This window comes from Mycoplana ramosa (assembly GCF_041930185.1).
Taxonomy (GTDB): domain Bacteria; phylum Pseudomonadota; class Alphaproteobacteria; order Rhizobiales; family Rhizobiaceae; genus Mycoplana; species Mycoplana ramosa.
The window spans coordinates 107,740-163,348 of the sequence record NZ_JBHEEW010000007.1; the positions used below are offsets into that span (position 1 = coordinate 107,740).

Annotated in this window: 60 protein-coding genes and 2 tRNA genes (2 of these 62 running past the window's edge); 36 read left to right on the forward strand and 26 right to left on the reverse strand. The window is 63.1% G+C overall.

All coding sequences use genetic code 11. The features are described 5' to 3' along the window. The 4 genes from JNC62_RS10855 to JNC62_RS10870 form a co-directional block, all read left to right on the forward strand. Window positions 1–71 carry the 3' end of an amino acid ABC transporter permease gene (locus tag JNC62_RS10855; RefSeq protein ID WP_374838628.1) on the forward strand. The gene continues 1,039 nt to the left of window position 1, outside the view, so 71 of the gene's 1,110 nt are visible here — the last part of the coding sequence; its start codon lies beyond the left edge, outside the window; it ends in the stop codon at window positions 69–71. Window positions 72–82: 11 nt separating this feature from the next. Further along, on the forward strand, window positions 83–826 hold the full coding sequence (locus JNC62_RS10860) for an amino acid ABC transporter ATP-binding protein (RefSeq protein ID WP_374838630.1): 744 nt from the start codon (window positions 83–85) through the stop codon (window positions 824–826). Between the two features lie 162 nt (window positions 827–988). Next, window positions 989–2,020, forward strand: coding sequence for a DmpA family aminopeptidase (locus JNC62_RS10865; RefSeq protein ID WP_374838632.1), 1,032 nt, complete (start codon window positions 989–991; stop codon window positions 2,018–2,020). Window positions 2,021–2,477: 457 nt separating this feature from the next. Continuing rightward, the gene (locus tag JNC62_RS10870) at window positions 2,478–4,685 is read left to right on the forward strand and encodes a hypothetical protein (RefSeq protein ID WP_374838634.1); all 2,208 of its coding nucleotides are present in this window, start codon (window positions 2,478–2,480) and stop codon (window positions 4,683–4,685) included. A gap of 82 nt (window positions 4,686–4,767) precedes the next feature. On the opposite strand, the gene JNC62_RS10875 is transcribed toward JNC62_RS10870, so the two are convergent. The 15 genes from JNC62_RS10875 to JNC62_RS10945 all read right to left on the reverse strand — a co-directional run bounded on the left by JNC62_RS10875 (window position 4,768) and on the right by JNC62_RS10945 (window position 14,592). Then, entirely contained in the window at window positions 4,768–5,574 is an 807-nt protein-coding gene (locus JNC62_RS10875; RefSeq protein ID WP_374838636.1) for a nickel-binding protein, read from the reverse strand. 164 nt (window positions 5,575–5,738) lie between these two features. Further along, entirely contained in the window at window positions 5,739–5,891 is a 153-nt protein-coding gene (locus JNC62_RS10880; protein WP_374838638.1) for a hypothetical protein, read from the reverse strand. 54 nt (window positions 5,892–5,945) lie between these two features. Then, a complete protein-coding gene (locus JNC62_RS10885) occupies window positions 5,946–6,596 on the reverse strand; it encodes a VIT family protein (RefSeq protein ID WP_374838639.1) in 651 nt (216 codons plus the stop codon). Between the two features lie 53 nt (window positions 6,597–6,649). Beyond that, window positions 6,650–7,735 carry a calcium/proton exchanger gene (gene cax / locus JNC62_RS10890; RefSeq protein ID WP_374838641.1) on the reverse strand — a complete coding sequence of 362 codons (1,086 nt, stop codon included), beginning with the start codon at window positions 7,733–7,735 and terminating at the stop codon, window positions 6,650–6,652. A 366-nt stretch (window positions 7,736–8,101) separates the two neighbouring features. Beyond that, a complete protein-coding gene (locus JNC62_RS10895; RefSeq protein ID WP_374838642.1) occupies window positions 8,102–8,263 on the reverse strand; it encodes a hypothetical protein in 162 nt (53 codons plus the stop codon). Window positions 8,264–8,315: 52 nt separating this feature from the next. Further along, window positions 8,316–8,391: transfer RNA gene (locus tag JNC62_RS10900), tRNA-Phe, on the reverse strand. Between the two features lie 173 nt (window positions 8,392–8,564). Then, window positions 8,565–8,771 carry a DNA gyrase inhibitor YacG gene (gene yacG / locus JNC62_RS10905; RefSeq protein ID WP_374838644.1) on the reverse strand — a complete coding sequence of 69 codons (207 nt, stop codon included), beginning with the start codon at window positions 8,769–8,771 and terminating at the stop codon, window positions 8,565–8,567. Window positions 8,772–8,775: 4 nt separating this feature from the next. Then, window positions 8,776–9,396: a Maf-like protein gene (locus tag JNC62_RS10910; protein WP_374838645.1), complete on the reverse strand. Its 621-nt coding sequence runs from the start codon at window positions 9,394–9,396 to the stop codon at window positions 8,776–8,778. Window positions 9,397–9,446: 50 nt separating this feature from the next. Continuing rightward, window positions 9,447–9,665, reverse strand: coding sequence for a translation initiation factor IF-1 (infA, locus tag JNC62_RS10915; protein WP_004435948.1), 219 nt, complete (start codon window positions 9,663–9,665; stop codon window positions 9,447–9,449). 139 nt (window positions 9,666–9,804) lie between these two features. Further along, window positions 9,805–10,278 carry an arsenate-mycothiol transferase ArsC gene (locus tag JNC62_RS10920; protein ID WP_374838647.1) on the reverse strand — a complete coding sequence of 158 codons (474 nt, stop codon included), beginning with the start codon at window positions 10,276–10,278 and terminating at the stop codon, window positions 9,805–9,807. Window positions 10,279–10,282: 4 nt separating this feature from the next. Further along, window positions 10,283–10,750, reverse strand: coding sequence for a UPF0262 family protein (locus tag JNC62_RS10925; protein ID WP_374838649.1), 468 nt, complete (start codon window positions 10,748–10,750; stop codon window positions 10,283–10,285). Window positions 10,751–10,767: 17 nt separating this feature from the next. Then, entirely contained in the window at window positions 10,768–12,066 is a 1,299-nt protein-coding gene (gene hisD / locus JNC62_RS10930; RefSeq protein ID WP_374838650.1) for a histidinol dehydrogenase, read from the reverse strand. Between the two features lie 94 nt (window positions 12,067–12,160). Then, window positions 12,161–12,598: a DUF2948 family protein gene (locus tag JNC62_RS10935; RefSeq protein ID WP_374838652.1), complete on the reverse strand. Its 438-nt coding sequence runs from the start codon at window positions 12,596–12,598 to the stop codon at window positions 12,161–12,163. A 212-nt stretch (window positions 12,599–12,810) separates the two neighbouring features. Beyond that, on the reverse strand, window positions 12,811–14,103 hold the full coding sequence (gene murA / locus JNC62_RS10940; RefSeq protein ID WP_374838654.1) for a UDP-N-acetylglucosamine 1-carboxyvinyltransferase: 1,293 nt from the start codon (window positions 14,101–14,103) through the stop codon (window positions 12,811–12,813). Window positions 14,104–14,355: 252 nt separating this feature from the next. Continuing rightward, entirely contained in the window at window positions 14,356–14,592 is a 237-nt protein-coding gene (locus tag JNC62_RS10945) for a hypothetical protein (protein WP_374838656.1), read from the reverse strand. A 156-nt stretch (window positions 14,593–14,748) separates the two neighbouring features. Between JNC62_RS10945 and JNC62_RS10950 the strand changes: the two genes are divergently transcribed. Then, window positions 14,749–14,823: transfer RNA gene (locus JNC62_RS10950), tRNA-Thr, on the forward strand. A gap of 278 nt (window positions 14,824–15,101) precedes the next feature. Here the strand turns inward: JNC62_RS10950 and JNC62_RS10955 are convergent. After that, entirely contained in the window at window positions 15,102–15,356 is a 255-nt protein-coding gene (locus JNC62_RS10955) for a GlsB/YeaQ/YmgE family stress response membrane protein (RefSeq protein WP_374838658.1), read from the reverse strand. A 252-nt stretch (window positions 15,357–15,608) separates the two neighbouring features. Between JNC62_RS10955 and pncB the strand changes: the two genes are divergently transcribed. From pncB to visR, 14 genes are all read left to right on the forward strand, one after another. Continuing rightward, a complete protein-coding gene (pncB, locus tag JNC62_RS10960) occupies window positions 15,609–16,913 on the forward strand; it encodes a nicotinate phosphoribosyltransferase (protein ID WP_374838660.1) in 1,305 nt (434 codons plus the stop codon). 775 nt (window positions 16,914–17,688) lie between these two features. Beyond that, window positions 17,689–19,269, forward strand: a complete 1,581-nt coding sequence (locus JNC62_RS10965) for a globin-coupled sensor protein (RefSeq protein WP_374838662.1) — start codon at window positions 17,689–17,691, stop codon at window positions 19,267–19,269. Window positions 19,270–19,384: 115 nt separating this feature from the next. After that, entirely contained in the window at window positions 19,385–19,684 is a 300-nt protein-coding gene (locus JNC62_RS10970) for an STAS domain-containing protein (RefSeq protein WP_374838664.1), read from the forward strand. After that, entirely contained in the window at window positions 19,681–20,046 is a 366-nt protein-coding gene (gene cheY1, locus JNC62_RS10975; RefSeq protein ID WP_310411144.1) for a chemotaxis response regulator CheY1, read from the forward strand. The genes JNC62_RS10970 and cheY1 overlap by 4 nt, the downstream gene beginning before the upstream one ends. A 16-nt stretch (window positions 20,047–20,062) precedes the next feature. Further along, complete coding sequence (locus JNC62_RS10980) at window positions 20,063–22,345, forward strand: chemotaxis protein CheA (RefSeq protein WP_374838666.1); 2,283 nt, start codon at window positions 20,063–20,065, stop codon at window positions 22,343–22,345. A gap of 4 nt (window positions 22,346–22,349) precedes the next feature. Continuing rightward, window positions 22,350–22,814 carry a chemotaxis protein CheW gene (locus JNC62_RS10985; RefSeq protein ID WP_374838668.1) on the forward strand — a complete coding sequence of 155 codons (465 nt, stop codon included), beginning with the start codon at window positions 22,350–22,352 and terminating at the stop codon, window positions 22,812–22,814. Then, window positions 22,811–23,713 (forward strand): protein-glutamate O-methyltransferase CheR, encoded by a 903-nt coding sequence (gene cheR, locus JNC62_RS10990; RefSeq protein WP_374838670.1) that lies wholly within the window; start codon window positions 22,811–22,813, stop codon window positions 23,711–23,713. Before JNC62_RS10985 ends, cheR begins: the two co-directional genes overlap by 4 nt. Next, window positions 23,710–24,762, forward strand: a complete 1,053-nt coding sequence (gene cheB / locus JNC62_RS10995; RefSeq protein WP_374838672.1) for a protein-glutamate O-methylesterase CheB — start codon at window positions 23,710–23,712, stop codon at window positions 24,760–24,762. The genes cheR and cheB overlap by 4 nt, the downstream gene beginning before the upstream one ends. Beyond that, window positions 24,762–25,151 (forward strand): response regulator, encoded by a 390-nt coding sequence (locus JNC62_RS11000; RefSeq protein ID WP_310411129.1) that lies wholly within the window; start codon window positions 24,762–24,764, stop codon window positions 25,149–25,151. The genes cheB and JNC62_RS11000 overlap by 1 nt, the downstream gene beginning before the upstream one ends. Next, window positions 25,148–25,702: a chemoreceptor glutamine deamidase CheD gene (cheD, locus tag JNC62_RS11005; RefSeq protein ID WP_374838674.1), complete on the forward strand. Its 555-nt coding sequence runs from the start codon at window positions 25,148–25,150 to the stop codon at window positions 25,700–25,702. Before JNC62_RS11000 ends, cheD begins: the two co-directional genes overlap by 4 nt. An 86-nt stretch (window positions 25,703–25,788) precedes the next feature. After that, window positions 25,789–26,184, forward strand: coding sequence for a DUF8776 family protein (locus JNC62_RS11010; RefSeq protein WP_374838676.1), 396 nt, complete (start codon window positions 25,789–25,791; stop codon window positions 26,182–26,184). A gap of 340 nt (window positions 26,185–26,524) precedes the next feature. Further along, window positions 26,525–28,210 (forward strand): flagellar basal-body MS-ring/collar protein FliF, encoded by a 1,686-nt coding sequence (gene fliF, locus JNC62_RS11015; RefSeq protein WP_374838677.1) that lies wholly within the window; start codon window positions 26,525–26,527, stop codon window positions 28,208–28,210. A 629-nt stretch (window positions 28,211–28,839) separates the two neighbouring features. Continuing rightward, a complete protein-coding gene (visN, locus tag JNC62_RS11020; protein WP_374838679.1) occupies window positions 28,840–29,580 on the forward strand; it encodes a transcriptional regulator VisN in 741 nt (246 codons plus the stop codon). 10 nt (window positions 29,581–29,590) lie between these two features. Then, window positions 29,591–30,325 carry a transcriptional regulator VisR gene (visR, locus tag JNC62_RS11025; RefSeq protein WP_374838681.1) on the forward strand — a complete coding sequence of 245 codons (735 nt, stop codon included), beginning with the start codon at window positions 29,591–29,593 and terminating at the stop codon, window positions 30,323–30,325. A gap of 15 nt (window positions 30,326–30,340) precedes the next feature. Here the strand turns inward: visR and JNC62_RS11030 are convergent, their stop codons facing one another. From JNC62_RS11030 to motA, 6 genes are all read right to left on the reverse strand, one after another. After that, window positions 30,341–30,793, reverse strand: coding sequence for a BspJ family T4SS effector nucleomodulin (locus tag JNC62_RS11030; RefSeq protein ID WP_374838683.1), 453 nt, complete (start codon window positions 30,791–30,793; stop codon window positions 30,341–30,343). An 18-nt stretch (window positions 30,794–30,811) separates the two neighbouring features. Continuing rightward, window positions 30,812–31,879 carry a flagellar biosynthesis protein FlhB gene (gene flhB, locus JNC62_RS11035; protein WP_374838685.1) on the reverse strand — a complete coding sequence of 356 codons (1,068 nt, stop codon included), beginning with the start codon at window positions 31,877–31,879 and terminating at the stop codon, window positions 30,812–30,814. Window positions 31,880–32,023: 144 nt separating this feature from the next. Continuing rightward, window positions 32,024–33,061 carry a flagellar motor switch protein FliG gene (fliG, locus tag JNC62_RS11040; RefSeq protein WP_374838687.1) on the reverse strand — a complete coding sequence of 346 codons (1,038 nt, stop codon included), beginning with the start codon at window positions 33,059–33,061 and terminating at the stop codon, window positions 32,024–32,026. A gap of 27 nt (window positions 33,062–33,088) precedes the next feature. Further along, window positions 33,089–33,685, reverse strand: a complete 597-nt coding sequence (gene fliN / locus JNC62_RS11045) for a flagellar motor switch protein FliN (protein ID WP_374838689.1) — start codon at window positions 33,683–33,685, stop codon at window positions 33,089–33,091. A gap of 52 nt (window positions 33,686–33,737) precedes the next feature. After that, window positions 33,738–34,688, reverse strand: a complete 951-nt coding sequence (locus tag JNC62_RS11050) for a FliM/FliN family flagellar motor switch protein (protein ID WP_374838691.1) — start codon at window positions 34,686–34,688, stop codon at window positions 33,738–33,740. Further along, entirely contained in the window at window positions 34,689–35,561 is an 873-nt protein-coding gene (motA, locus tag JNC62_RS11055; protein ID WP_374838693.1) for a flagellar motor stator protein MotA, read from the reverse strand. Window positions 35,562–35,749: 188 nt separating this feature from the next. On the opposite strand from motA, the gene JNC62_RS11060 reads away from it, so the two are divergent. From JNC62_RS11060 to JNC62_RS11140, 17 genes are all read left to right on the forward strand, one after another. Continuing rightward, window positions 35,750–36,529 (forward strand): DUF1217 domain-containing protein, encoded by a 780-nt coding sequence (locus JNC62_RS11060; RefSeq protein ID WP_374838695.1) that lies wholly within the window; start codon window positions 35,750–35,752, stop codon window positions 36,527–36,529. A 1-nt stretch (window position 36,530) separates the two neighbouring features. Then, window positions 36,531–37,256 carry a flagellar basal-body rod protein FlgF gene (gene flgF / locus JNC62_RS11065; RefSeq protein WP_374838697.1) on the forward strand — a complete coding sequence of 242 codons (726 nt, stop codon included), beginning with the start codon at window positions 36,531–36,533 and terminating at the stop codon, window positions 37,254–37,256. A 9-nt stretch (window positions 37,257–37,265) separates the two neighbouring features. Then, window positions 37,266–38,678: a flagellar protein export ATPase FliI gene (gene fliI, locus JNC62_RS11070; protein WP_374838699.1), complete on the forward strand. Its 1,413-nt coding sequence runs from the start codon at window positions 37,266–37,268 to the stop codon at window positions 38,676–38,678. Continuing rightward, the gene (locus JNC62_RS11075) at window positions 38,675–39,238 is read left to right on the forward strand and encodes a flagellar protein (RefSeq protein ID WP_374838700.1); all 564 of its coding nucleotides are present in this window, start codon (window positions 38,675–38,677) and stop codon (window positions 39,236–39,238) included. The genes fliI and JNC62_RS11075 overlap by 4 nt, the downstream gene beginning before the upstream one ends. 153 nt (window positions 39,239–39,391) lie before the next feature. Next, window positions 39,392–39,772, forward strand: a complete 381-nt coding sequence (flgB, locus tag JNC62_RS11080) for a flagellar basal body rod protein FlgB (protein ID WP_374838702.1) — start codon at window positions 39,392–39,394, stop codon at window positions 39,770–39,772. Between the two features lie 2 nt (window positions 39,773–39,774). Next, window positions 39,775–40,194, forward strand: coding sequence for a flagellar basal body rod protein FlgC (gene flgC, locus JNC62_RS11085; protein ID WP_374838704.1), 420 nt, complete (start codon window positions 39,775–39,777; stop codon window positions 40,192–40,194). Then, on the forward strand, window positions 40,191–40,529 hold the full coding sequence (gene fliE, locus JNC62_RS11090; protein ID WP_374838706.1) for a flagellar hook-basal body complex protein FliE: 339 nt from the start codon (window positions 40,191–40,193) through the stop codon (window positions 40,527–40,529). Before flgC ends, fliE begins: the two co-directional genes overlap by 4 nt. A gap of 11 nt (window positions 40,530–40,540) precedes the next feature. After that, complete coding sequence (gene flgG / locus JNC62_RS11095) at window positions 40,541–41,323, forward strand: flagellar basal-body rod protein FlgG (RefSeq protein WP_374838708.1); 783 nt, start codon at window positions 40,541–40,543, stop codon at window positions 41,321–41,323. Window positions 41,324–41,343: 20 nt separating this feature from the next. After that, complete coding sequence (flgA, locus tag JNC62_RS11100) at window positions 41,344–41,862, forward strand: flagellar basal body P-ring formation chaperone FlgA (protein ID WP_374838710.1); 519 nt, start codon at window positions 41,344–41,346, stop codon at window positions 41,860–41,862. Next, window positions 41,859–42,974: a flagellar basal body P-ring protein FlgI gene (locus JNC62_RS11105; protein WP_374838712.1), complete on the forward strand. Its 1,116-nt coding sequence runs from the start codon at window positions 41,859–41,861 to the stop codon at window positions 42,972–42,974. Before flgA ends, JNC62_RS11105 begins: the two co-directional genes overlap by 4 nt. Then, entirely contained in the window at window positions 42,971–43,513 is a 543-nt protein-coding gene (locus JNC62_RS11110) for a MotE family protein (protein WP_374838714.1), read from the forward strand. The genes JNC62_RS11105 and JNC62_RS11110 overlap by 4 nt, the downstream gene beginning before the upstream one ends. After that, entirely contained in the window at window positions 43,510–44,220 is a 711-nt protein-coding gene (gene flgH, locus JNC62_RS11115; protein ID WP_374838716.1) for a flagellar basal body L-ring protein FlgH, read from the forward strand. Before JNC62_RS11110 ends, flgH begins: the two co-directional genes overlap by 4 nt. Window positions 44,221–44,249: 29 nt before the next feature. Next, window positions 44,250–44,771 (forward strand): flagellar basal body-associated FliL family protein, encoded by a 522-nt coding sequence (locus JNC62_RS11120; RefSeq protein ID WP_374838925.1) that lies wholly within the window; start codon window positions 44,250–44,252, stop codon window positions 44,769–44,771. Next, window positions 44,768–45,508 (forward strand): flagellar type III secretion system pore protein FliP, encoded by a 741-nt coding sequence (gene fliP, locus JNC62_RS11125; protein WP_374838718.1) that lies wholly within the window; start codon window positions 44,768–44,770, stop codon window positions 45,506–45,508. Before JNC62_RS11120 ends, fliP begins: the two co-directional genes overlap by 4 nt. A 352-nt stretch (window positions 45,509–45,860) precedes the next feature. Further along, window positions 45,861–46,751, forward strand: coding sequence for a flagellin N-terminal helical domain-containing protein (locus JNC62_RS11130; RefSeq protein WP_374838720.1), 891 nt, complete (start codon window positions 45,861–45,863; stop codon window positions 46,749–46,751). Between the two features lie 555 nt (window positions 46,752–47,306). Next, the gene (locus JNC62_RS11135) at window positions 47,307–48,245 is read left to right on the forward strand and encodes a flagellin N-terminal helical domain-containing protein (RefSeq protein WP_374838721.1); all 939 of its coding nucleotides are present in this window, start codon (window positions 47,307–47,309) and stop codon (window positions 48,243–48,245) included. Between the two features lie 237 nt (window positions 48,246–48,482). Continuing rightward, window positions 48,483–49,487, forward strand: a complete 1,005-nt coding sequence (locus JNC62_RS11140; RefSeq protein ID WP_374838723.1) for a flagellin N-terminal helical domain-containing protein — start codon at window positions 48,483–48,485, stop codon at window positions 49,485–49,487. Window positions 49,488–49,771: 284 nt separating this feature from the next. On the opposite strand, the gene glf is transcribed toward JNC62_RS11140, so the two are convergent. The 4 genes from glf to JNC62_RS11160 form a co-directional block, all read right to left on the reverse strand. After that, window positions 49,772–50,929: a UDP-galactopyranose mutase gene (glf, locus tag JNC62_RS11145; protein ID WP_374838724.1), complete on the reverse strand. Its 1,158-nt coding sequence runs from the start codon at window positions 50,927–50,929 to the stop codon at window positions 49,772–49,774. 38 nt (window positions 50,930–50,967) lie between these two features. Then, window positions 50,968–52,254: a DUF6250 domain-containing protein gene (locus JNC62_RS11150; RefSeq protein ID WP_374838726.1), complete on the reverse strand. Its 1,287-nt coding sequence runs from the start codon at window positions 52,252–52,254 to the stop codon at window positions 50,968–50,970. A 55-nt stretch (window positions 52,255–52,309) separates the two neighbouring features. Continuing rightward, window positions 52,310–54,355, reverse strand: coding sequence for an O-linked N-acetylglucosamine transferase, SPINDLY family protein (locus JNC62_RS11155; RefSeq protein WP_374838728.1), 2,046 nt, complete (start codon window positions 54,353–54,355; stop codon window positions 52,310–52,312). Window positions 54,356–54,547: 192 nt separating this feature from the next. After that, window positions 54,548–55,609, reverse strand: the end of a protein-coding gene (locus JNC62_RS11160; protein WP_374838730.1) for an ice nucleation-like protein. Its footprint extends 2,307 nt past the window's final position; the window shows 1,062 of its 3,369 coding nt (coding positions 2,308–3,369); its start codon lies beyond the right edge, outside the window — the gene reads right to left on this strand; the stop codon is at window positions 54,548–54,550.

The window sequence follows — 55,609 nt, forward strand, 5'->3', positions numbered from 1 at the left end:
CCATTCCGCAGGCCCGCTTCGTCGACAAGCTGATCGAACGCGACCGCCGCAAGATGCGCTCGGGCATGTGAGGAAATCAGACATGGCACTCGTCGAAATCGACAAGGCATTCAAGCGCTACGGACCGGTCGAGGTCCTGGCCGGCATCTCGCTGGACATCGAGGAGCATCAGGTCGTCTGCCTGATCGGCCCGTCCGGGTGCGGCAAGTCCACGCTGCTTCGCTGCATCAACCGCCTGGAAACGATCCAGGAAGGGGAGATCCGCCTGCACGGCGACCGGGTCACCGGCCCGGGCGTCGACCTCGACATGCTCCGGCGCGAGATCGGAATAGTCTTCCAGGGCTACAACCTTTTCCCGCACATGACGGTGATGGAAAATGTCACCTTGGCACCGCTGAAGGTGCTAGGCATGGGCAGGAAGGAGGCGGTGGAGAAAGGGAAGGGGCTGCTTGCCCGCATCGGCCTCGATCACAAGGCGGACGAATACCCGGATCGCCTGTCCGGCGGCCAGCAGCAGCGCGTGGCGATCGTCCGCGCGTTGATGATGGACCCGACCTTGCTCCTGCTCGACGAGATTACCTCGGCGCTCGATCCGGAACTCGTTTCCGAGGTGCTGGACATCGTGCGCGATCTCGCCAAGAAAGGCATGACGATGGTGCTCGCCACCCACGAGATGGGCTTTGCCCGCGAGGTGGCCGACAAGGTCTGCTTCCTGCAGGGCGGCGTCGTCTACGAGGAAGGGCCGCCATCGCAGATCTTCGGCAAGCCGCAAGGCGAACGCACGCAGGCTTTCCTGAAGCGGATCATCGAAGCGGGCCGGCTTTGATCCGTTGCGCGGCGACCGACCGGCCGGGCCGATAAGGTTCCTCTGGCCTCTGGGTCTTCCTGATCCGGGGGCCTGTTGACGATGGCCGGCGGGCACAGCGGTCGCTTCACGCGATCCGTGAGCCGGCGCCAGCGCCATACTGGAGAGCAGAAGGGAGATGCCATGTCGATGGCAGCACGCAATTTCGGAATCGTCTGCGGGATCTTGCCGACCGGCGAGATGAACGCCATTACCGACGTGCCGGGGGTTCGCGTCGGCCACCACACGATCCGTGACGGCGACGTCAACACCGGCGTGACGGCGATCCTGCCGCATGGTGGCAATCTGTTCCGCAAGAAGGTGCTGGCGGCCAGCGAGGTGGTCAATGGCTTCGGCAAGTCCGCGGGCCTGGTCCAACTTGACGAAATCGGTACGATCGAGACGCCGATCCTGCTGACCAACACGCTCTCGGTCGGTACCTGCGTCACGGCGCTGGTGCGCGAGGCGATCGCCGCCAACCCGGATATCGGCCGCACCACCTCGACTGTCAACGCGGTGGTCGGCGAATGCAATGACGGGCCCCTGAACGACATCCAGGCGCTGGCCGTGACCGAGGAGCATGTTCGTCTCGCACTCGCGGATGCGCATGAGGGGGATGTTGCGGAAGGCAATGTCGGCGCGGGCACGGGCATGACCTGCTTCGGCTTCAAGGGCGGCATCGGCACGTCCTCGCGCCGGCTTGCCCTCGACGGCCAGGACTTTCACCTCGGTGTGCTCGTGCTTTCGAATTTCGGCCGTGTCGGCGACCTCGTGCTGCCGGACGGCCGCCGTCCCGATCCGCGCGCCAGGAATGAGGCCGAGAAGGGCTCGATCATGGTCGTGCTTGCCACCGACGTGCCGATGGAGCACCGGCAGTTGAAGCGCGTGACGCGCCGGTGTGGCGCCGGCATCGCCAGGCTTGGCGCCTTCTGGGGCCACGGCAGCGGTGACATCGCCATCGGTTTCACGACCGGGGTGACCATTGACCACGACGACTCCAAGGACTTTTTCCCGATGACCGCGCTGAACGAGGATCGGATCGACATGCTCTTCCGCGCCGCCACCGAGGCGACGCAGGAGGCCATCCTGAACTCGCTGTGTGCCGCCGAAGCCTTTCGCGGGAGGGGCGGGACCAAGCGGGCATCGTTGGCGGACTGGCTGCGCCAGCAGGGCTGATTGTCAAAAAAAGCCGGCGGGCGAACCCGCCGGAATTTTGCTCGGTCTCCAATCCGAGCAGGTGCAGTGACAAGCACCGTTAAAATGACGGTTGAAAGGCGCCATTTGTTCCCGGCATCATCCAAAATGATGAAGCTGGTCGGCGTCCGGCCGATGCCGATGTGCCTGGATAGGTCGCATGCATGACTTTACTCGCGTGATTCGTCAGAGGTGTTGCCGCAAGCAACCGTCGATGCGTTGAAAACCTGCGCTTTGCCGGTACCCTTCAATTACATTCTGCGCGCGTGGCGGAGCGCTAAGGCGCTGCGCTCATGGACTTGCCCAACACGGGACGCGTGGCCGGTCGCTTTGGCGTCCACGGCACGATCAGATGGAAACTTCAGCGTGATTCCGAACGCCAATCTTCTGGGCCATCTGCCCAAAGATTGACGGCAAACACGGAAGGAGCGTCGGCGCGATGCCCAAGAACGCGAGGTCTGGTGTGAGCGGCCTCGACGTGGGTGCGTTCCTCATCTGTGCAGCGTGTGCCGTCGGGCTTGTCTTCCTGATCGCGGCGCGCTCCTCGTCCGAACTCGTCTTCGTTCTGCCGATTGACAGGACCATCGATGTACACTCGGCGCAGGCGTTGAGGGTACGGTTTGCCGACTTCACGACGGGCGAGGATATTGGCGCGTCGTTGCGCAAGAGGGGCGGAGAAGATTTGCCGCTGTCGATTGACATCGACAAGACCCGGAAACTGGTCACGGTCAAGCCTATGTCGCCTCTGGAAGGGGCCGCCGAATACACACTCTGCCTGTCGCGTGCGACCAAGAGGTCCGTCTTCCGCCAGATGATCGAGGACTGGTTGCCGAGCGCCAGTTGCACCTCGTTTACAACGCGCGCCGTTGCAGCGGGAATCCATCAGGACGGTGCAGCCGGCCTGATCGTCGTTGGAACGGACAACACCTACGCCGCCTACTATGAGGAGATTCTGAAGGCTGAGGGGCTCAACCTCTTTGATTCGGTAGCGCTGGACCGTTTCGATGCCGAAATGCTCAAGCGTTATTCGACGGTCGTTTTGGCCAGTTCCTCTCTCCCGTCGGCGCAGGTTCCGTCACTGGTCGAATGGGTGCGGGCAGGGGGCAGCCTGGTCATGATGCGGCCGGACAATGACCTGCTTGCCCTGATGTGCCTCGAAAAAGACGGGACATCGCTTCATCAGGCCTACCTGCGGGCAACCCCGGGGGTCGAGGCAGTCAAGGCATTCGCGAGCCACCCGTTACAGATCCACGGCGAGATTGACCGGTTGCGACCGCGGACGGCTTGTGAGGCAAGACCGGTTGGCGGCGGCGGTGTATCGGAGCAAGCACCGCTCACCGTTGCCGCCCTTTCCGAGGGGGCTGCTTCGCCGCTTCTGGCGCCGGCCATCGCCATGCTGCATGTGGGCCAGGGCACCCTAACGGCGTTCGCATATGACCTCGCCCGTTCGATTGCCTATACCCGCCAGGGAAATCCCGACTGGGCGGGCCAGGACAGGGACGGCCAGGCGCCGCGCCGTCCGAATGACCTGTTCTACCCCGATCATCTCGATCGGGAGCTCATCGGCGTGCCGCAGGCGGATGAGCATCAGCGATTGTTCGCCAACATCACCCTTTCGGCGACGGCGATGCCGCTTCCCCGCTTCTGGTATCTGCCCGGAGACCGCCGCGCTGCAATCGTCATGGTTGGCGACGATCACGCGACCCGCAATGCCACGGCGACCCTTTTTGCAAAACTTGTCGAACTGAGCCCCCCGAACTGCAGCCTGAAGCGCTGGGCGTGCTTGCGTGCGACGGCACTGTTGACGCCGAGGACCGAGATCGCGCCTGCGCTCGTCAAGGCCTATCACGATCAGGGCTTCGAATTCGGGGTGCATGTGGATACCAGATGTAAAAACCTCGAAACCAAGGCGCTTGAAGGACTGCTCCGCCGACAGATGAGTGAATTCAGGGCCAGGTACCCTTTCCTCGGACGGCAGCAAGTCCAGCGCTTTCACTGCATCGTCTGGAACGGCTGGACGGAGTCGGCCGAGGTGGAGGTCGAAGCCGGAATCCGCTTCGACATGAACTATTACAACTGGCCGCCCGCATGGCTCGACGGACGCCCCGGGTTCATGACCGGGTCAGCCTTGCCAATGCCGTTCGTGACGGAGGACGGAACCGTTCTCGACATCTATCAGGCGGCCACCCAACTGGTAAATGAAGACCAGGTTCCCCATGTGTTCGGCGTCAGGACCATGCTTGACCGGGCAACCGGAGCCGATCAGTTCTTCGGCGCCTTTGTCACCCACTACGACTTTTCCGACGATTACGCCGATATACTGGTCGACGAGGCCAGACGGCATAATGTGCCGTTGATTTCAGCGGAGCAATTGCTGGTCTGGGTCGATGGTCGCAACCGGTCGCGTTTCGCCGACCTCGACTGGCAGGATGGCGTGCTGCGCTTCAGTCAACGTCTGGCAAAAGGGGCCGAGGACGCCTTCGTGCACCTGCCCCTGCGCGCGACGGCGGGGCAATTGCTTGGCGTCCGCTGCAATGGCCAGTCGATCGCCTTCCGGGTTCAGGAGATCAAGGGGCTGCCGGTCGCCACCTTCCCGGCCCATGCCGGCGACTGTACGGCAACCTATGGCGGCGGCGGTGCAAGCTGACGCCTGTCGAACTCGCCCGCTGTTCCGGAACAGCGGGCGCCGATCTTGCCCATACGATCTTGTCCATAGGGGAAGGGCCGTATCAGTTCATCCACTCGCACTGATACACAAGAACGGGGCGCGCAAAACCCTTCAACTGGCGATGACTGGCGCGCACAAAGATGTCGGCCGCGCCATACTCCCTGTAGATATTCTCTGAAACCAGGATCTGATCGCCGCTCGCCGCGGCGCACAGCCTTGCGGCCAACTGGACTGTGGCACCAAAAAGATCGTTGCTGTCTTCGACCGGCTCGCCGCAATCGATGCCGATCCTGACATGAACCGGTTCGGAACTGCTGGCATTGAAGCGTCGGAACTCGCGCTGGATGTCCATGGAACAGTCGACGGCCGAGACGATCGAGGAGAAGGCGGCCATGATACCGTCGCCGGTATGCTTGATTTCCCGGCCATTCACCCGGCTGAGGCAGCGGCGCACAAGGGAGTCGTGCGCTCGGACAAGTTCCGTCGCCGTCCGATCACCCAGACGCGATGTCATTTCCGTCGATCCGACGATGTCGGTGAAGAGAATGGCGCGATGCCCGGAATCATTTTCAGTGGCGTTTGACGGCGTCAGATCCTCTATGCGTCCGAGAAACGCCTCGACGGCCGACAGCGGTACCTCCAGAACCTCAGCGGCGACAAAGCCGTGAGCCTCGCGATGGACGCACTGAGCGGTTTCGGCATCAGGAGCGTCAATCAGGCAGAACGTGTTCCCGTTGCGGTGGTCGAACCAGTAGGTGAGGAACTTGACGCCATACTGGTCCTGTATGCTCAGATCCTTGAGGTGAGCCTGGGCCACGTCCGCCGCGGACACACCCGGAAGCATGTGCCGGTCTATGAAGATTGGCATTCGCTAGCTCCTGCCAAGACCATCGGGGGGATGGAAGTCTAGAGCAGGCGTCGCCGATCGTCCATCGTCCTTTCGCGGAGTGAGGGCCGTTGCGAACGATTGTCCGCCGCGGAACGGCGGCGGTTTTCCTGCTCGTCGTCTGCCCAAGCTGGCCGCCTTCAGCGCTAGCTCTGCTTCGTCACCTGAGGTTTCGGCCTTCGTTTGATACCCTTCAGCCTTTCACGGAGCCACTGGAAGATCACATCGAGCAGCGGAATCAGGAAGATGCCGACCAGCGCTGCCGCCAGCATGCCGCCGAATCCTGCAAGTGCCCCCATGCTGCCGTCAAAACGGGTTGCGCCAGGCCGCGGCCGGGCGGAGGGCGGAGCGGCCTATCCGCCCAGGGCCATCGCAACGGCGACGAGCGCCACCCCGATCGCCACCATCAGGAAGCCGGCGCGCCAGGGGTGCCCCACCTGGCGGCCAAAGGCGAAACCGGTCAGGAACAGCATGGCGACGGCGACGATGTTCGAGAGCCTGAGAGCAATCGGCAGGTCGGCAAAGAGGAGGAGGGGGGCGGCGACCGGGAACAGGCACAGAAAGACGAGCAGGAAGACGCCGAGGGCCGCCAGATAATCCTCTCCTTTGAAACCGGTTTCGAGGGTTTCGGGCGGGAGACCGGCGAGATGCAGCCGGATGCGATCCAGGTCGGATGCTGTCAGCGCCGGCAGGACGGCGGGTGGGAGGTTCTCCGCGACGATCGTGCGGCCGGCCGCCGGGCTTTCGGCGCCGCGGATCGCCTCGATCGCGGAGATCGCCAGCCGGCGTTCCCCATGCACGCCCATCAGGTACATCACGGCATCGATGATGGCCCAGGCGAGGTTGCAGCCCAGCGCCCCGAGCAGAACGGCCGGCACGTCCGCCCGGCCGGCCCCGGCTGTGGCGAGGGACAACGTAAAGGTCAGGACCATGATCAGGCCGAACAGAACCTCGCTTGCCCGCGCCACCGGGTCGAGCACGCGGCGGGATGTGGCGGCGCGCATCGTGGCGGCCTCGCCCCGTGTCACAGTCGCCGGAGGAGGATCGTGCTTCATGGTCATGGCGCGGGCGGCAGCAGGAACAGGGTCAACGCGAAAATCGCATAGACCATCAGGATCATCACGCCGACGAACCAGGCGGAGCGGCCGCCGTTCGTCATCAGCGCCGCCGCCATGGTCGCGATCAGCATCATCACGATCGCGCCCGGCCAGAACTGCAGGCTCATCGGCTGCGGCCCGATGACGTAGCTCACGAGCACAAGGACCGGCGCCACGAAGAGCGCGATCTGCGCGGCGCTGCCGAGCGCGATGCCGACGCTCAGGTCGAGGCGGTCCTTGGCGGCGGCCGAGAAGGCCGTCGTCATCTCGGCGGCGGCGCCGACGATCGCGACGACGACGAAGCCGACGAAGGCGGGCGACATTCCCAGGGTCTCGGCGGCGATCTGCACCGAGGACACGAAAACCTCGCTGACCAGCGCGATCAGCACCGTCACCAGCGCCAGGGTGACCAGGGCGAACCTGATCGGCCACGGCTCCTCTTCCGCCTTGCCATGGCCGGCGCTCGCAAAGGCCTCCTTGTGGGTCCTCAGGGAGAAAAGCAGCGAGAGCCCGTAGGCGAGGATCAGCAGGACCGAGAGCCCGAGGCTGAGGGGCTGGGTGACGGCTTGGCGTCCGTCCACCTGGGCGACGAATGAGGGCACGAGCAGAGCCATGGTCGCTAGGAACAGCAGGCCGGACTGGACGCGTGCGGTTATCCGGTTGAACTCCTGCTCGTGGTGCTTCAGCCCACCGATCAGGAAGGCCGCGCCGAGCATGAAAAGGGTGTTGGTGACGACAGCGCCGGCGATCGAGGCCTTCACCAGCAGGTATTGGCCGGCCTGAAGCGCCGTCAGCGCGATGACGAGTTCCGTGAGGTTGCCGAGCGTGGCGTTCAGCAGGCCGCCGACGGCATCGCCGGTCCGCTCCGCCACCGACTCGGTCGCCCGGCTCAGCAGCGCCGCAAGAGGAACGATGGCCAGGACCGAGAGCAGGAACAGCAGCGTATGGCGTTCGGGCCAGAGGCGTTCGCCCGCAAGGGCGACGGGAACGAACACCAGCAGCCAGAGCAGCGGGGACGTTCGCATCTCGGTCAGGGCACGATCCATTTGCACGCTACCCCGCTTGGCTCCCGGGGCGCAAAGACCCCCGAACCGGACGACCAAAGCATGTCGCGCAAAAGTGTGCAGCGGTTTTGCGAAAACGACATGCGATAATACAAGGGCTTAAAGCGCGGGACGCGAAGCCGAACGATTGCGATGCGCTTTAGACGTCTATTCTGAAGCGCTCGAGGCCGTGAAACTCCAAGAGACGATCTCCTCGAAGTTTCGCGCGACGTCCGGAAGGCCCGCAGTTGTCGATAATCGTATCACGCGACAGCGGTCGCACCTTGATCTGGCTCAAGTTCACCGCCGGCCGGCGGGTCAAATCTTCGTCCGGCGGTCTGGTGCGGATCGTCGCCTGCGCGAGGGCTGTCACCGCCGCACGAAAAACCAGATCCCCGCAAAGATGAAGCCGATCGTGAAGACCTTGCCGGGTGCGGTCTGGGGCGCGATGTCGTCGCCGACGCTGGCGATTGCCGTAAGGCTGCTTGCATCGATACGTTTGCCCAGGCTCTGCCCGCGCACTCGGGTCAAGCGCTGCGGACCAGCGGCAAACGCTACGGGCGCCTAAAGATGAAGATTGGAATGGTGCCCGGAGGCGGATTTGAACCACCGACACGCGGATTTTCAATCCGCTGCTCTACCAACTGAGCTATCCGGGCATCCTTGTTGGCTTCCATCGGAAGCCGTGGGGCGGTTGGTTTCGCCCCGGAAGCGAGCGGGGTTATAGCATCTTGCTCGACGGTGTCCAGCCCCCCTGTCCGATTTTCGCTGGAAAAAACGAGCGATGGCAAGCTGCGGAAACAATTGAATTTTCCGCCACGATGTCCAGCCCTTACGCCTCTTCGTCAGGCCTTCTCTCGTCTTCGCTGGCGGGAATGGCATAGGAACCCGACAGCCAGCGGTTCAGGTCGATGCTGCGGCACCGATCCGAGCAGAAGGGATAGTGTTCCCGCGCCGAGGCCCGGCCGCATTCGGGGCAGGGGTGGCTCTTGCGCAATGGCGCGACCTTGGCGGTCGGCTTTTCCTCTTTCGCCGGCATACTCTCAGGCCTCGACCCAGCGCCTGTGGATGTCGTAGCCCTCGCCCGAAAGGAGCGACAGCGTCTCTTGCAGCGGCAGGCCGACGACGTTGGTATAGGACCCCACCAGCTTGACGACGAAGCTGCCGGCGATCCCCTGAATGGCATATCCGCCCGCCTTGCCGCGCCACTGGCCGGAGGCAAGATAGTTTTCGATATCAAGCCCCGACAGGCGCTTGAAGCGGACTTTCGTATCGACGATGCGCTGGCGGATTTTTTTGTCCGGCGTGATCAGGCAAATTCCGGTGAAGACGCGGTGGCTGCGGCCGGAGAGCAGATGCAGCGCGCTCGACGCCTCGTCGACCATCTCGGTCTTGGGCAGGATGCGCCGGCCAACCGCCACCACGGTATCGGCTGCCAGGATATAGCTGCCCAGCGCGCCCGGATCGCCCTTGATCGCGGTCAGTGCCGCTTCGGCCTTCTCGGCGCACAGACGCCGCGCCAGCGAGCGCGGATGTTCCGATTTCTTCGGCGTCTCGTCGAGGTCCATCGGCATCAGACGGTCGGGCTCGATGCCAACCTGCGCCAGAAGCTCGACGCGGCGCGGTGAGCCGGATGCCAGGATGAGCTTGTCGTCGAATGCCATGAAACCTCGAAGGAGCCTGACGCCAACGCCGGTGGCGCCGGGAGCCGTGCTTACTTGAAACGGTAGGTGATGCGGCCCTTGGTGAGGTCGTAGGGGGTCATTTCGACCAGGACCTTGTCGCCGGCGAGCACGCGGATGCGGTTCTTGCGCATGCGGCCGGCCGTGTGCGCGATGATTTCATGCTCGTTCTCGAGCTTGACGCGGAAAGTGGCGTTCGGCAGCAGTTCCGTCACGACGCCCGGAAATTCTAGGACTTCTTCTTTGGCCATACTGTGGTGATGATCCTTCGTTGATGGGCCGCACGATGCTGCCCCTCGCAATTTTGCCGGAAACTACACAATCGGTGGTCCTTTGTGAACACCAATGATTCGGCTTTCTGCAATTGCGGGCGCTACAACTCGTCTTTGCCTAGGAAGATGCGGCCATGCCGTTGCCCAGATGACGTCCGATCAGCGAAGCGAGGTGATTGCGCACGTCGCGATAGGCCGCCAGGATCTGCTCGCGCGTTCCCGTGACCACCGTAGGATCGGGGGTCGGCCAGTAAACCACCTCGACGGCGTTGGATCGGGTCAGTTCCAGCGCGGCGTGATGGGCTTCGGGTGCAAGCGTGACGATCAGATCGAAATAGTCGTCCTCAAGTTCTTCGAGCGAGCGGGGCGCGTGGCGCTCGATCGAAAGCCCGATCTCGTCTAGGACGGCGTCGACGAACGGATCGCGCTCGCCCGGCCGGATGCCGGCCGATGCCACGTAGGTGCCCAAGGGCAGGACGCTGCGGGCAATGGCCTCGGCCATTGGCGAGCGCACCGCGTTCATGCGGCACATGAAAAGGAGCGACCTGGGGTTGCGCGTCACGTCCTGTCCCTGCCCTGTGCCGCCGATCATCTCGCTACCCGCGCCAATAGAGCACGCAGACGAGCGTAAACAGCCGCCGCGCCGTGTCGAAATCCAGTTTGATCTTGCCGGCAAGGCGATCCATCAACGTTTGCGATCCGTCGTTGTGGATACCGCGACGGCCCATGTCGATCGCCTCGATCTGGCTCGGAGTGGCCGATCGGATCGCCTGGTAGTAGCTCTCGCAGATCAGGAAGTAGTCCTTCACGATCCGCCGGAAGGGGGTGAGGGAGAGGATGTGTGTCGCCACCGGCCCGCCATCCTCGGTGGTGATGGCAAAGATAAGCTTCGAGTCCATCAGCGACAATTGCAGCCGGTACGGCCCGCCCGAGTGGCCGACGGGCTCGAACACATTCTCCTCGATAAGGTCGAAGATCGCCACCGCCCGTTCATGCTCGACATCCGGTGTGGCGCGGCCGATCGTTTCGTCCAGCACCACGTCGCACAGGCGGAATGCGGGCATTTTCGTCATCCCCGGCGTCAACCTCCCGGATTGAGGCGGATGGCGACGGACCGTGCATGCGCGCCCAAGCCTTCCGCCTCGGCCAGCGTGATGGCGGCGGGGCCGAGCGTGCGGAGCTGGTCCGGGCCGAGCCGGAGGATCGAGGTGCGCTTCATGTAGTCGAGCACCGTCAGACCGGAGGAGAAGCGCGCCGAGCGCGCGGTCGGCAACACATGATTCGAGCCGCCGACATAGTCGCCGATGACTTCGGGCGTGTGGCGGCCGACGAAGATTGCGCCCGCATTGCGGATTTTCGGCACGAAGGTCTCGGCGTCCACCGTGGCGATCTCCAGATGTTCGGCGGCGATCCGGTTTGCCAGCGGTATGGCCTTCTCCAGATCGGGTACAAGGATGATCGCGCCGAAGTCGTGCCAGCTCGCCTCGGCGGTCTCGGCGCGCGGAAGCGTTTTCAGCTGGCGCGCCACCGCGGCCTCGACCGCATCGGCGAGGTCCGCGCTATCGGTGACCAGAATCGACTGGGCGCCGCGATCGTGTTCGGCCTGGGCGAGAAGGTCGGCGGCCAGCCAGTCGGGATCGTTCTCGCCATCGGCAATCACCAGCACCTCCGAGGGGCCGGCGATCATGTCGATGCCGACCGTGCCGAACACCTGGCGTTTGGCGGCGGCGACAAAGGCGTTGCCGGGCCCGGTGATCTTGGCGACCGGCGCGATCGTTTCGGTGCCGTAGGCGAGCGCGGCCACCGCCTGCGCCCCGCCGATGCGGTAGATCTCGTCGATGCCGGCAATGCGGGCGGCCGCCAGAACCACCGGATTGATCGCGCCCTCCTTCGCCGGCACGACCATGACGATGCGCGGCACGCCGGCGACCTTGGCCGGAACCGCGTTCATCAGCACCGAACTCGGATAGCTCGCCGTGCCGCCCGGAACATAGAGTCCCACCGCATCGATCGCCGTCCAGCGCGAGCCGAGGCCGACGCCGATCTCGTCTTCGTAGATGTCGTCCTTCGGGAGCTGGCGGGCGTGGTGCTTCTCGATGCGGGCGGCCGCCAGTTCCAACGCCGCCACCAGTTCGGCCGGCGTCTCGCGGTAGGCCTGTTCGATCTCGTCCGCGCTGACCCGCATGGAGGTGGCGTTGAAATCGAGGCCATCGAAGCGCAGCGAATAGGCCGCGAGCGCCTTGTCCCCGTTGTCGCGTACATCTTCGAGGATGGCGCGTACGGTGGCGTTCACGTCTTCCGAAACTTCCCGCTTGGTGGTCAGGAAGGCGGCAAACCGCGCTTCAAAGTCACCGTCAACGTAATTGAGCCTGATCGCCACGTTCAAACTTCCCTGTCTTTGCGGGGCTTCCGCCCCCCCTTGATCCTGCCCCGCGGCTCTGGCGGGGCGCATCGTCGTCAGCAACACTGCCGACCTAGCCCGCCGGATGGCGCGGTTTCAAGCTGGTTTCCCACGCCCCGCCGGTATCCGCAAGCTGACTTTCTATGCATTCCACCTCAAGTGCGATCGAGGCATCGCCGGACATCAGGAGTTCAACCGTCCCCTCGGGACCGTCTGCTGAGGGCGCAAAGCGGATCGCCAGCAGGGACAGCACGGCGTCGCGATCATTGCGGTCGATGCCGATCGACCGGACAGCGCGCACCCGCTTGAACGCGACCAGCGCACGGCGGCGCTGAAAACCCTTGCGTTTTTCGCCGATCATTTCCCAGGCGAAGCGGTTGAGGGCGACGGAGAAGACGCCATGGCGGGCATCCCAGCTGATGTCGCCCGTCTTGAATACGGCGTCCTGCAGGTGCGCCGAAACGACGGCGAGGTCCTCCGCATCCAGCGCCAGCAACTTCAGAGTGTCCATAGCGTTCCTTCCAGGCGGCCGCGCCGCGTTGCCCTTTCGGGGCGGCTTCCGCTTCGCCCCCCAAGCCGGCCGCGTTGGCAGCGGCGGTCGAGGAAGACGAAAGGCGCTGGCCGCCTGATGTTCCTGTCCAGCAAATAGGACGGGAGGCAGGCCAGCGCAACCGCCGTCCCGATCCATGGTGTTTCCGGACGGCATCGAAATGCGATGAGGTGTCAGTCGCTGACGCGCTCGACGGAGGCGCCGCAGCGACGGAGCTTCTCCTCGAGTCGCTCGAAGCCGCGGTCGAGATGGTAGACGCGCGAAACCATCGTCTCGCCCTCGGCGGCGAGGCCGGCGATCACCAGCGAGACCGAGGCGCGCAGGTCCGTCGCCATGACGGGCGCGCCGCGCAGGCGCTCGACGCCCTCGATCTTCGCGGTCTGGCCGGACAGCGAGATCTTCGCGCCAAGGCGGGCCAGTTCCTGCACGTGCATGAAGCGGTTCTCGAAGATCGTCTCGGTGATGTGCGAGACGCCGGTTGATTTCGTCATCAGCCCCATGAACTGGGCCTGCAGGTCGGTCGGGAAGCCCGGATAGGGATCGGTGACGATGTCGACCGGCTTGATGCCGCCGCCGTTGCGCACGACACGGATGCCGCTTTCGGTCGAGGTGATTTCGGCGCCCGTGCGGCGGATCGCCTCCAGGGCTGTTGCAAGCAGTCCGGCCTCGGTGCCTTCCAGCAGCACGTCGCCACCGGTCATGGCCACGGCCATGGCGTAGGTGCCGGTCTCGATGCGGTCGGGCAGCACGCGGTGGCGCGCACCGGAAAGCGCCGCAACACCCTCGATGGTGATGGTGCTCGTGCCGGCGCCGGTGATCTTTGCGCCCATGGCATTGAGGCACTTGGCGAGGTCCTGAACTTCGGGTTCGCGCGCGGCGTTGCCGATCACCGTCGTGCCGCGGGCAAGGGTTGCCGCCATCAGCATCACGTGCGTCGCGCCGACGGAAACCTTGGGAAAGGTGTAGTGCGCGCCGATCAGGCCGCCGTCGGGTGCTGTGGCGTCGACATAGCCGCCGTCGATCTCGATCCTGGCGCCCAGTGCCGCCAGTCCCTCGATGAAGAGGTCGACCGGGCGCGTGCCGATCGCGCAGCCGCCCGGCAGCGAGACGCGCGCCTTGCCCTCGCGCGCCAGCAGCGGGCCGATGACCCAGAAGCTCGCCCGCATCCGCGAAACCAGCTCGTAAGGAGCGGTCGTGTCGACGATCTGGCGCGAGGTGAAGTGGATGGTGCGCGAATAGCCTTCGCTCTGGCGCTCGCGGCGGCCGTTGACGGAAATGTCGGCGCCGTGATTGCCGAGGATGCGGATGAGCTGCTCGACATCGGCGAGGTGCGGCACGTTTTCCAGCGTCAGCGTGTCGTCCGTCAGGAGCGAGGCGATCATCAGCGGGAGGGCTGCATTCTTGGCGCCCGAAATCGGGATCACGCCCTTGAGCTCGTTGCCGCCTACAATCCTGATACGATCCATGTGTCCCTACGGGCCCGCGCCCGCCTTTCTCAAACTAACGGCTCTTGGAGGAAGGCGCCTCTTTAGAGCATCGTCGCAAAAAAATGAAGTCCGCCGCATTTGCGCGGGCGTGGAAGCATTGATGCCGGGCTGGTCCTGGCTCCCGGGAGGCGCTGCTGCGGCCCGGATCGGGTTCTGGTTTCCGCAACGAACGACGCTGCGGACCGCCCTGATTGCCTCTGTCCCCGGCGCCAGGGTCGACGCTGTTCGATACTAGGTCTCTGATTCGTCCGTTTTTGCGGCAGGCAGGCCTTCGGTTTCGTCGGCGGCCCCTTCGCGGCGGGCACGGGCCTGCTGTTTGCGGCGAGAGAGATTGTCGCGCAATGTCTTTGCCAGCCGCGCCTTGCGCTCCTCGGCGCGTGCGCGCACGGCGTCGCTTTCCGGCGCCCGGGGCTTTGCCTTGCGCCCGCCGTCGGCCCTGTCACCAATCGTGTTGTCCTTGCTTTGCATAGACTATGGATAGCGTGAAACCGCCTCGCGCAAAAGCGCGACCGCGTTTTCCTGAATTTGTTGTCCCCTTCATGCGTTTGCGGCTTGCATAGGGGGTAAGACTGTGGCAATAGGCGCCTCGCTTGACGCGAACGCAGCCACACTGCTTCGCCGGATGCTGCTATAGCTCAGGGGTAGAGCACTCCCTTGGTAAGGGAGAGGCCGAGAGTTCAAATCTCTCTAGCAGCACCAGTTTTTCTTCAGTAAAATCAATGTCTTGCCTGTAGATTGCGGGTCGGTTTCTTCCCTGATCCACCACGCAGGTACGGCGTTCCCGCGCGATGTCGCAGCCGCCCACCCCGTGGCAGACAGGAAGTCTTCGTCGGGACCCGCGGCTACCGTGGGAAAACATTTGCCGCCGTTCTGCCGCCGCTGGCCGCCAAGGGGCAGCGATCTTGCTTGCCGCCGACACGTATTGCGGTCGATGGCTTGTTACTGTTGAAGGCTTGCCATGCCGGCGCTCGCCCCCGTCAGGCCTGTTTCACGATCCTGATAAGCACGAGGAAAATCACGGCGCCGATCGTGGCGTGGACGATCGCCCAGAGGATGCCGCCGCCGACCGCGAGACCAAGCTTGGGAAACAGGTAGCCGGCAATGAAAGCGCCGACAATGCCGATGACCATGTTGCCGACGAGGCCGAAGCCATAGCCGGAGACGACGAGGCCGGCCAACCATCCTGCGATCGCGCCGACGATGAGAAAGACGAGGATGCTTTCGATACCCATGGATGCGCCTCCGGAGAAACAGAGTGTTGATCAGCATCGCCAGCATTGATTGTGCTCGGCGGGATTACAAGAGCGTATCATTTTGCAGCCCGGCCTGCGTTATGCTTGCTCAGATCGCATGCGGCAGTCTTGCGGGTGTCCCGAAAGGCGTGCCATGAGTGTCTCGCAGCGGTTATGCGCAACCGTCGGCAGTCTCGATCAGCTGCGAGGGGTCGGTGCTGTGCGAAAATCAGTGCAGCGAGGTTCGATTTCATGACCAAGACGGATATTGCCCGTCGCGTGTACGACAATGCCTGGAAGCTCGACCCGATCGTGCGCAGCCTGCTGGACACGGACTTCTACAAGCTGCTGATGCTGCAGATGATCTGGAAGCTTTATCCGGACGTCGACGCGACCTTCTCGCTGATCAACCGGACGAAGGCCGTGCGCCTTGCCGACGAGATCGACGAGCAGGAACTGCGCGATCAGCTCGACTATGCCAGAACCATCCGCTTCACCAAGAAGGAGATGATCTGGCTTGCCGGCAACACGTTCTACGGCAAGAAGCAGATCTTTTCGCCGGAGTTTCTCGCCTGGCTCGCCGAATTCCAGCTTCCGGAATACCAGCTGTCGCGCAAGGACGGCCAATACGAGCTGACCTTCGCGGGACGCTGGTCGCACACGACGATGTGGGAGATCCCGGCGCTCGCAATCATCAACGAATTGCGTTCGCGCACCGCGATGAGGGGTATGGGCCCGTTTGCGCTCGACGTGCTCTATGCGCGGGCGAAGGCGAAGATGTGGTCGAAGGTCGAGCAGCTTCGCGCCCACCCGGATTTGCGCATCTCCGATTTCGGCACGCGCCGGCGGCATTCTTTCCTGTGGCAGCGCTGGTGCGTCGAAGCGCTGAAGGAGGGGATCGGCTCATCCTTCTCCGGCACGAGCAACGTGCTGCTGGCGATGGACACCGACCTGGAGGCGCTCGGCACGAATGCGCATGAACTGCCGATGGTGGCGGCGGCATTGACCAAGACCGACGCCGAACTGGCCGAGGCGCCCTACAAGGTGTTGCAGGACTGGAACAGGCTCTATGGCGGCAATCTGCTGATTGTCTTGCCCGATTCCTTCGGCACGGCGGCCTTCCTGAAGAACGCGCCGGACTGGGTTGCCGACTGGACGGGCTTCCGGCCCGACAGTGCGCCGCCGATCGAGGGCGGCGAAAAGATCATCGCCTGGTGGAAGGCCAAGGGGCGTGATCCGCGCGAAAAGCTGCTGATCTTTTCCGACGGCCTGGATGTCGACACGATCATCAAGACCTACGAGCACTTCAAGGGACGCGTGCGCATGAGCTTTGGCTGGGGCACCAACCTCACCAACGACTTTGTCGGCTGCGCACCGCTACCCTTCCGCGGGCTCGATCCGATCTCGATCGTTTGCAAGGTTCGGGACGCCAACGGCCGGCCGGCGGTCAAGCTGTCCGACAATCCGAAGAAGGCCACCGGCGATCCTGCGGAGGTGCAGCGCTACCTGAAATTCTTCGGGACGGAGGATTTCGTCGAGCAGACGGTAAGGGTCTGAACTCGCTTTTCTTAAAGGGCCCCGCTGGACGACCGACGTGCCTCGGCCTGAAACGGCGCTTGTTGGCCGTCCGGTCAAACGCAACCCTGTGCGGTGCCGGCTGCCCCGCAGCGGTCATCATCGTCGGGTAAGCGTGGACATCAGAATATCGCGGTCGTCCGGGCAGGCTGCCGGGCGTCGATGCCGATAAGCGTGGCGACGGCTGCAAGGGTTGCGATAGTCAAAAACACAGCACTCAACAATAGAACAATCATTGCTCGTTCCCAGAGGACGTCATCGTCTCGAATCTGCTTATAGCAATGGAACGTTGCTTAGACCTTGATGTTTTCCAGGCCTGCGCCGTCAAACCTGGCGAAATTTCGCGATTATTGTGGCCCATCGGCCGCAGTAGACACTGCGTTTGGCGGTGCCAATCGGTCCAATCCGCCGCTCCTGGGCCGTTTGTACGGTATGGAACATACCTATGGAATATTCCATTAACCTTCGGGCAAGGAATTAACCATAAACATGAGCCACGCGTCGGAATGGGAAAGTGGACCATTTCCCACTCAGGCATGATGCCGTACCGCCCGTACCGGTTTCGACCCGGTATCAAGCTTCACCGAATTTCACCACGGACCGGCGAACGGACTGTCACAAGGCTCGCTTGTCGGAGCGATGCGGCTTGCGGCCTCGCACAGTCGCCGCAGGACGACCCCATGGGCGAAATTCATCGGCTTGGCTCGGGAAACCGGCCGGCGAACTGCATTGCGCACGGGGACAAAAAGTGCAGGAGATGCCAGCAGAACAGGCTCAGACAGCGCAGGCGGCAAGCCTTCGCGACCGCCTGAGATTCGCTGGCCTGGAGCCATCCCAGGGGGAGCTCCTGCGCGCCCATCGCCAGACGCTCGAACGTCATGTCGAACTGGCGCTCCGCGATCTGTTCCAGCGTTTCCAGACCTTTCCCGATGCCGCCCGCCATTTCCAGAGCGAACGTGCGATCGATCGCCTGCATGACCTTCACGCTTCCCACTGGAGCGTTCTGACCGACGCGCGGTTCGACAGTCTCTATGCCGAGCGGGTGAAGGTCCTGGCCGACGTGGAAAGCCAGATGGGGCTGGACCCGCGATGGCGCATGTCCGGCCACGCGGTCGTGCTCGAACATGTCATCGACGGGCTGGTTGCCGAGTATTGGCCGAAGTCGATCCTGCCGGGCGCAAAGACGAGCCGACGGCAGGAACTGACCGAACTTCTGACAGCCTTTATCCGAACTGCACTGGTCGATGCCGAGATCGGCGTGTCGCTGCGGTTCAACGAACTGCGCCACAATCACCACCGCGCGCTGGGCGAACAGCGCCAGGCGGACCATGGCGCGCTCGAGGGCGCCTTCGGCGATGTCATCCGCAGCCTTGCCAATCTCGACCTTACCCACAGGACGGGCGAACAGATGCCGGACGCCTGGCGCGAGCTCGGCGGAATGCTGGATAGCGCGCTGGAGCAGGCGCAACTGCGCCTGGGTGGCGCGTCCGAACGCGCCGGAACCGCCGATGCCATGGTCCAGACGATTTCCGCGCAGGCGGAGCAGCTTGCCGGGCGTTCGTCGTCGCACTCGGCCGAACTCGCCGATACGGTCGGCTCTCTCGCCGCGATCACCGATCGCCTGAAGGCAACCCTTACCGAAACGCGCAAGGCCGAAACGGCCGTCCGCGCCACGCGGGAGTCGGCCGAGCAAAGCGGCCGCATCGTCGGCGAGGCCAAGGCGGCGATGGCCGACATCGAGGCGTCGGCGGAAAAGATCGGCCAGATCATTGGCGTCATCGACGAGATTGCATTCCAGACGAACCTGCTTGCGCTCAACGCCGGAATCGAGGCGGCGCGAGCCGGCGACAGCGGCCGAGGCTTTGCCGTGGTCGCGCAGGAAGTGCGTTCGCTGGCGCAGCGCTCGGCGGATGCGGCACGTGAGATCAAGCAACTCGTGACGGGTACGAAAGCGCAGGTCGAGGCCGGCGTCGACCGTGTCAACCGGACCCAGGACGCGATCGGCAGCATCGTAAGCCAGGTCGTCGAGATCAATGACGCCATCACGGGCATTGCCCGGCAGAGCGGCGAGGATGTCGCGGGGCTCGACGTTGTGGCCGGCGACCTGGTCAGGATTGGTGCGCAGGCGCGCACCGATGCCGAGTTCGCCAAGGATGTCGGCCAGAACGGTGCCGACTTGCACACGGTCATTCTCGAACTCGGTCAGACGATCCGACAGTTCCACATTGGCCGACAGTCGACAGGCAGCGCTGCGCGGTCGATCGACGCGTCGCGGGAGGCGCGTCTCGTTCCGGCGCCGGGGGTTGCGCCCCCCCGCGCTGCCGGGCGCGGAGGCTAGCATATGCGGGGACGGCCAATGTCCGCCGAGCATGGCCGGCGTGGGTAAGTGTCCGGCCAGAACGGCCATTCTAACAAACAGTCAACGAGATGAGCCGCAGACAAGGAACGAAGAGATGGCGAACAAGAAGGCCACCCAGAAAAGCCTGAGCCTGGCACCCGTGCTGGACCTTAACGAGGCGACCGCGCTTCGCGACAAGCTGATGGCGCTGAAGGGGAACGACCTGACGATCGACGCATCCGCGGTCGAACGCATCGGGGCACTTTGTGCCCAGGTGCTGATGGCAGGTGCGAAGACCTGGGAAGCCGACCGCCGTGCCTACACCGTCACTGGGGCGTCGGAACCGTTCCTGAAGACGATGCAGTTGATCGGCGTCGATATTGAACACCTGCTGGCCAAGGAGACACAGCAATGAAAAAGAAGGTCCTGACCGTGGATGATTCACGGACGATCCGGAACATGCTTCTGGTGACGCTCAACAATGCCGGATTTGAGACGATCCAGGCGGAGGACGGCGTCGAGGGGCTGGAAGTTCTGGATCAGGCCAATCCCGATGTGATCGTCACCGACATCAACATGCCGCGTCTCGACGGGTTCGGTTTCATCGAGGGCGTGCGCCGCAACGAGAAATACCGCGCCATTCCTATCCTCGTCCTGACGACGGAAAGCGATGCCGAAAAGAAAAACCGTGCCCGCCAGGCCGGTGCCACCGGCTGGATCGTCAAGCCGTTCGACCCCACCAAGCTGATCGATGCAATCGAACGCGTAACCGCTTAAATCGAGGTCCTTCCCGATGGATATGAACGAAATCAAGGAGATTTTCTTCCAGGAGTGCGAGGAGCAGCTTGCCGAACTGGAATCCGGTCTCTTGAGGCTGAACGATGGCGATCGCGATCCGGAGACGGTCAATGCCGTTTTCCGCGCGGTGCACTCGATCAAGGGCGGCGCGGGAGCGTTCGGCCTGGATGATCTGGTGTCGTTCGCCCACGTCTTCGAGACCACACTCGATTGCGTTCGATCCAACAAACTCGAGCCGAACCAGGACGTGCTGAAGGTCATGCTGAAGTCGGCCGATGTGCTGGCGGACCTGGTCAGCGCCTCGCGCGATGGCGGCAGCGTCGATGCGGCCCGCAGCAGGCAGCTGATCGGCGAACTGGAAGCGCTGGCAAAGGGCGAGATGCCCGCGGCAAGCGAAGCCCCTGTTGCAAAGCCTGCGCCGGCCCCGACGGAGGTGACGCCAGTTACTGCAACCCCGGTGAGCGATGAAGGCTTCCAGCCCATCCCATTCTCCTTTGATGACTTCGACGATGAGGAACAGCCAGCCGCTCCCTACGTTCCGACCTGCGAAGTTACCTTCCGCCCGAAGCGTGACCTCTACGCCAAGGGCAACGAGGCGGCGCTGCTCCTGCGCGACCTCTCCCGACTGGGTGAGATGAGCATCCATTGCGACATGGAGAGACTGCCGCTGCTTCAGGACATGAACCCGGAAGAGGCCTATTTCTCGTGGACGATCTCGATTTCGACGGAGAAGGGCGAGGACGGCGTTCGTTCGGTCTTCGAGTTCGCCGAATGGGATTGCGATCTCGAGGTCCGCACCATCGAGGACGAGGGCGAGACAGCAGCCGGGGATGACGATGAGCTGCCGATGCAGCCCGTTCCGTTCGATCTCTCGATCCTGGAGGATGGCGCCGACGACGCTGCGACCGCACCCGAGGAGCCGGCCGTGTCGACGGCGACGGACGCTGCGGCCGCAAGCAATGTTCTCCAGCTGGCAAGCGCTCGCGCCGACCTGGCCAAGGAGGAGCCGCGGGCGGCGGCCACGCAGCAGACCGCGAACCAGGCAGCAGCCTCCGCATCGTCGGGCGCGGCCGCTCCCACGATCCGTGTCGATCTTGACCGCGTCGATCGGCTGATCAACCTGGTCGGCGAGCTCGTCATCAACCAGGCCATGCTGTCTCAGAGCGTGGTCGAGAATGACAACGCCGGCGTTTCCTCGATCAACATGGGGCTTGAGGAACTGCAGCAACTGACGCGCGAGATCCAGGACTCGGTGATGGCGATCCGAGCGCAGCCGGTGAAGCCGGTGTTCCAGCGCATGTCTCGGATCGTCCGCGAAATCGCCGACGTTACCGGCAAGTCGGTTCGCCTCATCACCGAGGGTGAAAACACAGAGGTGGACAAGACCGTCATCGACAAGCTCGCCGAGCCGCTGACGCACATGATCCGAAACGCTGTCGACCATGGGCTGGAAACGCCGGAGAAGCGCGTTGCTGCCGGCAAGAACCCGGAAGGCACCGTCCGCCTCACCGCCAAGCATCGCTCGGGCCGCATTGTCATCGAGTTGGCCGACGACGGCGGCGGCATCAACCGCGAGAAGGTGCGCCAGAAGGCGATCGACAACGACCTGATCGCAGCCGACGCCAACCTCTCGGACGAGGAAGTCGACAACCTGATCTTCCATGCCGGCTTTTCGACGGCCGACAAGATCTCCGACATTTCCGGCCGCGGCGTCGGCATGGATGTGGTCAAGCGCTCGATCCAGGCGCTCGGGGGTCGCATCTCGATCTCGTCCAAGCCGGGCCAAGGCTCCGTCTTTACCATGAGCCTGCCGCTGACCCTGGCCGTTCTCGACGGGATGGTCGTCACGGTCGCCGGACAGACGCTGGTGGTGCCGCTGACGGCGATCGTCGAGACGCTGCAACCGGAGGCTTCCGCGATCCATTCGTTCGGCGCCAGCCAGCGGCTGATTTCGATCCGCGACTCCTTCTGCCCATTGGTTGACGTCGGCCGGATCCTGAACTTCCGCTCCGCTCGAGCGAACCCGGTCGAAGGCGTCGCCCTTCTGGTCGAGTCGGAAGGGGGCGGGCAGCGCGCGCTTATGGTCGATGCGATCCAGGGCCAGCGCCAGGTCGTCATCAAGAGCCTGGAGGCCAACTACACGCACGTGCCGGGCATCGCCGCGGCGACGATTCTCGGCGACGGGCGCGTGGCGCTGATCCTCGACGTCGACGCGGTCGTCGCCGCATCGCGTGGGCAGTCCCTCAAACAAGAAGTGTCGCTTGCAGCAGCCGGGTAACGAAATGACGTATGCAGCCAAGGCATTGACGCAGGGTCGGGAACTGATCGCCTTTCGCATCGGTGATCAGGAGTTCTGCGTGAACATCATGTCGGTGCGGGAAATTCGGGGTTGGACACCCGTCACCCCGATGCCGCACGCGCCCCATTATGTGCTCGGCATCCTAAACCTGCGCGGTGCGGTGCTGCCGATCATCGACCTGTCGCTCCGGCTCGGCATGAAACCGGCCGAACCGACGGTCCGTCACGTCATCATCGTCGCCCAGGTCGGCGCAAAGATGGTCGGCCTGCTGGTCGACGCCGTTTCCGACATCCTCACGGTGACGGACGAGAACGTCCAGGCGACGCCGGACATTGCCAATGAGCTGGAGAAGAACTACGCCCGCGGCATCCTCGCGATCGAAGGCCGCATGATCTGCATGATCGAGCTCGAATCGCTGTTTCCGCAGATTGAAAGTGAAGCCGCATGAAACTGTCGACTGCGTTCGATCCCAGACTTTCGCCGGACGAATGCCTGGCCAGCGGCGAATACCCGCTGACGCGCCGTGACCTGTCTGAGATCGCCGCGATGATCTACGCCGACGCCGGCATCTACCTCAATGAATCGAAGGCCTCGCTCGTCTATTCGCGGCTGTCGAAGCATATCCGCAATCTCGGGCTGAAGGGCTTTCGCGAATACTGCGAGCTGGTGTCGTCCCCCGCCGGGGCTGCGGCGCGGCGCGAGATGCTGTCGCATCTGACCACGAACTTTACCCGCTTCTTCCGCGAGAACCATCATTTCGATCACCTGAAGACCGAAGTCCTCCCGGAGTTGATCGCTCGCGCGAAAGCTGGCGGCCGCGTGCGGATCTGGTCGGCGGCCTGTTCGGACGGACAGGAGCCCTATTCCATCGCCCTGACCGTGCTGTCGCTGCTGCCGAACGCCACGGACTATGACTTCCGGATCCTCGCCACCGACATCGACCCGAAGATCCTGGCCCAGGCGCGCCTCGGCGCCTACGACGCGACGGCGCTGGAAACGGTCAACCCGGCGATGCGCAAGCAATTTTTCCGCGAGGTCGAGATCGATGGCCGCCAGAAGTGGCAGATCGACGACCGGGTGAAGAAGCTCATCACCTACAACGAGCTCAACCTGATGGCCCAATGGCCGTTCAAGGGACCATTCGACGTGATCTTCTGCCGCAACGTCGTCATCTATTTCGACGAGCCGACGCAGATGACGATCTGGGCGCGGTTTTCCGGGATGCTGGCCGAGGGCGGCCATCTCTATATCGGCCATTCCGAGCGCGTGTCGGGCGAGGCCAAGGCGCTGTATGACAACATCGGCATCACCACCTACCGATACATCGGCAAGGGAGGACGCGCATGACTGCACCAGCCCGCGTGCTTGTCGTAGACGATTCCCCCACCATGCGTGGCCTGATCACGGCCGTGCTCAGCGCGGATCCGGGCATCACCGTCGTCGGCCAGGCCGGCGACGCGATGGAGGCGCGCAACGCCATCAAGCAGCTCAATCCGGACGTGGTCACGCTTGACATCGAGATGCCGAACATGAACGGGCTCGAGTTTCTCGACAAGATCATGCGGCTTCGCCCGATGCCGGTGATCATGGTGTCGACGCTGACGCATCGCGGCGCGGATGCAAGCCTGGCGGCGCTCGAGATCGGCGCCTTCGATTGCGTCGGCAAGCCCCAGCCGGGTGATGCGCGGCCGTTTGGAGACCTCGCCGAAAAGGTGAAGGCGGCCGCCCGCTCGCAACGACGCGATTTCAAGGTGGAGCCGGTTGCACCGCCGCAGGCGGCAAGCACCAGCGCCACCAGCTACCGAAATGGCCGCAAGATCGTTGCCATCGGCGCGTCCACGGGTGGTGTGGAGGCACTCATTACTGTACTGCAAAAATTCCCGGTCAATTGCCCGCCGACGGTGATCACCCAGCACATGCCGCCCTCGTTCACCAAGAGCTTTGCGGAGCGGCTCAACCGTCTGTGCGCGCCTAGGGTCGAGGAAGCGACGGACGGCGCCCGGCTGGAAATCGGCAAGATCTACCTGGCGCCGGGCGGCGAGCGCCATCTTCAGGTGGCGAATGCGACGGCACCCTGCTGCCGTCTTCTGGATCGCGATCCGGTCAACGGTCACCGACCCTCGGTCGATGTGCTGTTTGATTCGGTCGCCGAGCTTGCCGGCCGCAATGCCGTGGGCGTCATCCTGACCGGGATGGGGCGCGACGGAGCGGCGGGCCTACTGAAAATGCGTCATGCCGGTGCGCGAACCATCGGCCAGAACGAAAGAACATGCGTCGTATACGGGATGCCCCGAGTGGCATTCGAACTGGGCGCAGTCGAACACCAGTTTCCGCTCGCGTCCATCGGGGAGGAAATTCTGAAGATCACTGCCGCCCGTAGAGAAGGGAGCGAATAATGTCTATCGCCGAGAAAATTAAGGTCCTCATTGTCGACGATCAGGTGACGAGTCGCCTGCTTCTGGGAGACGCGCTGCAGCAGCTCGGCTTCAAGCAGATCACCGCGGCCGGGGATGGCGAGCAGGGCCTGAAGATCATGACCCAGCAGCCGCATCACCTGGTGATCTCCGACTTCAACATGCCGAAGATGGACGGCCTGGTGTTCCTGCAGCACGTCCGTGCCAATCCGGCCACGAAGAAGGCGGCGTTCATCATCCTGACGGCCCAGGGCGATCGGGCGCTGGTGCAGAAGGCGGCGGCGCTCGGCGCCAACAACGTGCTCGCCAAGCCGTTCACGATCGAGAAGATGAAGGCGGCAATCGAAGCCGTGTTCGGGGCATTGAAATGAACACCGATGCCGGGACGCGCCGCGTCCACGTGATACAGGGCGAATACAAGGTGGTGAGCGAGCCGGACGTCGTGCTGACGACGATCCTGGGGTCCTGCGTTGCCGCCTGCCTGCGCGACCCGGTAACCGGTGTCGGTGGAATGAACCATTTCCTCCTCCCCGGATCGGCGGAGGCGATGGTGTCCGGCGGCGATGCGACCCGCTACGGTGTGCACCTGATGGAACTGTTGATCAACGGTCTCTTGAAGAACGGCGCCCGGCGCGACCGGCTGGAGGCCAAGATCTTCGGCGGTGCCAGAACGATGGCCCGCTTCTCCAATGTCGGCGAGCAGAATGCGCGCTTCGCCCGGCAGTTTCTGACGGACGAGGGGATCAGGATCGTTGGCGAAAGCACCGGTGGTGAGCATGGAAGAAAGCTGGAGTTCTGGCCTTCGACCGGGCGGGCCCGCCAGCATGCGCTCACCGGCGTGGAGACGCAACGTGCCGTCGCTCTGGAGTCGCAACCGGTATTGGCGCCGAAGCCTGTCGAAAGCTCGATCGAATTCTTCTGAGGCTGCGGGCCGGCCTTGCGACGCAAATGCATACAGCCGCACGATGCGCGCCGGGAAGGCTGCCGTTGCGGGAAAGTGGAGATGCCATGAAATCCCAGTGTCCGAGCGAAGCACCCGTCATGGAGGAATCCCTGCCCGCGGTCCTGATGCGCGTCGTCTCCGAGTTGCACGCCGTTGCCGATCTGGTCGAGAGGATTGAGCCGCTGCTTGGCGAGTTGCATCCGGAAGCGGGGCAAGACGGTGTCGCCGAACGCATGGTGGTGCTGCAGGGGATCGATCTGGCCGTGCAGAAGACGCGAGGGCTGGCTGAGTTCATAAGCCACATCACCGCCGACATGCCTGGCGGCTGGGCGGTCGATGTGACGACGGCGCTCAATCTCGTCAAGCTTGCGGACATGCAGAAGGCGCTGAGCAGCGCTGCCAGCCGCCCCGAAGCTGCGCAGCCGCTCGCCAAGGCCTCGGGAGATTTCGAGGCCTTCTGATTCGCCCATCCCGCATCTGGCTTGTGGCACCGCACGTTTGAGCGATCACGTGCGGTGTTTTGCATTTCGGATCGGGCAGAAATAAGTCGTTGATATTAAAGAGTGTTATTGATTTTGCCGGGTGCCCAGATTGCTATCCGGCCCGCGGAAACGGCCCATTTCCGCGAAACGTTCGCGCAAGTTTCACCATCTAGGTTGCGAAGCGGGTCCCTTTGGATCTGCGTAATTCTTGGGGCTGAAGGCGCCGTTGGCTGTGGCGCCATACCGGGGTTGGGCAATTTAACTGAGCAGGTCGCCTTCATGGCCGATGGCTACCTGGCAAAGTTCGTGCGGGAACAGAATGAATCTGTTGGAACAGCTTAAGAGTATTGGCAAGAATCTCGCTTCGCTCGGGCAAACGAAGCTGGCGCTTCTGGCCGGCGCAGGCGTCGTTACCCTAGGGCTGGTGCTTGCAGCCGCATTCTTCGTCAACAAACCCGCCTACGAGACCTTGTATGTCGGGCTGGAAAACTCCGACATCAACCAGATCAGCATCGCGCTGGCGGAAGCCAACATCGACTTCAAGGCCGGCACCGAAGGCGGGAGCCTCCAGGTTCCTGTCGGGCAGACCGGGAAGGCGCGGCTCTATCTCGCCGAGCGCGGCCTGCCGAACAGTTCGAACTCCGGCTACGAACTCTTCGACAATGTCGGCTCGCTGGGCCTGACCTCGTTCATGCAGGAAGTCACCCGCGTTCGTGCGCTTGAAGGTGAAATCGCCCGCACGATCCAGCAGATCAACGGGATCGCCGCCGCCCGCGTTCACATCGTCATGCCGGACCGCGGCAACTTCCGCAGGGCGGAGCAGGCGCCGACGGCCTCGGTCATGATCCGCGCCAGCAGCACCGCCGGCCGCAAGTCCGCCGCGTCCATACGCCATCTCGTCGCCGCGTCCGTTCCAGGGCTGGAAGCCGAGCATGTGACGATTCTCGATTCCGCCGGCCAGCTGCTCGCCTCTGGCGACGATGCGGAGGGCAACACGCTCAACCGTTCGCTCAACATCGTCCAGTCGGTGCAGGAAGACGTCGAGCGCAACATCGAAAAGGCGCTCGCGCCCTTCCTCGGCATGGACAATTTCCGTGCCAGCGTCATGGCGTCGCTCAATACCGATTCGCAGCAGACGCAGGAAACGGTCTACGACCCGGAATCCCGCGTCGAGCGCTCCGTGCGCGTCACGCGTGAAAGCCAGAAGTCCAACCAGAGCCAGCTGCAGAAGCCGGCGACGGTCGAGCAGAACATTCCCCAGGGCGGCCCCGACGAGGGCATTGGCCCGCAGTCGAGCGACCAGGCCGACAAGAAGGAAGAGCAGACCAACTACGAAATCAACAGCAAGACCGTTGCCACCGTTCGCAACAGTTTCCAGATCGAGCGGCTTTCGGTGGCCGTCGTCGTCAACCAGGGGCGCATCGCTGCGCTGGTCGGCGAACCCGCCGACCAGGCGAAGGTGGATGCCTACCTGGCGGAGATGCAGAAGATCGTCTCGTCGGCGGCCGGCCTGGACGCCGATCGCGGCGACGTCGTCACGCTGACCGCCATGACCTTCCTGGACAACCAGTTGCTCGACGAAGCCGTTCCCGGCCCGGGCGTCATGGAAACGCTGGCGCGCAACCTGTCGACGATCATCAACGCACTCGCCTTCGTTGCCGTCGCCTTCCTCGTCGTCTGGTTCGGCTTCCGTCCGGTCGTGCGCTCCGTCACGGGCGGTGCCGGTGCCACGGCGCTGGACGCCGATGCTGCCGGGCTCGAATTGCCCGACTTCTCTCCGGCGGTCGGCGTGGGCGCAGGCAGCGGTGCGCTGATGGACGGCTTCGGTGCGGACTTCGGCTTCGACAGCACCGACGATCTGCTCAGCGCCGGGGACGATGGCGAGGGCGTCTTCAATCGCCGCGTCAAGGAAGGGCCGGAGCGGCGCCTGGCCCGCATGGTCGAGATCAGCGAGGAACGCGCGGCCAAGATCCTGCGCAAATGGGCCGAGAACCAGGCGGCCTGATCGGCCGGACAGACCGACACAACGAAGATCCCGCCGAAAGGCGGGATTTTTGTTTGGGATGATGCAGGGCGCGGCCACCCTTGCCGCTGTTGAAGGTGCTCGGTTGCAACCGCAACGGTGTGATGCGGGCGAGAGGCGGGGGGTGCATGGTGCATTTTTTGCGCCCGGTGTGACTCGAAAGCGACGGTTTTCGTAATGCGGAGCGGCGCCTTCCCTTGCGTCAGTCGCGATCGTTGCACGATCTTCTGGCGTTCAAAAAAATTTGTCCCGCACAGACATGACAAATGTCAGGTCGAAATTGCGCGGTGCGAGGCTTGTCGCAGCGGATGCTAAAATGCGGCGAAGGCCGCTCGCATTGCCAAATTCCAATTGTTAACAAAAGTTTAAATCCGGACGATGGGGCTGCGGCAATATGCTTCGTCCGGCCGAGGCGAATCGAGGCACGACGCGGCGCAAAAGTAAATCCCGATCTGCGGGCTGTGGCTTTTGAACAGCGTCCCTGTACACTTTAGTCACTGATTCGTTTGGTGAATCCCGCCCCATGCGGCTTGATCGGGTCGGCGCCGGGTTTGGCGTCGACACGAGGGGATGGCGGGATGATCCGGCCGAATTCGGCAACGGGGGCTATTATGGAATCGATCAGAGCGGATGTAGCGCTCCGGGAACCCCATGGGTTTTCCGCGATCGCCGGTGAGCGTAAGAGCGCGCGTGAACAGCTGGTTCACCAACTCAGGCGCTGTGCGGATCGCGTCAGCCTCCCGGCGGGACTGCGGGCGCTCACCCAATATGTCAGCGCTTCGCACTACCTGCTCGTCCGCCAGGACCTGTCATTTGATTCGGACACCGACTTCGTCGTCGCGTCGGACTGGCCGTTCGATATGGTACGCGGCCTTGCGGGTTCGATTGCGGCAAACCATGTGCGCATGAGCGAGTTTGATCGCTGTTGCAACCTGATGCAGCCGAGCTTTTCACAGTTTGCCGACGACGTCGCCGTGCCTGCCGGCGTCAGTCGGGAATATTGCGCCATCGTCTTCAACGTCGGGCGGGTGCGGATGGCGTTGCTCCTCCTTTTTCCGGAGCATTTTATCCTCTCGCAAAGCAATCTTCGCGACGTCGGACTTCTGACCGGCTATCTCGCCAGCATCTGCTGCCGGCCTTCGACGCGGCTCGAACGCGAATCCGACCTGACCGATCGCGAAATCGAGTGTCTCTATTGGATTGCCGAGGGCAAGACCAGCGACGAGATTGCGGTGATTCTCGGAATCTCGCGCAACACGATCAACAACTACATCGCCAGCGTGATGCGAAAGACCGCGACCAAAACGCGCTCCGAAGCGATTGCCTGGGCGGTGCGAAACAATCTCGTCTGAGGGAGGCGTGATGGACGTTCAGCTTCCCCCGGTCGCTGCCGAAATCCGGATCGGCAAACTCTCAAGGCCGCAGCGCACCGGCGACACGGTGGCGACCCTTCAGCACATGCAAAAGATGATCGGCGCAAGCAATTTCGCCGTCCTGCGCATCCTCGGCCAGGGATTGCCTTCAACGCGGCGCTTAAGTTGCGCGCTCAGCAACTGGGCCGACCAGGCCGAACACCGGACGCACCTGCTGCTGGAGGCCTATGGCGAAGAGTTGGTAGCCCACCTTGAGGCCTCGACCTTGCCGGTCGTCTGGGAAGGGGAAGAGGCCGGCCGGATCGCGGCAACCGAGCTTCCGCCCTTCGCAGAGTGCTTTTCGCCCAGTCGTCTTGCGGCCTCGGGTATCGCCTTTCCGGTCCGCCTGGGGACGAACGGAAACGGTTTTATCGTCTTCACCGGGACGTCCCTCAACTTCGGCAGCGATGTCGTCCTCGACCTGCACATGCGCGCCCATCAGGTCATGATCGATCTGCTGGGCACGGACGCGAAGCGGTTGCAGCTGGCCGAAAAGCTCAACGAGCGCGAAATTGTGTGCCTGCAGATGGCGGGTGACGGCTGCATCAGCGAGAGCATTGCGGAAAAACTGGGCCTCTCGGTCCACACCGTCAACGCCTACCTCGGTACGGCGACCGCCAAGCTGGACGCGGTCAACCGCATTCAGGCGATCGCAAAGGCGATTCGCTTCGGTTACATCCGATGAGCGAAAGCGGCGGCGTTAGGCCGCCGCACCCAGGCCGAGGGAAGGCGACCCCAGACGCTTGAACTGCGATTCCCTAAGGCTGGCGGCAAGCAAGGCGGTGTTGTCATCGGGATCGGCCATGGGGTCGTCAAAGGCGACGTGCGTGATTTCCAGACCGGCCCGTTCGTTGCCCAGTTGTAGCCGGGCGTAGACGGTCACGCCGCGCGGGCGCAATTCGAGGTCGAGCGTCACCTCGGGCTGGTCGCCCCAGTCGAGCTTGTAGTCGCCTCCGGCGCCAAAGACGACGGTGCCGGGCAGGAAGTACAGTTCAGCAGCCGATGCGACCAGATCGGCCAGGTTTCCGTAGCACTCGAAGCGCAGCAGCGACACGAGATCGGCTGCATCGAGCAGCCGCAGTTCCGAAGCAACCGGGCCGATCGCCTCGGCCACAATCCTCTCGCGCTGGGCAGAATAGGAACATTTTCTCATCGGATCTCGCTTACCGTCTTATTTGGGCGAAGCTTGGTAGACCCGGTGAATCAGCTCCGCCACGGCTTTGTAAAACACCGGCGGAATGACACTATCGACCGAGACTTGCGCAAACATGGAGCGTGCAAGCGGCGGATCCTCAAAAACCGGAATGCCGTTCTGCTCGGCCAGCTCGCGGATCTTGAGGGCGACCAGATCCTGGCCCTTGGCAACCACGATGGGGGCCTCCTGCTCTTCGCGCACATAGCGTAGCGCCACGGCAAAGTGGGTCGGGTTGGCGATGACGAGGGTGGCGCGCGGTACGGCGGCGATCATCCGCTTGCGGGCGCGGTCGCGCTGGATGGAGCGCAGGCGGCTCTTGACGATCGGATCGCCCTGGGCCTGCTTGTGCTCCTCCTTGACCTCCTGCTTGGTCATGCGCAGTTCGGAGTACCAATGGTGGCGCGTCCAGGCGAAGTCGAGCGCGGCGATCGCAGCGGTGGCAAACAGGATGATCACGAGGATCGTGTGGGCTTCCTCCGCCAGGATGGCGAATATTGCCGAAGGGTCGGCAAACATGGCGTTCAGCGCGGCGAAGTAGTCGTCCCAGAGCACGAAGAAGACGACGATCGACACGACCCCGACCTTGATGAAGGATTTGCCGAATTCGACGAGCCCCTGCTTGCCGAACATGCGGCCGAAACCCTTGACCGGCGAGAGCCGCGACAACTGCGGGCGAACGCGCTCCAGCACCGGGCTCGGCAGGTTCTGCAGGATCGAGGCGGCAAGCCCGAATGTCATCATCATGATGAGGGCCGGCATCAGCAGGGCCCCTGCTTCCCAGACAAGGTGACGGAACAGCGCAATGATGTCGCCGCTGGTTTCCAGATCCCAGGCCTCGGGTTGCTCGAAAAGGTCGCGCAGCGTTTCGGCGATTCGCGCTATGCCCCCCGGCAGGAAGAAGACCATAAAGAGATAGATCGCAACCGACGAGGCGAAGACGGGAATTTCCCGTGCAAACGGCGTATTGCCCTTCTCCGCCGCGTCGCGGATTTTCTTCTCGGAAGGGGCCTCTGTTTTGCTATCCTTGTCCTCGCCGTCGGCCATGGACAACACTCCCGCAGCTCGCCTGGCCGTTCAACTGTGTTCCGGCCACGCTGCGCCGGCGCCGGCGCACAAAAAGGACCCGATTCTCGGCGAGAATCGGGTCCGGGAAACGGTCGAGCCTGGAGCAGGGAGAGTCAAGCCGGATCAGGCCGCGGCCTGGGTCTCGTCCTTCTCTTTCAACTGAATCTGGCCCGCTGCGGCCAGTCGGATTGCTTCCTGGGTGATCGAGCGGCGGGCGATCGCCACGTCGCGGGGGCGAACGCCCTGGTCGCCGGCGGCGAGGTCGGACTCGATCATGCGGCGCTGGCGCGCGCCGATTGCGGACAGGACGGCCTCGCGCAGTTCCATCGACGTCCCGCGAAGGGCCGCCGTGATGATGTCGCCGGCAACGTCGTTGAAGAGCGCCACCCGGCTCGCCTGCGGCATCGAGAGCAGATCCTCGAACAAAAAGATCTTCGGCCGAACCTTCTTGACGGAAGCGGTGCTGATCGTTCCCAGCGAGGCGAGCAGTTCGTCGACCTGGTTCTTTTCCAGTTCGTTCATCATCTCGGCGACCTTGTTCGAGCCGGGCGAGTTGCGCTCGGCCTCGAAGGCATCCATCATTTCGAGGACGCGGTTCTCGATGATGGCGGCTGCCTTGGGGCTGGCCTCCTTGAGGTTGACGGCGCGATTGATGATGTCGGCGCGGCTTTCCTCCGGCACTTCGAGAAGGATCTTGGCGCCGAAGGCGGACGGCATCATCGAGAGGATGTAGGCGATGGTTTGCGGATGCTCTTTCAGCAGGTAACGGCTGATGAAGGCGGCGTCCGCATCCTGCAGGCGGTCCCAGATGGTCGTCTCGTAGGCCTGGAAGGCCGTGCGGCGACCGAGCAGGCCGTCGACCTCATCAGGCGTCAGCCCTTCCTCAAGGATGCTCTCCATCATCTTGGCGTTGTCCATCAGACCCGCGCCTTCGGTGAAGAGGTCCTCGAATTCGTTGACCAGTTCGAGCAATTCATGCGGCGGGATCGGGCGCAGGTTCTGCGCCGCGGCGATGATGCCCTGCAGTTCGCCTTGGGTGAAGAACTTCAAGAGCTTTCCGGCGACCGGCTTGCCCATCGCCAGAAGTACCGCCGCCGCCTTGTCCACCGGCGTCAGCGGTGCGCCGACCGCCGTGCTGCCGAAATTGTCGAAATCCATCATGGATGCCTCCTGAAACCTTGACCGGTATCAGATCTTGGAAGTGCTCTTGACCTCGATGAGCTTCACCCCGAAGCGGGTGTCGTCATTCTCGAGGACGGTGATTTCGCCGCGGCCGATGGTCCGGCCGTTGACCATGATCTCGACCGGCTCGCCGATCCGGCGGTCCAGTGCGATCGTGGCACCTTCGGTAAGGTTCATGAGGCCCGAGACCGGCATCTGCGACGATCCGAGGACGATCTGCAGGTCGATCGGAATGTCCATGATGAGGTTAAGGTTCGCCTCCAAGGCGCTTCCCGGCCGCGGCGCTGCGGTGGCGTCTGCGAGCTCCGGAACGCCGAACTCGCCACCGGCAAACCCGCCATCCTGGAAGGGCGCCTCTTCCGTGGTGCCGAAGTCGCCGCCGAAGCCGGTGTCTGTGCCGGAGCCGAAATCGCCACCAAAGGCGGCCAGGGGATCGCTTTCCCCGGTTTGCGCGAAGTCCATGCCGAAGTCGGTGGTGGATGGACCGGTTGCATCCTGTTTCAGAACGCCGCGCAGATCATCGATCGCCTGTTCGAGTTCGGCGTCGTTGGCGTTGATGGTTGATGCAAGGTCGTCTGCGAGAGGTGCTTTTTTGGGTGCCATGTGATCACTATTCCATCTTGAGCTTGCCCGAAGCGTGCTGCCTGGACTGGTGCTATCCCACAATGTGTTGCAGCAGCTCGTCCTCCGAGCCGTAGGTATCCTTTACGCGAACCGTGTAGCGCGCACCCGAACGGCCAAACTCGCAAACATAGAGCTTGTTGCCGTTGGCGCTGACGTCGACGCGCACGTCGCCGGTGTCGTGGAATGGGATGATGTCGCCGGCCTGCAGTCGGCTGATCGTGTCCAGGGTCTGGCTCTCCAGCCGGATGTGGGCCTGCAGCGTTACCTTCGAGCGGCGCACCTGCTCGCTTAGGTGCTCGCTCCACTCCCTGGGCGTCTTGATTTCATTGGCCGGCTTGGGCGCGGCGATCGTCGATTTCAGCAGCGCGCTTTGCGGAACGACCAGGTAGAAGTTCGACAGCACAGGACCGATGCCGACGGACATCTGCACCATCGCGGCGAACGTTTCCTCCGTACCGTTCTCCGGCGTCCTGCGGCCCTCGACGTTATAGGCGGGGCCTGCGAGCGGTTCGTAGCCGGCGCCGCCGCCGACGGCGGTTTTGAGCACACCCGAGATCCGGCTGACGACCATCGCGGCGACATCGAGTTCGATGCGCGACAGCGGCCTGGGTTCCGGCTCCTCGATCGAGTCGCTGACGGCACCGAGCATATTCTCCACCAGGGTGACGATGAAGGGGCTGTCGCAAACGATGGCGTACTGGTTGCTCCAGCTGCGCAGTTCGCAATCGGCAATCGCCATGGCGCCGCCGAGTCCGGAGATCAGTTGGCCGTAGCGGCCGACTTCGTAGCCGGCGTAGGAAACGGCGATCTCGAACCCGAACTCGCCCGCAAAAACATCCGGCAGGAATTCCGCGAACACCTCGCCGAGGGCCGCGCAGCGCTTGGAGATCGTTTCCCGGTCGCCGAGCTGACCGACAAGTCGGGCGAGCACGATCGGATCATGTCTGGGTTTGGGAGACGCTGTCATGTCGTTCCTGCTCATTTAGGCCGCCTTCGAGTCGCCGCCCGGGTTCATCATTTCCTGCTCGACGGCATCGATCGACGGCCGCTCATACGAGGAGATGGTCTTGCGGCCGTACTCGAGCGCGACCTGCGGAACCGACCCGTTCATGTAGGCAAGCAGCGTCTGCTTGACGATGATATAGAGCCGGTTCTGTTTGGCGCGGACGGATTTGATATTGGTCGCGATCGGCGACACCACCGAGTAGGAGAGGAACACGCCCAGCAGCGTCCCGACCAGCGCGGCTGCGATCTTGCCGCCCAGGATCTCCGGCGACTCGTTAATCGCGCCCATGGCCTTGACCACGCCCAGAACGGCCGCGACGATGCCGATTGCCGGCAACGCATCGGCGACGGTGCTCATGGCCGCGTATGGCTTCATCTTGTCGTTGGTGATGGTCTGGATTTCCTCGTCCATCAGCGCCTCAATCTCATGCGAGCGGGCATTGCCGATGATGATCAGCCGGACGTAGTCGCAGATGAAGGTCGTCAGTTCCTTGTTCTGCAGGACGGTGGGGGCCGATTGGAAGATCGATGATTCTTCCGGATTGTCGATGTGGCTTTCGATCTCGTTGCGCGACTTCGTGCGCAGATCGCGCATCAGGCTGTAGAGCACGCCGAGCGTGTCGAGGTAGTGCCGTTCCTTCGGCACCGTGTGCTTGAACGCTTCCAGGAGCGCCTTGCCGGTGTCCTTCACGACTTTCATGGTGTTGGCGATGATGAAACCGCCGAGACCTGCGCCGCCGATGATCAGGAGTTCGAACGGCTGGTTGAGCACCTCGAGATGTCCGCCCATGGCCATGTAGCCGCCAATGACGCAACCGAAGGTGACGATCAGACCGATGATGATGTTCATTGTAAGCCCACAAGCCCCGACATAATTCCGACCGCACCTGAATAGGATTCCAGCCTTGTGTGAGGCTGTACCTTCGTACCCTTTCGAGAAAGCTTCCGGCTTACAGGTTCGCGCAAGCAAGGAAGGTCAGGTTTGGCGCCGGACGGGCGGCACTGGTGCCCTGATGAACCAAAAAGGGCGTATCCATCGTGACGACCACCTACACGAGCTACAAACTGATCAGCGCCGATCTTGCGACCTCGCTCAAGCGGGTCGCCGAGCAGCCGGACGTGAAACGCGAAAGCGAATACTACCTGGCCAAGATCGGCTCGATCAAATCCATTGACGCGTTCTTCGCCGACAGCCGCCTCTATAATTATGCGATGAAGGCGCACGGCTTGGAAGACATGGCCTATGCCAAGGCCTTCATGCGCAAGGTCCTGACGGAGGGTGTCGACGCCGATGACGCGTTCGCCAACAAGCTCTCCGACAGCCGCTACAAGGAACTGGCGGAGTCGCTGAATTTCGCCCGGCACGGCGAGGCGGCCACCAGTTTCGAGCGTGCCCAGAAGGGCGTCGTCGACAAGTACAGGCGCCAGACCCTGGAGGTGAACGCCGGCAACGAGAACACCGGGGTACGGCTCGCGCTGTATTTCGAGCGGATGGCTTCGTCGATTACCAGCGGTTATTCGATCATCGCCGACGACGCGATCTCGCAGGTCGTGCGGACCGCGCTTCAGCTTCCCATGGAGTTCGTCGGTACCGACGTCGACCGCCAGGCGGCCTACTACGAAGACGTCCTCGATCTTGCCGACTTCCAGGATCCGGTCAAGGTCGGCACGTTTCTGGAGCGCTTCACGGCGATGTGGGAGCTCGACAATCCGTCGGGTTCCTACGACCCGCTGACGGTGTTCCAGCCGACCAGCCTGACCGGGATCTCCACCGATCTTCTCATTTCCATCAATAACCTGAAACTCGGAGGCCGCTAGAATGGAAACCGGGCTTTATGTCTCGCTTTCGTCCCAGATCGCGCTCGATCGTCGCCTGACGACGCTTGCCGATAACGTTGCCAATGCCAACACGGTCGGCTTCCGGGCAACGGAGATCAAGTTTAACGACGTCGTCGCCGACAACGGCAAGGCCAAGATTGCTTTCGTGGACCAAGGCAATGAGTACCTGTCGACGCGCAACGGCGGGATGACCGAGACCAAGGGCGCGCTGGACTTTGCGATCAAGGGCGATGCCTGGTTTGCCGTCCAGACGCCGCTTGGCCAGACACTGACGCGCGACGGTCGCTTCACGCTGACCGAAAACGGCGACCTGGTAACCCTCAACGGCTACCCGGTGCTCGATGCCGGCGGCGCGCCGATCCAGATCGACGGCAATGCCGGCCCGATCAAATTGAGTGCCGATGGTCAGCTCAATCAGAACGGGCAGCCGGTCGCCGCGCTTGGCCTGTTCGAGGCGGATCTCTCGGCCGGCTTCGTGCGCGCCGGCAACAGCGGGATCATTCCGACGCTCGCGCCCGAGCCGGTTGTCGACCGCATCGACGTCGGTGTGGCGCAGGGCTTCATCGAAGAATCCAACGTCAATCCGATCTCCGAGATGACCCAGCTCATCACCGTGACGCGTGCGTTCGAGAGCATCAACTCGCTGCTGCAGCAGAGCGAGTCCTCCATCGACAACGCGATCAAGACGCTCGGCGGCAGCCGGTAACGGATGACCATGACGCAGACGCAGCCAGGCAACCCGGCGACCGGCGATGGCGCCCGCAAGCTCAGTGCGCTTGCTGGGCTCGTGCGGCGCTATTCCAATCCGGAGTTCTCCGTCGCGCATGGCGGTCACGTGCAGACCATCGCGGCCGGAAACTACACCGTCAGCGGCTTGTCGCGGCATGTGCGGCTCGGGGAATTCGTCGCTCATCGCAGCCCCACGGGCATCCATCTCGGCGAGGTGGTGCGGGTCGAGCAGGAAACCGTGGTCGTCTGCCCGATCGAACCGGGCGAACCGATCGGCATCCACGACACGGTCATCCGCAAGGGCGCCTTTCGCATCGCGCCGACGGGCGCCTGGTGCGGGCGCACCATCAATGCGCTCGGAGAACCGATCGATGGCCACGGACCGATGACGCAGGGCGATGTGCGCCGATCGATTGCCAACACGGCGCCGCCTTCGATGACGCGTCGCCGCGTCGAGCAGGGTTTCTCCACCGGCGTTCGTGCCATCGACATCTTCGCACCGCTCTGCCTCGGCCAGCGGCTGGGGATTTTCGCCGGATCGGGGGTCGGCAAGTCGACGCTGCTTTCGATGCTGGCCCGCGCCGATGCCTTCGACAAGGTCGTCATCGCGCTTGTGGGCGAGCGTGGCCGCGAGGTGCGCGAGTTCATCGAGGACACGCTTGGAGACAATCTGTCGAAGTCGGTCGCGGTGGTCGCGACCAGCGACGAGAGCCCGATGCTGCGCAAGATGGCGCCGCTGACCGCGGTCACCATCGCCGAGCACTTTCGCGACCAGGGCGACAACGTGCTGCTGATCGTCGACAGCGTCACGCGTTTCGCACATGCGATCCGCGAAGTGGCGACCGCGTCCGGCGAGCCGCCAATCGCGCGCGGCTATCCGGCGTCGGTGTTCACCGAACTGCCGCGGCTGCTGGAAAGGGCCGGTCCGGGCGCGGAGGGAACGGGGACGATCACCGCGATCATCTCGATCCTGGTGGATGGCGACAATCACAACGACCCCATCGCCGATTCGACGCGCGGCATTCTCGATGGTCATATCGTGCTGGAACGCAGCCTGGCCGATGAGGGTCGTTACCCGCCGATCAATCCGCTCTCCTCGATCTCGCGTCTTGCCCGCAAGGTCTGGACCGCGGACCAGGAAAAGCTGGTGGCGCGCCTGAAAGCGTTGATCCATCGCTACGAGGAAACGCGCGACCTTCGCCTGATCGGCGGCTACCGCCCCGGCAGCGACGCCGACCTCGACATGGCGATAAAACAGGTTCCGATCATTTACGACGTGCTGCGCCAGTCGCCGGGCGAGAAGCCGGCCGCCGATTCCTTCGCCGACCTGGCGGTGGCGTTGCGCACCGCGGCGGCCAATCAGCCGAATGGTGCCGGTAATGCGAGGCCAAGGGGATGAACATGACAGACCATGATGCGGACAAGGTTGTCCGGCCGTTGAAACGGCCGGAGGCGAAGACCAGCAGCCTCAGCGATCGGCTGCTCGTCACCACGGGCGTGGCGCTGGCCGCCTCGGCGGCCTTCTTCCCCTGGTATGTCTTCCTCAACCCGCAGGATTTTTCCGTTCCGCCGCTGTGGCAGGGCGACAGGCGCGATTTGCCTGAAACGCCGGCGCGGGAGGTGATGAGCGTCTCGCCCGCTGCGATGGTCGACGAAGACGATGCGGATGCGGCGAGCGACGTCGACCCGGTCAAAACCGCCACCGTTCCAAATCTCGGCCGCGAGAAGAAGACGGGCGCCACCCCGGAGAAGCCGCTGGATCAGCCACTTCCCGCACCGACCGGCTTCCGGCTGATGCATGTTGCCAATGGCCGGGCCCTCATCGAGGACGCTTCGGGACTGTATATCGTGCGCGTCGGATCGATCCTGCCCGACAGCAGCCGGCTCGCGACGCTGGAACAGCGTGACGGCGAGTGGGTGATCGTCACCTCGAACGGGGATGTCTACAAGCGCAACTAATTCGCCTGATCCGCAGGTCATCGCAAGAACCGCCGGCCGCCTCGCCGGCGGTTTTTTCGTTTTTCAGGCGCGAACCGAAGCAGGATCTCCCGGCAAGTCCCACGCAAGTTTAACCCCCTAGGTTCCGTGGCACCAACGATGGAGTTTGCCGTCATGCAACCAATTCAGTTTTTCGAGCTGGCTTCCAGGCAGGCCGAGTGGCTTTCCGTTCGCCAGTCGGTGGTCGCGGGCAACATCGCCAACGCCAACACCCCGGGCTACAGGGCCAAGGATGTCAGCCCCTTCCAGTCGGTGCTCGAAAACACCGGCATCCGCATGGCCGCCACCAATCCGATGCATTTCACCGAGGGCAGCCTCAGCAGCGAGATCACCGAGGTCGAGCCGAACAAGGATGTCGGTGAGCAGATTTCGGGCAACACCGTTGGTCTTGCCGAGGAACTGATGAAGCAAGGTCAGGTCAAGCGCGAGTTCGAACTCAATGCCGGCCTCGTCAAAGTGTATCATCGCATGATGCTGATGACTGTCAGGAAGTAATGATGGATCCCCTACTCGCCTCAATGAAAGTCGCCGCATCCGGTCTGGATGCGCAGTCCACCCGTATTCGGATCGTTTCGGAAAACCTGGCAAACGCACGCTCGACCGGCGACGTGCCCGGAGCGGATCCGTATCGACGCAAGACCATCACCTTCGTTTCCGAGCTCGACCGTGCAAGCGGTGCTTCGCTCGTCGAGGTCGACCGACTTGCGGAGGATGAAAGCGACTTCGCCGCGGAATTCGACCCGGGCAATCCGGCCGCCGACGAGAAGGGCATGGTGAAGATCCCTAACGTCAATGTGCTGGTCGAAATGGCGGACATGCGCGAAGCCAACCGCTCCTATGAAGCCAATCTGCAAAGCATCAAGCAGTCGCGCGATCTCATCAGCGCGACCATCGACCTGCTGAGGGCATCGCAATGATCGATTCAATCCAGAGCGTCCGTTCGTTTTCCACGTCCGCCCTGACCGAAACGGCGACGGAGAACACTGTCGCCGGCAGCACGCTCCAGTCGGCGCTGGCTCCGAGCGCGCCGCAGCCGATGAGCTTCGCCCAGGTGCTGGGCGACATGGCGACCGACGCGGTCAACGCGCTGAAGCTCAGCGAAACGAAGTCGTTCGAGGCGGTTCAGGGCAAGGCGAGCACCCGTGAGGTCGTTGACGCCGTGATGAGCGCCGAGCAGGCGCTGCAGACGGCGATCTCGATCCGCGACAAGGTCGTCACCGCCTACCTCGATGTCGCACGCATGCAGATCTGAAGGACCGTGCCATGAAAGCTCTCGCCATCGCCGCAACCGGCATGAACGCGCAACAGACCAATCTCGAGGTCATCGCGAACAACATCGCCAACATCAACACGACGGGCTACAAGCGGGCCCGCGCCGAGTTCTCCGATCTGCTCTACCAGACCGAGCGCGCCCAGGGCGTGCCGAACCGCGCCAACGCGGCCATCGTTCCCGAAGGCGCGATCATCGGTCTCGGCGTCAAGACCGCGGCCGTCCGCAACCTGCATCTGCAGGGCAGCCTGACGCAAACCGGCAACTCCTTTGACATCGCGCTCGTCGGCCGTGGCTGGTTCCAGATCGAAGCGCCGGACGGAACGACGCTCTACACGCGTTCAGGCGCCTTCAACACGAACGCCGACGGACAGCTCGTCACGCTCGACGGCTACACCGTTGCGCCGGGAATCACCGTGCCCGCAGAGGCAACCGCGGTCACGGTTAACCGTTCCGGCCAGGTCTTTGCGACCGTCAACGGAGAGGACCAGGACCTCGGCCAGATCACCCTTGCGAACTTCATCAACGAGGCCGGTCTCGAGCCGCTCGGGGAAAACCTGTTCCGCGAGACCGAGGCATCCGGTGACGCCATCGTCGGCGCGCCGGACGAGAACGGCTTTGCCTACATGCAGCAGAACTACCTCGAGGCGTCGAACGTCGATCCGGTCAAGGAAATCACCGATCTGATCTCGGCCCAGCGCGCCTATGAAATGAACTCGAAGATCATCCAGGCGGCAGACGAGATGGCCGCCGTCGTCAGCAAGAACCTCCGCTAACCGCAGCAGACGAGGGAAACATGATGTTTCGCCTGTTACAATCGCATCAAAAGAAGGCTCGTGCAGGTCGGGCGAGGGGGCTGTTCGCTGCCCTCGTCCTGGCGCTCGCAGGTCTTACGGTCGGGCTGGGCACGGCGCAAGCCGCTGGCGAAGCGCGTTACGCGGTTGTTCCCAAGCGAACCATCTATCCCGGCGAGCAGCTTGACGCGGCGCAGCTCGAGGAGGTCGAGGTCACCAATCCCAACATCGCGCCCGGCTACGCCGAAGAGATCGCGGCTGTCAGCGGGCTGATCACGAAGAAGACGCTCCTTGCCGGCCGGATCATTCCTGTCTCCTCCCTGCGCGAGCCGTTCGCGGTCTCACGGGGCAAGACCGTGCGGCTCGTCTTCCAGAACGGTCCGCTCATCATCTCGGCGTCCGGCACGCCGCTGGAAGATGCCTCGGTCGGCGACCTCATCAAGGTTCGCAACATGGATTCCGGCGTCATCGTCTCCGGAACCGTGATGGGCGACCATACCGTGCACGTGGTGGCAAAATGATCAGACCGTTCCTGTCCCGCCTCCTGGGCGTCCTCGTGGGGCTTGCGCTTTCAGTCGCGCCGGCACACTCGGCCGCGCGCGTCAAGGACGTCGCATCGCTCCAGGCGGGGCGAGACAACCAGTTGATCGGCTACGGCCTTGTCGTCGGCTTGCAGGGCACCGGCGACAGTCTGCGCTCCTCTCCGTTCACGGAACAGGCGTTGCAATCGATGCTGCAGAACCTCGGAATCAATACGCAGGGTGAGCGCTCCCGTGCCAAGAACGTCGCGGCCGTGCTCGTCACGGCCACGCTCCCGCCCTTCGCAAGCCCGGGCAGCCGCATCGACGTGACGGTCGGCTCGCTCGGCGATGCCACGTCGTTGCGTGGCGGCTCGCTGGTGATGACGTCGCTCACTGGCGCGGATGGTCAGATTTACGCGGTTGCGCAGGGGTCCGTCGTCGTCACCGGGTTCAACGCGCAAGGCGATGCAGCCTCGATCCAGCAGGGCGTTACGACCGCTGGCCGCGTGCCGAACGGCGCGATCATAGAGCGGGAGCTTCCGGCCCGGTTCAAGGACAGTTCCGACCTGGTGCTGCAGCTCCGCAACCCGGATTTCTCGACTGCGGTCGGCATGGCGGACGCCATCAACCGCTACGCCACCGCGCAGTACGGCGGCAAGATCGCCGAAGCGCGGGATTCGCAGTCCGTCTACGTCGCCAAGCCGAAGCGCGCCGATCTCGCCCGCCTGATGGCCGACGTCGAAAATCTCGTGATCGAGACGGACGTGCCCGCCCGCGTCGTCATCAACGAGCGCACCGGGACGATCGTGATCGGCCAGGACGTGCGCATTTCGGAAGTGGCGGTCAGCTACGGCACGCTGACGGTGCAGGTGACGGAAATGCCGCAGGTCGTGCAGCCGGAACCCTTCTCCCGTGGTGTGACGGCGGTGGAACCGAACACCGACATCGTCGCCCAGCAGGATGGCGGCACCGTCGCCATCATCAACGGCTCGAACCTTCGCACGCTCGTCTCCGGGCTCAACAGCATCGGCGTGAAGCCCGACGGGATCATTTCGATCCTGCAGGGCATCAAATCCGCCGGCGCGCTTCAGGCAGAATTGGTGCTGCAATGACGGACAGGCCACACCACACCCCTCTTCTCGGGAGTCTTCGCGGCCTGCTGCTGCCCGCACTCGGCGCGCTCATGCTGGCCGTGCCCGGTGCGCTGGCCGAGGAGCGTCCGGTGATCGTCACCAGCAAGGCGACGGCGGACGAGATCCGCGAATTCTGCACCAACATCGCCGACAAGGCGCGCGACCAGCGCTACCTGCTGCAGAAGCAGGAACTCGAGGCCCTGCAGAAGGACGTCGACAGCCGCATCGCCACCTTGGAAGCGCGGCGGGCGGAATACGAGGACTGGCTGACACGGCGCAACGAGTTTCTCAAAGTGGCCGAAGCCGGCCTCATCGAGATCTACAAGAAGATGAAGCCGGACGCTGCGGCCGCGCAGCTTCAGGAGATCGATCCGGAGATCGCTTCGGCGATCGTGATGAAGCTCAATCCGCGCATGTCGAGCCTGATCATGAGCGAAATGGAGGCCGGTAAGGCCGCCGTGCTCGCCCGCATCATCGCCAGCGCCTCAGATCCGAATACCTCGAAGGACCCGTCATGAAGAAGCTCGCACTCGCCATGATGGCCACATCGCTGTTGTCAGGCTGCGCAAACCAGGCGATCCGGGAGATCGGCCAGGCGCCGTCGATGAGCCCGATCGGCAGCGGCCTGCAGTATACCCAGACGCCGCAGATGGCGCTGTATCCCAAGCAGCCGCAGACGCGGATGGCCGGCTACTCGACCTGGAGCGACCAGCAGTCGAACCTGTTCAAGGATTCGCGCGCGATCAACGTCGGCGACCTGCTGACGGTGAAGATCCGCCTGAACGACGAGGCGGCCTTCGACAACAAGACCGATCGCAGCCGCGTCAACAAGAGCGGCATGAACTTCGGCATCGGCGGCGAGGGCGACAACTTCAGCCTCGACACGAAGGGCGACCTGACCTACGGCTCGTCGACGAGCACCAAGGGCGACGGCAAGACCGAGCGCTCGGAACGGCTCAGCCTGCTCGTCGCCGCCGTCGTGACCGGCGTGCTCGAAAACGGCAACCTGCTGATCAGCGGCTCGCAGGAGGTGCGCGTGAACCATGAGTTGCGCATCCTCAACGTCGCCGGCATCGTGCGCCCGCAGGATGTGGATTCGGATAACCGCATCTCCTACGAGAAGATCGCCGAGGCGCGCATCTCCTACGGCGGCCGCGGCCGCCTGACGGAAGTGCAGCAGCCGCCATGGGGACAGCAGGCCGTCGATCTCTTGTCGCCGATCTGATCGCACGCGCACGGAATCAGCAAATGAAAATGGACCTGTCGGACGAAGACCAGAACGGCGAGGGCAAGAAGAAGCCCTCGCCTGTCGTGACGATCGCGATCATCGCGGGCCTCAGTGTGCTGGCAGGCGGCGGCGGATGGCTCGTCGGCAATCTGCTGGCGCCGGCCGCGCCGAGCGAAACCGTCGCGGCCGAGGTGTCCGGGGCGGCCGGCGATCAGGACGGGAAGAAGGCCGAGGACGGGGACCTGCCGCGTCTTGCAACGGAGGCCAACGGCATCGTCGCGCTGGAGGCCTTCACCAGCAACCTCGCCTATCCCGCCGACAACCTCGTGCGGATGGAAGTGGCGCTCGCCTTCAAGGACGCGCCCGACCCGGTGCTCGCCGAAGCCATCCACCAGGACATCATGGCCTATATGCGCACGGTCTCGCTGCAGCAGATCCAGGGCCCGCGCGGCTTTCAATATCTCCGGGACGACCTGAAGGAGCGGGTTGACCTTCGCTCCGAAGGCCGCGTAACGAACATCATGTTCCGGACCTTTGTGATCGAATGATTCGATTTCTGACGACGACCTTTATTGCCATGATGGCAATGACCACCATGGCGTTTGCCCAGCAGACGCCTGCGCAGATCCTCAACACGCCCATCGACGGCTCGGTCGCATCCTGGATCATCCGGACGTTCGGCCTTTTGACCGTGCTTTCGGTTGCGCCGGGCATCCTGATCATGGTGACGAGCTTTCCGCGCTTCGTCATCGCCTTTGCGATCCTGCGCTCCGGCATGGGGCTTGCGACGACGCCGTCGAACATGATCCTGGTCAGCCTGGCGCTGTTCATGACCTTCTACGTCATGATCCCGACCTTCGACCGCGCCTGGGAAAACGGCATCGAGCCGTTGCTCGCCAACCAGATCGACGAGACGGAGGCGGCCAAGCGCGTTGCCGAGCCCTTCCGCGAGTTCATGACCGCCAACACCCGCGACAAGGACATGGATCTGTTCATCTCGCTCGCCGGCGAGCGGGGGCTGACGGTTGTCGAGGACGGCAAGGTCGACCTGCGCGCCGTCGTTCCCGCCTTCATGATCTCGGAAATCCGGCGCGGCTTCGAAATTGGCTTTCTTGTCGTGCTGCCCTTCCTTGTCATCGACCTGATCGTCGCCACCATCACCATGGCGATGGGCATGATGATGCTGCCGCCGACGTCGATCTCGCTACCGTTCAAGATCCTCTTCTTCGTGCTGATCGACGGCTGGAACCTGCTCGTCGGCAGTTTGGTCAGATCCTTCAACTGAAGCGATACCAGCTTGTCGCAAAAGCCCGCCTGCAGATCCCGGCGGGCTTTTTGCGTTCCGGTGCAACGCGGTGTGGTATCGGTGCGCCAAGTATTCATGGTTAACGCAGTCGGTTTATATTTGTATAATCTTCTCCGGTCATTAACCACGACTCTGGTGCGTCCGCCGGGCGGGGCGAATATTAAGGGCCTGGCAAGAATCGCCGCCTAATTCTCGTCTCACACGACAGGTTTGGTTTGGGATTGAACGGAAATAAACCAATTGGCATGAGGCCGATCTGTAGTAACCGGTAGGAATTTCCGAGTCCGGTATGTCCCCATCTGTAGTATTTCGTAAAAAAGGGACAAAGCCTATGGCTAGCATTCTGACCAACTCCAGCGCAATGAGCGCCCTCCAGACCCTGCGCTCGATCAACAACAGCATGGAGACCACGCAGGATCGTATTTCCACCGGCATGCGCGTCGGCGCAGCCAAGGACAACGCCGCCTACTGGTCGATCGCCACCACCATGCGCTCTGATAACCAGGCGCTCGCGGCTGCATCCGACGCCCTCGGCCTCGGCGCAGCGAAGGTCGACACCGCCTATGCCGGCATGTCTGCGGCGATCGAAGTCGTCAAGGAAATCAAGGCAAAGCTGACGACTGCTTCCGAAGCCGGCGTCGACAAGGTCAAGGTTCAGGAAGAAATCACGCAGCTTCAGGAACAGCTGAAGAGCATTGGCGCTGGTGCGACCTTCAACGGCGAAAACTGGCTTGCCGGCGGAAGCGCCACCGAAACGGTCGTCACCGGCTTTACGCGCTATGACGACTCCGGGACCTCGAAGGTGAAGGTTACGACCGCGAACTACGACGCTTCGACGAACTCGCTCTTTGGTGCGGTCGACGCCAACGGCGACGTCGACGACTCGACCGGCATCCTGACGGACGTGATGCAGATCTCCCTGACCGCGGCTGATGACGTTACCTCGATCGCGACCCACCTCGATAACGTCGAAACCGCACTCACCTCGATGCAGACCGCTGGTTCGCAGCTGGGTTCGATGTCCAAGCGCATCTCGCTGCAGGAAGACTTCGCCGCCAAGCTCAGCGACGCTCTCGACAAGGGTATCGGCCGTCTCGTCGACGCCGACATGAACGAAGAGTCGACGCGCCTGAAGGCGATGCAGACCCAGCAGCAGCTCGCCATCCAGTCGCTGTCGATCGCCAACTCGAACTCGCAGAACATCCTGTCGCTGTTCCGTTAATGACATCGGCGCCCGCGACCCCTCGGGGTTGAGGGCGCCATTCTCCGAAACTGGCACGGCGGGGGCTGACCGCCAGGCCAGGGCAGGGGGCGATACCTTGAGACCGGCGGCGCGGGGGCTGACCGAACCGCCTGGTCCTATAGAAAGCCGCATCCGGCAACGGGTGCGGCATCGGCATTTGAGCAAAGCCCTGTTTCCGGATCGGCGCTCAAGTTCGTGAACGCATGAGAAACCATTCGCACCTGTTGCGCGACTTGACAGCTGGCTGGTCCGGCCGACGGCATGAGCAGCCTCGTTTCCATCATTCCGCACTTCACGTTTTCTTAAGCATGGTGTGGCACGCGCGTGCGCGCAATGGTTGATAAAAAATCGACTTGCCACGGTTTTTGCCGGGACGCTTAGCGCTTCATTAACCAAGTCGGCATTACCTAAGCTCATCGAAACGACGGGCTGACCCTCAGCAAATTTAACGGGTTAGCAAGCATGACGTTGACCGTCGTTCGCCGGTGGAACCGGAATGTCCCTTCCTAGTCAGCCATCAAGGGGCACACAATTATGACGAGCATTATTACCAACAACGCAGCAATGGCCGCTCTTTCGACCCTGCGTTCGATCAACTCGAGCATGGAAGAAACCCAGGGCCGCGTGTCCTCGGGCCTGCGCGTTGGCGAAGCGGCAGACAACGCTGCTTACTGGTCGATCGCGACGACCATGCGTTCGGACAACATGGCGCTCTCCGCTGTCCAGGACGCCCTCGGTCTCGGCGCAGCCAAGGTCGATACCGCCTATGCCGGTATGGAATCGGCCATCGAAGTCGTCAAGGAAATCAAGAAGAAGCTGGTCGCTGCCACCGAACAGGGCGTCGACAAGGCAAAGATCCATGAGGAAGTCATCCAGCTTCAGGACCAGCTCAAGTCGATCGCAGAAGCTGCGACGTTCTCCGGCCAGAACTGGATCGTGGGCGAGGACGCCACCACCGTGACCGTCGTCTCCGGCTTCACCCGCGACAGCACCAACACCGTCGCCGTCAAGACCACCGACTATGTGCGTACCGGCGGCCTCACCGGCAACCTGCTGTTCACCGACGACGGTGCGGGTGTGATTGACTTCACGACCGGTATCCTCGGTGAGGTTGGTACCAGCGGCGCATCGGTCTACGGCGTCGACATCACGACCCTCGACTATGATGCCGGAGTACCGGCCGGAACGGCGAATCACATCAGCACGATGATCCAGGACGTCGATAACGCCCTTCTGGCCATGACCAGCGCTGGCGCCGAACTCGGCTCGATCTCCATGCGCATCGATCTGCAGGAAGACTTCGTCGCCAAGCTGTCGGACTCGATCGAATCGGGCATCGGCCGCCTCGTCGACGCCGACATGAACGAAGAGTCCACCCGCCTCAAGGCCCTGCAGACCCAGCAGCAGCTCGGCATTCAGGCGCTCTCGATCGCCAACAGCGCCTCGGAAAACATCCTCTCGCTCTTCCGTTAATCCGGAACGCACCACCAGCCAATCTCGCGGACGCCGCGCCTCGCAAGGGGCGCGGCTTTCGTGCGTTCTTTTTTCAAGTCGTTTAGATTTTGTTAACCATATTTCCTTTATCTGGTCTCATCGAAACGATGGGTTAACCAAGACGAAGAAGAGGTTAAAGGCATCAGGCCGCCCCATCGTTCCCGGCCATACCGGGATGTCCCTTTTCAAGACTAGCCGCCGAAGGGGCCTTTTCCAATGACCAGCATTTTGACCAACAATGCCGCGATGGCCGCGCTCCAGACGTTGCGCTCGCTCAACAGCAACATGGAAGAAACCCAGGCCCGCGTTTCGTCCGGCCTGCGCGTCCAGGTAGCCGCCGACAATGCCGCCTACTGGTCGATCGCCACAACGATGCGCTCGGACAACATGGCCATTTCGGCGGTGAAGGACGCGATCGGCCTTGGAGCGGCGAAGGTTGACACCGCCTACGCTGCCATGGAAAGCGCGATCGAGGTGGTCAAGGAGATCAAGAAGAAGGTCGTCGCCGCCACCGAGCAGGGTGTAGACCGGGCCAAGATTCAGGAAGAAATCAAGCAGTTGCAGGAGCAGCTCGTCTCGATCGCCGAGTCCGCCTCCTTCAGCGGGCAGAACTGGGTCGCCGGCGGAGACGACACTGCAACCACCCCGCTGACTGCGACGGTTGTTTCCGGTTTCGTCCGCGATTCGAACGGCAACGTCACCGTCAAGACGACCGACTACACGCTGGACGCGACCAATGTCGGATCCATGACCATGCTGTTTGGCGGTCAGGCTGGCACCGGCGCGCTTGACCTGGCGACGGGTATCCTCGGCACCGATGTCGATACCTACGGTCTGGACCTCGACGGCGACGGCACTGACGGCGACACCGCGGCGGAAATCGGCGGCATGTCGATTTCGACGCTCGATGTCAACGCCGCGTTCACCGATGTTGGCGTCGGCATGGCGGAGGCACTCGCACTGGTGGAGGCCGGTCTCCAGGCAATGACCAGCGCCGCCGCCGCGCTTGGCTCCATCTCGATGCGCATCGATTTGCAGGAAGATTTTGTCTCCAAGCTCAGCGACTCGATCGATAGCGGCATCGGCCGTCTGGTCGACGCCGACATGAATGAGGAATCGACCCGCCTCAAGGCGCTGCAAACCCAGCAGCAACTCGGCATCCAGTCGCTGTCGATCGCCAACACCAATTCGGAGAACATTCTCCAGCTCTTCCGTCAGTAAGCGGCGTCCCGGGCTAGGGGCGACTTCGTCCCGCTTCTGAAGGTAAAAATCCGCGGTTCCGCAGGGAACCGCGGATTTTGCATTTTTGCTAATCCCGTTTGCCATAAACCGAGTGGTTGCAACAGCGTGGCTGAACTCGGTGCAACCCTCAGGGAAAGGCATCTTGTATGCCGGTCAGGCTATAGTCTTCTTCAGTCCCAGCCGTTCGACAGAATCGACATCCCGCGAAGCGGTAGCGCGGTCAGTTCAGCTCGGGGGACTTCATTTGCTGAACAGGGATGCTCTTACAGCGGTGCATGCAGGAAGGCCGACATGGCGGTGCCCTCGTTTCTGCGGGCGAGGTAGAGCCGGGCGGTGTCGAGCGCTTCGCGGATGGTCACGTCCATGTCGAGGTAACGATAGGTGCCGAGACGCCCGACGAAAGTGACACCCCTCTCCTGTTCGGCGCGTGCGACATAATCGGCAAGCTGCGCCTTCTCCTCGACGAGGCGGATCGGATAGTAGGGAATATCGTCGGGACCACAGGCGCGCGAAAACTCCCTGTAGCAGACCGAACCCTTGTGTTCCTCCCAGGGGGAGAAGTGCTTGTGCTCGGTGACGCGCGTATAGGGCACCGAGACGTCGCCGTAGTTCATCACCGCACAACCCTGGTAGTCACCATCATAGGTGAAGCGCTCGAAATCGAGCGTGCGGTAGCCGAGGCGGCCGAGCTCGTATTCGAAATAGCCATCGAGCGGACCTGAATAGAACACATGGGCATAGCCGGCCACCTGGTCGCGCCGGAAGGTGGTCTCGAGCGATACCGCGATGTTCGGATGGTCGAGTATCCGCTCGATCATCTCGCTATAGCCATTCTCAGGCATGCCCTGGAATTTGTGGAAGAAGTAGTTGTCGTCGTAGTTGAAGCGCACCGGAAGGCGCTTCAGGATCGAGGCGGGCAGTTCGGTCGGCGAACAGCCCCATTGCTTCTGCGTGTAGCCCTTGAAGAAGGCCTCGTAGAGATCGCTGCCGACGAATCGGAGCGCCTGCTCCTCGAAGGTCTGCGGATCGGCGATCGACTTGTCGGCTTGGTCCTCGATGAAGGCGCGCGCCTCGTCCGGTCGGAACGTCTTGCCGAAGAACTGATTGATCGTGTGCAGGTTGACGGGCAGGGAATAGACCTGGTTGCCGCTCGTGGTCTTCACCCGGTTCTTGTAGGGCATGAAGGTCGTGAAACCGTTCACGTAGTCCCAGACCTCGGCATCGTCGGTGTGGAAGATGTGCGGTCCGTAGACATGCACCATGACGCCCGTCTCCTCGTCGCGCACCGTATGGCAGTTGCCGCCGATGTGGTTGCGCGAATCGAGGATGTGGATCTTGTAGCCCTCCTGCGCCAGCTCGCGGCCGATGACCGCGCCGGACAGCCCGGCACCGACGATGAGGATCTGTTGTTTCACGCTCATTCTATCCCACCCTGCACAATGTTCTTGCCGCGCGCCGCTCAGATGGCAGCGCGCAGCGCCGGTTTCTCTGTTTCCGGGAAAAGGCGCGAGCGCATCAGGGCCTCATAGGCCTTGATGAGCGGGGTCGGATCCCAGCCGCGCTCCTGCGGGCCGAAGCTCAGGTGGCTGACGGTAAAATCCGAATAGATCGCCGAGGGACGGCCGAGGAAGGTCGGCACGCCGATGGTGAGCGCATGTTCGTCGTCGCCCTGCGGCAGCGCCATGTGCAAGAGGTCGCGGCCGAGCCAGGCGATGAAGTTGATCGACTGGCGTTCGGTCCAGTCGATGACAGGCTGGGGGAGGGCCAGCGTGCGACCATGCTCGCCGAGGAAGTAGGCATGGAGCTTGGCCGCGCGCTCGGCGCTTTCCCAGAGCGTGCCGCCGAAACCGCCCGGCGGGCGCTCGAAATCCCCGACGCTGGACGAGATCGAACCCGCTTCTTGCTGCAGATAGGCGCAGACGCCGTTGTTGACGACATTCGCCGAGACGACGAAATAGTGCGGATTGGCGCGACGGAACTGGATGAAACCGTCGAGCTTGTCGATGTCGAGATAGACGATGTCGTCGTCACATTTCAGGAAGACCGCGTCCCTGAACTCGTCAAAGCGTGTCGCGTAATATTCGTAGGCTTGGTAATAGGGCAGGTGTTCGTTCGGATTGCCGATGTAGCGGCGCGTTCGCGCGTCGACATCGCCGAGTTCGAGATCTGCGCCCCAGCCGCCGCGGATCTGCACGGTGCCGCCGGCGGAGAGGTCGAGTTCCGGCCAGGTGCCGATGGTCACGTCATTGATCCTGAGGATCGGCGCGCCCGCCGGATCGACGGAGAGGATGACGTCGTTGGGCCGGCCGGGCGATAGGATGCCGGGGGTCGGCTTGCTCCAGACGGTCTGCTCGGTGCTGCGCTCGAAATGCGCCAGTTGGTCCCGACTGATCGTGCGAAGCACCGAATGGGTGTTCTTCCAGCCGCCGGCGACGATTTCGTAGCACTCATGCGGGCGGTCGTTCGGGATGACCGCGATGTGCAGGTCGTGACGGATGCGGGCGCTGGTGCGGAACGAGGCGCTGGCTGAGACGGTGCCGGCGCTCTGGTAGGGCACCTTGGAGCCCATGTAGCGGGCGGGACCGAACTCGCGCGTCACCCAGGCATGGTCGTCGGCCGAGCGGGTAAAATCCCAGATGTGCCACTCGTCGATGATCCCTTGATCCAGCGCGCGGCGAATATACTGCGTGAGGATTTCCATCCTCGTCTGCCGTCCGGCAAAGGTCACCAGGATAACTGGGGTCATGCGATCCTCGTCGTTCAGAACGGTTCGGGTTTCCGATTGGAAGTATCGATGGCGTTCAGCCGGCGGTTCCCGTCCACAGGCGCGCATCGGGCGTCAGCGGCGCGTGCTCGTCGAGCAGCTTGAGCTGCTCCAGATAACGCTGGCGGTAGGCCTGTTCGCTTTCGAATTCGATACCTGCCGCGGCAAGCTCGGCGCCGATCTCGTAGTAGACGCCGAGATTGCGCAGGTCCGGCACCGGGGTTTCGCCGCGCTCGGCCTCGCCCTGCATCTGCCAGTACAGTTCTTCGAGGCGACGCACGAGGCGGTCCGTGTCGCGCAGGGCACAGGTTTCGCGCTGCGCCTGCAGCGAGGTGCGGACCGCGGCGAGGCTCGCGGGATTCCTGGCAAACGCGATGGCCTTGCGCACATAATCCTCCGGCCCGTCGCAGATGAGTTCCGGAATGCCGGCGGCCGAGACGATGCTGGCGCAGAAGCGCGACGCAAAGCTCTTGCCCGGTATGGTCAGCACGGGAAGACCCTGCGTGATCGCGTCGGCGGCGGTCGAGTGTGCGCCGTAGGGGAAGGTGTCGAGGAAGAGATCGGCAAGGCCGATGCGGGCGAGGTGATCTGCGTTCGGCGTCTTGCCGGCGAAGATCAGGCGATCGGGTGCAACGCCGGCCTGCTGGGCCATCTGCTTGACGCGCTCGTTGACGCTGTCGTCGCCAACGAGAAGCCATAGCACGCTGCCGGGCGTTGCGAGTAGGATCGCCATCCAGCGAGCGAAGCAGGAGGCCGAGATCTTTTGCATGCCGTTGAAGCTTGCGAAGACGAAGGCATCGTCCGGCAGGCCGACGGACGCGCGCGTCGGACGCGCCGAAACGGCCCGCTTGCGGTCGACCGGCTGGTTGCAGGGGATGCGTAGAACCTTCTCGGTGTAATACAGCTCGTTTTCCGCCGGTACGATGTAGTCGTCGGCGATCATGTACTGATGGTACGGGCTCGCCATCGAACCGGGATACCCGCAGAAGTTCACGATGACCGGCGCCGGCCGGTGGGCGAAGATCTTCGTGCGGGCGTCCTTGGTATAGCCGTTGACGTCGATCAGCACATCGATCTCGTCGGCGACGATCTGCTGTGCCGCTTCGAGGTCGCTGAGGCTTGAGATGTCGCGCCAGTGATCGACGGACTGCTTGATGCGGGCCTGTGTGGAATCGAGCGGCGCCGGAATGCCGCAATAATAGGCAAAGATCTCGACGCTCGCCTTGTCATGCAGCTCGAGCACCTCGCTGAGCGCGAAACCGACGGCATGCTGGCGCAGGTCCGACGATACGTAGCCGACGCGCAGGCGCTGGCCGGTGCCGGACTTCTGGCGCACCGGCTTGCGCACCAGGCTGCGCGTATCCGGCCGGCCGACGGCGGTGGTGCAGTAGCGATGGGCCTTGGCCAGCTGGAAGAGCGGGTCGTCCGCATAGCAGGCGATCGACATCGATGACATCGCATCCATGAATTGCCGGCTGGTGATGTGGCTGGAGGGGGTGACGACCGGCCACTTGCACTGGCGCATACGCAGCATGATCCAGTGCTGGGCGGCTTCGGTGCGATGGGGCTGCAGTTCCATCGCCTGCCAGAGTGCCGCCTCCGCTTCCTCCAGCTTGCCCGCGCTTTCGAGCACGCGGCCGATATGCTGGAGCGCAAGGAGGCGGTGGTTGATCCGGTCGGGGGTGACATTGGCGGTGGCGTCGGTGTAGCTGCGCCATTGGAGTACGGCCTGGCCGATCAGTCCGCAATCCTCAAGCGTTCGGCCGAGATTGATGTGGGCCGGGGCGAATTCGGGGCTGATCTTCAACGCAGTCCGCAGCGCATTCAGTGTGCCCGCCATGTCGCCGATCGTCGAGAGGGAGACCGCGTAGTTGAAGTAGGCGAGATGCAGAAGCGGATGGTTATCGTTGAAGGCGATCCACGTCTTGTAGACTTCGATCGCTTGCGCGATCTGTCCGGTCGCGGCCATGGATTCGGCCGTCTGGAACAGTTCGGCGAGGGAAAGCTGCTGCGTGCGGGCGCGGACCAGGATGCTGACGAGCGCTGCATTCGAATCGGGGACGATGGGGGTGCTGACGGTCATGGACATCCTGCGGCAAGACGGCCGTTGGGCCTGGAGGTTGGACGACTCGCAATGAAATCGTCTGTCTTGCTAGCGGAGTTGACTTGCGTCGGGCTGGCGCGTCTTGACTGAACGAGCGTGGCAAGCGCCACCGTTGGGTTGGGCTGCAAAAGAGAAGGCGGCGCGGTTTGAACCGCGCCGCCGGGTGCCGGATTAGACGGCGTTGTAGGCTGCGATGACCGCTTCGACCTGGGCGCTGTTCATCGCGGCAAGCTGCTGGCCCGTCAGGGCACGAGCCTGGTCGGTGCTGAGAGCCGTGATGTCCTCGGTCGACAGGCCCGAGATCGCCTGGACGTTGATCGCTGCAAGTTCGTCAGCAGTGAACGTCTTGATCTCGTCGGAGCTCATCGCTTCCAGGGCCGCTGCCGAGAGAGCCTTGATCTGCGCGCTGGTCAATGCCTCAACCTGGTTGGAGTCGAGGGCCTCTATCTGGTCCGTGGTCAGGGCGACGATCTGCTTTTCGGTCAGAACGGCAACCTGGTCGGTAGCCAGCTTCGTGACATCAAGACCGGCGAGCTGCTTGGCAGTCAGGGCCATGATCTGGTCGCTCTTCAGAGCCTGGATCTGGGCGGAGTCCAGTTCGACAATGTGATCCGAGGACAGAGCCGCGAGTTGCTTTGCCGTCAGCGCCTTGATCTGATCGGAGTCGAGCTTCGTCAGGGCATCGGAGGCGAGGCTTCCGATGGCCACGTCGCTGATGGCGGCGATCTCGTCGGAGGAGAACAGCTTCAGCTCGTCGGCGTCGATGGTGCCGAGGGCGGCAGCGCCGAGCGCCTTGACCTGGGTGCTGGTCAGCGCCTTGATCTGGTCGCTGCCGAGGTCCTGCATCTGGTCGGTGGTCAGGGCGACGATCTGCTTTGCAGTCAGAACGGCGACCTGGTCGGTGCCCAGCTTGGTCACATCAAGACCGGCGAGCTGCTTGGCGGTCAGGGCCATGATCTGGTCGCTCTTCAGAGCCTGGATCTGGGCGGACTGCAGTTCGGCAATGTGATCCGAGGACAGAGCCGTGAGCTGCTTTGCCGTCAGCGCCTTGATCTGATCGGAGTCGAGCTGCGTCAGGGCGTCGGAGGCGAGGCTTGCGATGGCCTTGTCGCTGATGGCGGCGATCTCGTCGGAGGAGAACAGCTTCAGCTCGTCGGCGTCGATGGTGCCAAAAGCACCAGCGCCGAGCGCCTTGACCTGGGTGCTGGTCAGCGCCTTGATCTGGTCGCTGCT

Bases quoted from the DNA above. Each gene is read 5' to 3' on its own strand.
- JNC62_RS10860 (WP_374838630.1), top strand. From the start codon at position 83: ATGGCACTCGTCGAAATCGACAAGGCATTCAAGCGCTACGGACCGGTC.
- JNC62_RS10865 (WP_374838632.1), top strand. From the start codon at position 989: ATGTCGATGGCAGCACGCAATTTCGGAATCGTCTGCGGGATCTTGCCG.
- JNC62_RS10870 (WP_374838634.1), top strand. From the start codon at position 2,478: ATGCCCAAGAACGCGAGGTCTGGTGTGAGCGGCCTCGACGTGGGTGCG.
- JNC62_RS10875 (WP_374838636.1), bottom strand. From the start codon at position 5,574: ATGCCAATCTTCATAGACCGGCACATGCTTCCGGGTGTGTCCGCGGCG.
- JNC62_RS10880 (WP_374838638.1), bottom strand. From the start codon at position 5,891: ATGGGGGCACTTGCAGGATTCGGCGGCATGCTGGCGGCAGCGCTGGTC.
- JNC62_RS10885 (WP_374838639.1), bottom strand. From the start codon at position 6,596: ATGCGCGCCGCCACATCCCGCCGCGTGCTCGACCCGGTGGCGCGGGCA.
- cax (WP_374838641.1), bottom strand. From the start codon at position 7,735: ATGGATCGTGCCCTGACCGAGATGCGAACGTCCCCGCTGCTCTGGCTG.
- yacG (WP_374838644.1), bottom strand. From the start codon at position 8,771: ATGCCGGCGAAAGAGGAAAAGCCGACCGCCAAGGTCGCGCCATTGCGC.
- JNC62_RS10910 (WP_374838645.1), bottom strand. From the start codon at position 9,396: ATGGCATTCGACGACAAGCTCATCCTGGCATCCGGCTCACCGCGCCGC.
- infA (WP_004435948.1), bottom strand. From the start codon at position 9,665: ATGGCCAAAGAAGAAGTCCTAGAATTTCCGGGCGTCGTGACGGAACTG.
- JNC62_RS10920 (WP_374838647.1), bottom strand. From the start codon at position 10,278: ATGATCGGCGGCACAGGGCAGGGACAGGACGTGACGCGCAACCCCAGG.
- JNC62_RS10925 (WP_374838649.1), bottom strand. From the start codon at position 10,750: ATGCCCGCATTCCGCCTGTGCGACGTGGTGCTGGACGAAACGATCGGC.
- JNC62_RS10935 (WP_374838652.1), bottom strand. From the start codon at position 12,598: ATGGACACTCTGAAGTTGCTGGCGCTGGATGCGGAGGACCTCGCCGTC.
- murA (WP_374838654.1), bottom strand. From the start codon at position 14,103: ATGGATCGTATCAGGATTGTAGGCGGCAACGAGCTCAAGGGCGTGATC.
- JNC62_RS10945 (WP_374838656.1), bottom strand. From the start codon at position 14,592: ATGCAAAGCAAGGACAACACGATTGGTGACAGGGCCGACGGCGGGCGC.
- JNC62_RS10955 (WP_374838658.1), bottom strand. From the start codon at position 15,356: ATGGGTATCGAAAGCATCCTCGTCTTTCTCATCGTCGGCGCGATCGCA.
- pncB (WP_374838660.1), top strand. From the start codon at position 15,609: ATGACCAAGACGGATATTGCCCGTCGCGTGTACGACAATGCCTGGAAG.
- JNC62_RS10965 (WP_374838662.1), top strand. From the start codon at position 17,689: ATGCCAGCAGAACAGGCTCAGACAGCGCAGGCGGCAAGCCTTCGCGAC.
- JNC62_RS10970 (WP_374838664.1), top strand. From the start codon at position 19,385: ATGGCGAACAAGAAGGCCACCCAGAAAAGCCTGAGCCTGGCACCCGTG.
- cheY1 (WP_310411144.1), top strand. From the start codon at position 19,681: ATGAAAAAGAAGGTCCTGACCGTGGATGATTCACGGACGATCCGGAAC.
- JNC62_RS10980 (WP_374838666.1), top strand. From the start codon at position 20,063: ATGGATATGAACGAAATCAAGGAGATTTTCTTCCAGGAGTGCGAGGAG.
- JNC62_RS10985 (WP_374838668.1), top strand. From the start codon at position 22,350: ATGACGTATGCAGCCAAGGCATTGACGCAGGGTCGGGAACTGATCGCC.
- cheR (WP_374838670.1), top strand. From the start codon at position 22,811: ATGAAACTGTCGACTGCGTTCGATCCCAGACTTTCGCCGGACGAATGC.
- cheB (WP_374838672.1), top strand. From the start codon at position 23,710: ATGACTGCACCAGCCCGCGTGCTTGTCGTAGACGATTCCCCCACCATG.
- JNC62_RS11000 (WP_310411129.1), top strand. From the start codon at position 24,762: ATGTCTATCGCCGAGAAAATTAAGGTCCTCATTGTCGACGATCAGGTG.
- cheD (WP_374838674.1), top strand. From the start codon at position 25,148: ATGAACACCGATGCCGGGACGCGCCGCGTCCACGTGATACAGGGCGAA.
- JNC62_RS11010 (WP_374838676.1), top strand. From the start codon at position 25,789: ATGAAATCCCAGTGTCCGAGCGAAGCACCCGTCATGGAGGAATCCCTG.
- fliF (WP_374838677.1), top strand. From the start codon at position 26,525: ATGAATCTGTTGGAACAGCTTAAGAGTATTGGCAAGAATCTCGCTTCG.
- visN (WP_374838679.1), top strand. From the start codon at position 28,840: ATGGAATCGATCAGAGCGGATGTAGCGCTCCGGGAACCCCATGGGTTT.
- visR (WP_374838681.1), top strand. From the start codon at position 29,591: ATGGACGTTCAGCTTCCCCCGGTCGCTGCCGAAATCCGGATCGGCAAA.
- JNC62_RS11030 (WP_374838683.1), bottom strand. From the start codon at position 30,793: ATGAGAAAATGTTCCTATTCTGCCCAGCGCGAGAGGATTGTGGCCGAG.
- flhB (WP_374838685.1), bottom strand. From the start codon at position 31,879: ATGGCCGACGGCGAGGACAAGGATAGCAAAACAGAGGCCCCTTCCGAG.
- fliG (WP_374838687.1), bottom strand. From the start codon at position 33,061: ATGATGGATTTCGACAATTTCGGCAGCACGGCGGTCGGCGCACCGCTG.
- fliN (WP_374838689.1), bottom strand. From the start codon at position 33,685: ATGGCACCCAAAAAAGCACCTCTCGCAGACGACCTTGCATCAACCATC.
- JNC62_RS11050 (WP_374838691.1), bottom strand. From the start codon at position 34,688: ATGAGCAGGAACGACATGACAGCGTCTCCCAAACCCAGACATGATCCG.
- motA (WP_374838693.1), bottom strand. From the start codon at position 35,561: ATGAACATCATCATCGGTCTGATCGTCACCTTCGGTTGCGTCATTGGC.
- flgF (WP_374838697.1), top strand. From the start codon at position 36,531: ATGGAAACCGGGCTTTATGTCTCGCTTTCGTCCCAGATCGCGCTCGAT.
- fliI (WP_374838699.1), top strand. From the start codon at position 37,266: ATGACGCAGACGCAGCCAGGCAACCCGGCGACCGGCGATGGCGCCCGC.
- JNC62_RS11075 (WP_374838700.1), top strand. From the start codon at position 38,675: ATGAACATGACAGACCATGATGCGGACAAGGTTGTCCGGCCGTTGAAA.
- flgB (WP_374838702.1), top strand. From the start codon at position 39,392: ATGCAACCAATTCAGTTTTTCGAGCTGGCTTCCAGGCAGGCCGAGTGG.
- flgC (WP_374838704.1), top strand. From the start codon at position 39,775: ATGGATCCCCTACTCGCCTCAATGAAAGTCGCCGCATCCGGTCTGGAT.
- fliE (WP_374838706.1), top strand. From the start codon at position 40,191: ATGATCGATTCAATCCAGAGCGTCCGTTCGTTTTCCACGTCCGCCCTG.
- flgG (WP_374838708.1), top strand. From the start codon at position 40,541: ATGAAAGCTCTCGCCATCGCCGCAACCGGCATGAACGCGCAACAGACC.
- flgA (WP_374838710.1), top strand. From the start codon at position 41,344: ATGATGTTTCGCCTGTTACAATCGCATCAAAAGAAGGCTCGTGCAGGT.
- JNC62_RS11105 (WP_374838712.1), top strand. From the start codon at position 41,859: ATGATCAGACCGTTCCTGTCCCGCCTCCTGGGCGTCCTCGTGGGGCTT.
- JNC62_RS11110 (WP_374838714.1), top strand. From the start codon at position 42,971: ATGACGGACAGGCCACACCACACCCCTCTTCTCGGGAGTCTTCGCGGC.
- flgH (WP_374838716.1), top strand. From the start codon at position 43,510: ATGAAGAAGCTCGCACTCGCCATGATGGCCACATCGCTGTTGTCAGGC.
- JNC62_RS11120 (WP_374838925.1), top strand. From the start codon at position 44,250: ATGGACCTGTCGGACGAAGACCAGAACGGCGAGGGCAAGAAGAAGCCC.
- fliP (WP_374838718.1), top strand. From the start codon at position 44,768: ATGATTCGATTTCTGACGACGACCTTTATTGCCATGATGGCAATGACC.
- JNC62_RS11130 (WP_374838720.1), top strand. From the start codon at position 45,861: ATGGCTAGCATTCTGACCAACTCCAGCGCAATGAGCGCCCTCCAGACC.
- JNC62_RS11135 (WP_374838721.1), top strand. From the start codon at position 47,307: ATGACGAGCATTATTACCAACAACGCAGCAATGGCCGCTCTTTCGACC.
- JNC62_RS11140 (WP_374838723.1), top strand. From the start codon at position 48,483: ATGACCAGCATTTTGACCAACAATGCCGCGATGGCCGCGCTCCAGACG.
- glf (WP_374838724.1), bottom strand. From the start codon at position 50,929: ATGAGCGTGAAACAACAGATCCTCATCGTCGGTGCCGGGCTGTCCGGC.
- JNC62_RS11150 (WP_374838726.1), bottom strand. From the start codon at position 52,254: ATGACCCCAGTTATCCTGGTGACCTTTGCCGGACGGCAGACGAGGATG.
- JNC62_RS11155 (WP_374838728.1), bottom strand. From the start codon at position 54,355: ATGACCGTCAGCACCCCCATCGTCCCCGATTCGAATGCAGCGCTCGTC.